Raw genomic sequence first — 56,522 nt, 5'->3', positions numbered from 1 at the left:
TTCGTCTTTTCGAGCGGCAACACGCTGACCCTCGAGGATGTGCGGATCGGACAGGTCACGGCGAGCATGTTCGACTTCTCCGGCAGTCCCGGCGGTGGGTCGGGAGGGACCGGGACCCAGACCGGATCGAGCGGGTCCGGCGGCCCGGTCGGAAGCGGGCCCGGCTCGCAGGGCATCTCGTTCAGCTTCACCGGCACGCCCCGGGCCGACGACATCACCGGCACGAACGGCAACGACTTCCTGAAGGGGCGGGCCGGCGACGACGACATCCGGGGGCTGGGCGGCGACGACCGCATCCTCGGCGGTATCGGGTCGGACGATCTCTACGGCGGAGGCGGCGACGACCGCATCTTCGGCGAGGGCGGCCATGACGACATCGAGGGCGGCTGGGGTCGCGACCGCCTTTGGGGCGGCGCGGGCAACGACGAGATCGACGGCGGCGGCGGCAACGACACCATCCTCGGCGGCATCGGGCGCGACGAGATCGACGGCGGGACCGGCGACGACCGCATCTTCGGCGAGGGTGGCGACGACGATCTCGACGGCGAGGAGGGCAACGACATCCTGCACGGCGGCAACGGCAACGACGATCTGGACGGCGGCGAGGGCAACGACAGGCTGTTCGGCGGGCTCGGCCATGACGAGCTCGACGGAGAGGAGGGCAACGACATCCTGCTGGGCGGCAACGGCAACGACGTTCTGGACGGCGGCGAGGGCAACGACATCCTGCACGGGGGGCGCGGCAACGACACGCTCGAGGGCGGCGCGGGGGCCGATACCTTCATCTTCACCCAGGGCCGCGACGTGATCGAGGATTTCACCGAGGCCGACACGATCCAGATCCGGGCATCGCTGGGCGTCTCGGATTTCGGAAGCCTGATCGCCCGGGCGCGCAACGTGCGGGACGATGACGACGACGATGTCGACGTGCTGATCACCTTCGGCAACGGCAATTCGCTGCGGCTGGAGGACGTTCGGGTGTCGTCGCTCGACGCGGAGGATTTCGTCTTCCTGTGATCGCGGACGGGTGCGGCCCGCGCAGGAACCGCACCCGGTCGTCTTCAGGCGGCGCGACGGCGGGGGCCGCGGCGGCGTTTCTGCGCGCCGCCCGGTTTTCCCGACGGCTGGGCGCCGGGCCGGCCGCCGCCGCTGCGGGGACCGCGGGAGGGGCGGCTGCCGCCGTCGCCGCGCTCTCCGAGGGGGCTGGTGCCGCTTGCCACGGGCACGTCCATCTTCATCAGCTTCTGGATCTGGTGCAGCAGATCCGCCTCGTCGGGCGCGCAGAAGGCGATGGCCTCGCCCTCGCGACCGGCGCGGGCGGTGCGGCCGATGCGGTGGACGTAGTTGTCGGGCACCTCGGGCAGATCGTAGTTGATCACATAGGCAACGCCCGGAATGTCGATGCCGCGGGCGGCGACGTCGGTGGCGACGAGCACCTTGACCGTGCCGTCCCGGAAGGCCTTGATCGCGCGGTCCCGCTGGCCCTGGCTCTTGTTGCCGTGGATCGAGGCGGCGTTGTAGCCGTCTGCCACGAGCCCCTTCATCAGCTTTTCCGCCCCGTGTTTGGTGCGGGAGAACACCAGCGTGAGCGCGTCGAGGTCACGGCTGAGGATCTCGCGCAGGCGGTCGGGCTTTTCGGCCTTGGGCAGGAAGTGCACCGACTGGGTGATCTTGTCGGCGGCCTTGCCCGGGGGGGACACCTGCACGCGGCGCGGATCGGTGAGATAGGCGCGGGAAAGCTCTTCCATCTGCTTGGGCATCGTGGCCGAAAAGAGCATGGTCTGGCGCGGCGTGCCAAGCTTCGGGGCGATCCGGCGCAGGGCGTGGATGAAGCCGAGGTCGAGCATCTGGTCGGCCTCGTCGAGCACGAGGTGGCGCACCTGCCCGAGGTCGACCGCGCCGCGCGTCATCAGGTCGATGAGCCGGCCCGGCGTCGCCACGAGAATGTCGGTTCCGCGCGACAGCACGCTGATCTGGCGGCCGATGGACTGGCCGCCCACCACGGTGGTGACCTTGAGCTTCGTGTCCTGGGTCAGCAGGCGCAGGGCCTCGGCGATCTGGTTCACCAGTTCGCGCGTGGGGGCGAGAATGAGCGCCTTCGCGGTCCTGGGCGCGGGGCGGCCGGGCTCGGCCAGAAGGTGCTCGACCAGCGGCAGGCCGAAGGCCAGCGTCTTGCCGGTGCCGGTCTGGGCGAGGCCGAGGATGTCTTGGCCGTCCATCGCCAGCGGGATCGCCTGGTTCTGGATCGGCGTTGGTTCGGAAAAGCCCATGCGGGTCAGGGCCTTGTTGAGGTCCGGCGAGAGGCCGAGCATGTCGAAGTCGAACATAGATATCCTTTGCAGCGGCGCGGCCGTCGGGCACGGCGCCGCATGATGCGAAACCGTCCGGGACCCGGACGGCCGATGAGGGTTCGCGTGGCCTCTGGACGGACGGGCGTACCCCGTGCCATCCGGCCGTCGCGTCAGGAACCCTGCGTGATGGGGAACTGAAATTCTGGTCGCTGTTGGCCCGTCAGGGCGCGGCTTGCTCACGCGGCAGCGCAGCGATGCCCTCCACATCGGGCCTCGGGACCGATCTGTCAAGCAAAGGTTTGAAATCCGCGAGGGCGCGACGCCCCCTGCCCTAGTCCGCGGACTGGAACGCGAAGGCCGCGGCCTCCTCGAAGAGAGCGGAGACCTCGCCCGAGAGCACCCGCTCCATGTCCACGCCCACATCGAGTTTCCGGACGGCCGCGCCCTCGGACAGATCCATCGACTCGAGATCGACCCAGAACACGCTGGGGGAAATCACCGATTCCACATGGTAGCGCCGGTCCTTCTGGTCGGCGACGACACGCCAGCGCGTGGTGGACAGGTTCGGCTGGTCGGCGATGGAGATGCCCCAGGGCACCGAGGTCTGCCGGATCACGCTGAAGACGGAGGCGGCAGCGATGCGTGGGTCGTCGCTCTGGACCACGGAGTTGATGTAGAACTGCGCCCTTACGAAGCGGTCGGTGGCGCGCACCGTGCCGGGCAGGAATTCGCGCGGGTTCACCGCGTCCCAGTACTCGAGGATCGCAAGCTGCCGGTCGAACGTCGGTTCGTTGGTCATCACCTGGTAGGCGCGGTCGTGCCAGATCACCATTTCGCCATCGACGAACTCGATGATGGCGCTGTCTCCGGTCGCGTCGGACAGCGACACATGCACCGTCGCCGCGCGGCCGGGCGGGCCCACGGGCACCTCTCCGGTGGCCACATGGACGGGGTTCTCGCGCAGGTCGGTCACCGCCTCCTCGACGGTGGCGAAGCGGTCGAGCAGGTATTGCGGGAACACGGCGAGCGAGATGCGCGGGGTCACGCCGTCGTCCTCGGGATAGGTCGCCTCGACCTCCCACAAGAGGTTTGCGACGAGACCCTCTTCGTTCATGCCATCGGCGGTGGAGATGTCGTAGCCGCTGACGATGACGCTTCCGTAGTCGGCGGTCCATGTCGCCGAACGCGGGCCGGCAGCGCCATCCCGTTCCATACCGCGCGGAAACGCCCAGAGGTTGCTCACCATGGGCAGCTTCCAGTCCATGCTGCGGCCGGTCAGCACCCGGTCCTCCGGGCCGAGGTAGACGGCGCGCGTGCAGGCGCTGGCGACATCGGCGACCAGCATGGCCGCAGCACAGAGCAGGGCCGAGCCTGCCTTGAGAAGTTCGCGCATCGGTTCCGTCTCCGGCTGTGGGAACGTTGGGTCAGCGGCCCGAGCGTGCCTGCCGAAAGGGAAGGCTGTCAAGCTCGGTCTGTTACAACGTAACAATCGGTCGGCAGGAGGTCGTTGCCGGGCATCCTGTGAACATGTATCCTGAATTCATGTTTGCTGCCCGACCCAGCCACGTCATGACGGACGTCCCGCGCCGCGCTGAGGGGTGCATGGAGGGCGCCCCATGACGGAGCGCGCCCTGTCCCCCGAATCCCCCGAGCGGATCGCGCGCGAGAACGGGCAGTTTCTCATCCCCGCGGAGATCATCGCGGGGGCCTTCGGCCTCGAGGCTGCCGCGGTCCCCGGGATGATGCGGGAAGGGCGGATCACCAGCCGCAGCGAGCGCGGCATCGACGAGGATGCCGGGCGCTGGCGGCTGACGCTCTACTGTGGGGGGCGGGCGTTCCGGCTGACGGTGGACGACGAGGGGCGGGTCCTCAGCCGCTCCCGGTTCGCCGCGGCCCACCGAAGTCCGGCTGACTGACGGGGCGCCCGCGCAGGTCCCTGCACCCGAGCCTTCGGGGATCGCGGCCGATCCGGACCCGCTCCGGGCGGCGGTCACTCGGGATGTCGTCATCTTCGGCGTGTCGATCACCTCGTCCCGGGGCAACGGCCACGCGACCACCTTTCGCGCGATGGCGAATGGGCCGAGGGACTGCGGACACCGGGTGCTGGTCCTCGAGCGTGACGTGCCTGCCCGAGGCGGATCGGCAATTGACGTGGGGGTGGGCGCGGCGGATCGTGACCGGGCACCGGACCGGACGGGACCCGCGCGGGCGCGGGAGCTTGCGGCGGTGATGCGGCGGATCGCGCCCGGAGCGCCGGCCAGGAAGCTGGAGAGGATGCGACGATGAGGGACCTGACGGCCGGGAGTGGCGCGCTCACCATCCTCGTGACCGGCGGCGCAGGCTTCGTCGGCTCGCACCTCTGCGACGCGCTGCTGGCCGAGGGGCACCGGGTGATCTGCCTCGACAATTTCCTGACCGGCGCGCGGGCGAACGTGGCTCCCCTGGCGAACAATCCCCGCTTCACGCTGGTGGAGCAGGATGTCTGCGAGATGTATCGGTGTGCCGAGCGGCTCGACCGGATCTACAACCTCGCCTGCCCCGCCTCGCCGGTTCATTACCAGGCGGACCCCGTGCAGACGATGATGACCTGCGTTCTGGGAACGGGGCGGATGCTCGACCTCGCGGCCGAGCACGGGGCGCGGCTGCTTCAGGCCTCCACCAGCGAGGTCTACGGCGATCCCGAGGAGCATCCGCAACGGGAGAGCTACCGGGGACGGGTGAGCTGCACCGGCCCCCGCGCCTGCTACGACGAGGGCAAGCGGGCGGCGGAGGCGCTCTGCTTCGACAGCGACCGGCAGGGGCGGGTCGACACCCGCGTGGCGCGGATCTTCAACACCTACGGACCCCGGATGCGGCCCGACGACGGACGCGTCGTGTCGAACCTGATCGTGCAGGCGCTGGCGGGCGAGAGGCTGACGATCCACGGCCATGGCGCGCAGACGCGGTCCTTCTGCTATGTCTCGGACCTCGTGCGCGGGCTGATGGCTCTGATGGAAACGGAGATCGGCAAGGCGCGGCCCGTGAACCTCGGCAATCCCGGGGAATACACCATCCGGGAGTTGGCGGACATGGTCCTGAAGCTGACCGGATCGCGCTCGGGCTTTCGCCACCTGCCGATGCCGCGCGACGATCCGGGCCGCCGCTGCCCGGACATCTCGCTGGCCGCAAAGCTGCTGGGCTGGCGTCCGGAGGTGCCTCTGGAAGAGGGCCTGCGCCGGACCATCGGGCATTACCGCGCCGTCGGCAGCGACCTGCCCGTGCCGGACGTGCCGCCCTGCCCCGCGGCCGACGGGCCCTTGGGGCGCGTGAAATGACCCAGGCACGGCGGGCGGTGGACGTGGCCGGCGAGGACGTCGAGATCCGCGCCATGCCGGTCCATGGCCTGCCGAGACTACTCCGCTGCGGGAAGCGCCGCGCAATGGGCGCCGGTGGACACCTGCCCCGATCCGAAGGCGATTACCGGCGGGGCGCGGTAGGGGTTCAGGGGCTCGCTCACCGCGCTGTCGAGGACAAGGACGCCCGCGATCAGGGCAAGGGCGGCGAGACCGGTCAGGCGGCGGGTTCTCATGGCCGCGCCTCCAGCCCCAGCATCGGCCGCAACCGCACGCCCGCGACCGAGCCGAGGAAGCCGGCGCCGAACCAGGCCCAGCCATGGAGGCTCCCGGTGGAGATGCCGCTGAAGAAGGCGCCGACGTTGCAGCCGAAGGCAAGGCGCGAGGAATAGCCCAGAAGGAAGCCCGCCACGATGGTGGCGATCCAGGCCTTCGCGGGCAGCTTCGGCAGCTCCTGCTGGAGGCCGCCGCGCCAGGCCGCGATCAGGAAGGCGCCCGCGATGATCCCGATATTGGTCAGCGAGGTCACGTCCGTGAGCACGCTCTGGGACAGGCGCTCCACGTTGGTGGGCGTGGTCCAGAAGGCCGAGCCGGAGAGATCGGCGCCGAGCGCGGTCGCCCCCTTGGCGGCCCAGAGACCAAGGCCGTAGACGACGCCCCAGGGCTGGCCCGCCACCAGAAGGTTGCCGATGGCGAGCGCCGCCACCAGCAGGGCGGCGAACCAGAGCCGGCGCGGGATGACGCGCGCGCCCGGTGCCGCGCGCCAAAGGAGAAACGCGGCGACCGCAGCCAGCGCCAGAAGCGTCACGGCAAGGCCGGGCAGACCCTCGAGGACGATCTGCGGCAGCGTGCCGAGTTCGGTCCACCAGAAGAGGTGAAACGCCCCGGCAAAACTGCCGATGGCGAAGAAGGGGAGCGCGACGAGGCCCACGGGGTTGCCCGATCCGGCGTTCACCAGCGTACCCGAGCCGCAGCCCAGAACCACCTGCATCGCCGCGCCGAAGACGAAGGCGCCGCCCACCATGGCGAACCCGACGGGCGCATGGGCGCCGATCAGCTCTCCGCCGTCGGAGGCGAGCAGCGGGAAGGCCACGATGGCCACGAGCGCGATGGCGACGAGCTGTGCGAGGAGGCCCGCGGGCTCCCGTCGCAGGATCATCGCCCGCCAGGGCCCCGCGAAGCCGAAGCGGAGCCCCTCGAGCACCATGCCGAAGCCGAGGCCGAGCGCGAGAAGGAGCGCATACCGCAGGCCCGCGGTGACCGCGAGTGTCCCGATCAGCAGAAGCGCCAGCCCGATGAGGCCGGCGCGCTGCAGGACGGGCGTGAGGCGGCGCCGGGGCGCCGCGACAGCATCAGTCATGACTTGCCTCAGTTGTTGCCGAAGACCTGGTTGCGCAGGTTCTGAAGCATTCCGGGGACGTTGGCCATCTCGTAGCCCGCATTGGACCAGCCGACCATCGATTCCGGGTAGAGCTTCACGTCGTCGATGCCGGCGAGCTCGCTCAGCGCGAACCAGTTGGTCGCGGCCCAGTGCCCGGTGTTGCAGAAGGAGATGATCTCATCGGCCCCGGTGAAATCCTGCTCTTCGGCCAGCGCCCGCGCGGCGGCGGCGTCGACGATGACCGGCCCGGAGGAGAACCAGCTGTCATGCACGAAGTACTGCGACTGCGGCAGGGTTCCCGGACGGGCCGCCGCGGGATGCGCCTGCTCGCCGTTCCAGAAGCTTTCGGGGCGCGCGTCGAGAAGAAGCGAGCCCTCGCCCGCGTCGATCGCCGCCTGCACGTCCTCGGCCGTGGCCAGCCATTCGGTCGAGAAGCTGACCACGATGTCGCTGTCGGGCGCATCCACGATCTCGGTGGAGAGCTCCAGCCCCGCCTCTTCCCAGGCGCTCACGCCGCCGTTGAGGATCGCGAGGTCCGTGACGCCGCTCGATTTCAGCGTCCAGTAGACCCGGGCGGCGGCACCGAAATCCGTGACATCGGACCCCTGGTGCACCACGACGACCGGGCGGTCGGTCTCGACGCCGAGGTCCTGCAGCACGGCGGTCAGGGCCTCTTCGGAGGGCGGCAGACCGGGATTGTCGGAGGGACCGCGGAAGAGAGCATAGGGCGCGCTGACGGCGCCGGGGATGTGACCCTGGGCATAGGCCTCGTCGAAGGCGCGGATGTCGATGACGAGCGGATCGACGCTCGACTGCGCCTCGGAAAGCTCGGCGGGCGTCAGGAGCGGGCCGAATTCCTGCGCGGCGGCAGGTGCGGCGAGCAGGGCCAGGGTGGCGGTGCCGGCGAGGACGGTGCGATAGGACATGGTCTGTCTCCCAGTGTCGGTGTCCCCCGCCATATCGGGTGCCGCCGCGCCCTCGTCAAACGGCACGGCGCGGCCTGGAAGGCGGAGGCCGGTCCGGCCATCTTGCAGGACCGGCGGGCCGGATACGGGCATTTCGGGGCGCCGGGCGGAGAAGAACATCTGTCCCCGCAGGAACGCCAGAGGAGACGGACGTTCTTTTTTCGCGGATCGTGAGGCGGGCTTGCGGAACAGGGGTCGGATTCCGCCCTCATCGGCGCGGGCCCGCCCGTCGGTCAGCCGTCGCCCGGCAGGACCTGTCCGGTGGCCTGGTTCACGGTGAAGACCAGCGTGTCGGTCACGTCGGAGGCGCCACCCAGAATGCGGATCGGCACGGTGATCGTCAGACCGCGCGCGGGATCGTAACGGGCGGTCGCATCCTCGATATAGGCTTCGGCCATCATGCCGTCCGGCGTCAGGGCGGTCATCACCGCGGTGCACCCGCGGTTGGCGGCGATCCCGTCCTCCGTCGGGGCCGGATGCAGAACGCCGACGAAGGCCCCCTGTGCGACGTTGGGGTCGACATAGACCTCGAAGATGCGGATGGCGCCCTGGGCGAAGGCGCGGGTCCGCGTCTCCCACGGCTCGACGATCTGGGTGACGTCGACGCGGCCGTCGCAGGGGAGGACGGTCTGAGCCGAAGCGGTGGCGGGCCCGAGAAGGCCGAGCATGGCCAAGAGGCCGGGAAGTCTGCGCATGGTGGTCTCCGGGTTGATCCTGCCGTCGCGGCGACGATAGCGGCCGTTGCGTCAGCGCGCCACCGGTCACTCCGCCCGGCGGACCATGCCCCGGCCGCCCCTGCGCGTCCGGAGGGCCGGCGGAACGTGGCGTGCGGGCCGCAGCCACGTCCGCGGGCCGCTCCGGCCCTCGCGAGCCGGTCCTCCGGGGCGGGGCGATCAGTGATTGTCGCGGGGCAGGTCCCTGACGATCCGGTGGTAGGCGGTCGCGAGTTCCAGACAGCCTCCGTCGGCGAGCTGCCCCACGTTCTTGCGGTAGATCTCCTGCCAGGGCGTCTGATGACGCAGCTCCGGCGCGGTCCAGTCGGCGCGGCGGGCGGCCCATTCCTCGTCGGGCACCAGCGCATCGAGGGTGCAGGCGTTGAGGTCGAGCCGCACCCGGTCGCCGGTCTGAAGGAACGCGAGGCCGCCCCCCACTGCCGCTTCGGGCGAGGCGTTCAGGATCGACGGGCTTTCCGATGTGCCCGACTGGCGGCCGTCGCCCACTGTGGGCAGATGGTTGATGCCGGCGCGGATCAGCGCGTCGGGCGGCTGCATGTTCACCACCTCCGCCGATCCCGGATAGCCCACGCAGCCCACACCGCGGATGAAGAGAACGGTGTCCTCGCCGATCCCGAGCGACGGATCGTTGATGCGCTCGTGATAGTCCTCGGGGCCTTCGAAGACGACGGCCCGACCCTCGAAGATACCTTCCGATCCGGGCTTCGACAGGAACCGCTGGCGGAAATCGGGGGAGATCACGGAGGTCTTCATCAGCGCGCTGTCGAAGAGATTGCCCGACAGCATGAGGAACCCCGCGTTCTCGCGCAAGGGCGCGTCCACGGGCAGGATCACGTCGCGGTCGCGGCTCTCCCAACCCTGAAGGTTTTCGCCCATGGGCCGGCCCGTGACGGTCATGGCGCCCGCGTTCAGGCGCCCGGCCTTCATGAGCTCTCCCATCACCGCAGGCACGCCGCCCGCGCGATAGAAGCTCTCGCCGAGGTATTCGCCGGCGGGCTGCATGTTGAGGATGAGCGGGACGTCGAAGCCGACCTTCTGCCAGTCGCTGACGTGCAGGTCCACTCCGGCATGACGCGCGACGGCTTGCAGGTGCGGCGGCGCGTTGGTGGAGCCGCCGATGGCGGAATTGACCACGATGGCGTTCTCGAAGGCCTCGCGGGTGAGGATGTCGGAGGGTTTCAGGTCTTCGTGGACCATCTCGACGATCCGCCGACCGGTCTTGTAGGCCATGGACATGCGCTCGCGGAAGGGTGCGGGGATGGCGGAGCATCCGGTGAGGCTCATGCCCAGGGCCTCGGCCATGGCGTTCATCGTGCTTGCCGTGCCCATCGTGTTGCAATGGCCGAGGCTGGGCGCGCTGGCGCAGGCCCGGCTGATGAACTCGTCGTAGTCGATGGCGCCCTCGGCGAGCAGGCGGCGGCTTTCCCAGATGATCGTGCCCGAGCCCGCGAGCCTGCCGTTCCACCAGCCGTCGAGCATCGGCCCGCCGTTGAGCGCGATGGCCGGCAGATCGACGGTGGCCGCGCCCATCAGCATCGCGGGCGTGGTCTTGTCGCATCCGGTGGTCAGCACGACGCCGTCGATGGGATAGCCGTGCAGCACCTCGACGAGGCCGAGATAGGCGAGGTTGCGGTCGAGCGCCGCGGTGGGCCTCTTGCCTGTCTCCTGGATGGGATGGACGGGAAACTCCATCGGGATTCCGCCCGCGTCACGGATGCCGGCCTTGATGCGGTCCATCAGGAAGACGTGGATCTTGTTGCAGGGGGCAAGGTCGCTGCCGGTCTGGGCGATGCCGATGACCGGGCGTTCGGACTGCAGCTCCTCGCGGGTGTATCCCTGGTTCTGGTAGCGCTCGAGGTAGAGCGCGGTCATGCCGGGATTGTTCGGGTTGTCGAACCATTCCTGGCTCCGGAACCTGCGTCTTGCGCGCGTATCGGTCATCGGTCTTCCTTTCTGGGCCTCAGCCGCGCCCGACGAAGGGCATGGCGGTGGCCATCACGTTCATGAACAGGACGTTCGCCTCGAGCGGGAGGCTGGCCATATGCGCCACCGAGCGGGCGACATTGGCGACGTCCATCACCGGCTCGGGACGGCGCGAGCCGTCGGGTTGCAGCACGCCCGAGACCATCGCCTCGGTCATGTCGCTTGCCGCGTTGCCGATGTCGATCTGGCCCACGGCGATGTCGTAGGCCCGGCCGTCGAGGGAGGCGGACTTGGTCAGGCCGGTGATGGCGTGTTTCGTGGCGGTGTAGGCCGCCGAGAAGGGGCGCGGCGCGGTGGCCGAGACCGAGCCGTTGTTGATGATCCGACCGCCGCGCGGGTTCTGCGCCTTCATCACGCGAAAGGCGGCCTGGGTACACCAGAAGGCCGCGTCGAGGTTGATCGCCACCACCGCGCGCCAGTCCTCGGGGGGCAGATCCTCGAGCGGGACCACGGGCGGGAAGATGCCCGCGTTGTTGAAGAGAAGGTCCACCCTGCCCCAGGTGTCGACGCAAGCCGCGAAGAGGGCGTCCGCCGCCGCGGGCTCGGTGAGGTCGGCGGGATGGACGAGGCAGTTCCCGGTGCCGGCCAGCGCCGCGGTCTCCTCGAGCGCCGCGGCGCGCCTGCCGGCAAGGGCCACCTTCCAGCCCTGAGCGGCCAGTTCCACCGCGACCGCGCGGCCGATGCCGCTGCCCGCGCCAGTGACGATGGCTGTCCTCAGGCTCATGCGCCCGCTCCCTTCGCGATGCGGCCGCCGAGCTCGTCCTCGACATGGGCGGCGATGATGTCCTCGAACCGGGTCTCGGCGGTGAATCCGAGGTCCCGGGCGCGCGCGGCAGTGTAGTCCATCCCCCAGCCACCCACGATGGTCGCCACCAGCGGGTCGGGCTCGGGCCGGATCAGCGCCACGGCGGCGTCCCCGGCCACGCTCCGCAGGGCCGCGATCACCTCGCCGACGGTGGCCGAGAGGCCCGGCATGTTCAAGGCCCGGCGGTGGCCGAGGGGGGCTGTGTCCATCGCCGCGGCGTGAAGGAAGAAGCCGACGGCCGCGCGCGGGCTGGCGAAGTAGTGGCGCGTGCTCTCCGGCACCGGCAGGGCAGCGGGCAGGCCCGCCAGGGGCTCGCGCAGGATGCCCGAGAAGAAACCCGAGGCGGCGCGGTTCGGGGCGCCGGGGCGGATGCAGATGGTGGGCAGTCGCAGGCTCACCCCGTCCACATGGCCCTTGCGGCTGTAGTCGGAGATCAGGATCTCGGCCATCAGCTTCTGCGCGCCGTAGCTGGTGGCGGGCAGCGGCGCGAAATCGTCGTCGATCCGGTCCGGAAACGGCGGGCCGAAGACGGCGAGCGAGGAGGCGTAGACGAGCCGCGGACACCAGTCGGGCACGGCACGGATGGCGTCGAGCATGGCGCGCATGGCGTCGAGGTTGACGCGGTAGCCCTTGTCGAAATCCACCTCCGCCTCGCCCGAGACGACGGCGGCAAGGTGCAGGATCACGTCGGGGCGGTCCGCGAGCAGCCGCTCCACCGCGCCGGGCTCCGAGAGATCGAGACCATGGGCGGCGATCGAGAGCCCCCCGGCCTGCGGCACCGGCGGCTCCGCGATGTCCGCGAGGGTCATGGCGGTCACGCCCTGACCGCCGATCGTCCCGGCCTCCGCCACCGCCGCCGCGATGCGGCGGCCGATCATGCCCCCTGCCCCGAGGATCAGGATCTTCATGTCGTCTTTCCTTCCAGTCGCCGGCTGCTCTGCCGTTCCATCAAGGTGAACCCGAGGTCGATGACCGCCTCGGCGGGTCGCGCATCCTCGAGGGCCGCGACGATCATCTCCACCGCGCGGTGGCCCATGTCGTAGCGATGGGTGCGCACCGAGGTGATGGTGGGCACCGAACAGGCCGAGATGTCGAGATCGTTGAAGCCCACGATGCCCATGCGGCTGGGAATGCGGAGGCCGCGGCGCTGGCACTCGAAGAGCGCGCCCAGCGCCACGTCGTCGTTGTTGCAGAATACCGCGTCGGTGTCTGGGGTGGCGCTGAGCAGATCGCCCATGAGCCGCCCGCCCACGCTGTAGGAGGAGGGCTCCGCGGTGGTGACGACGAGGGCCGGATCGTCGAGGCCCGCGGCCTCCATCACTGCGCGATATCCGGCAAGTCGCCGCTGCGCCCTCGGGTCCATCCGCGCCCCGAGAAAGCCCACGCGGCGGTAGCCCTGATCGAGCAGGTGGCGCACCGCCGCCCGTCCCGCGGCGACATGGTCGCATCCGATCATCATGTCGACGGGATCGGGGCCGGTCTCCATCACCTGAACGACCGGGCAGCCCATGTCCCCGAGAATCGCGCGGCTGGCCGCGGTCTGGTCGGTGCCGGTCACGATCATGCCCGCCGGCCGCTGCGTCGCGAGCATCCGGAGCAGATCCTCCTCGCGCGCGCCGTGAAAGCGCGTGTTGACGAACTGCGGCGCATGGGGCGTGCCCTCGACCGCGTCCATGACCCCGCGCAGCAGATCCGCGAAGACCTGGTTGGTGACCGAGGGAATGACCACGCCGATGATTCGCGACCGCGCGGAGGCCAGCGCCTGCGCCGCCGGATTGGGCACGTAGCCCAGCGCCCGTATCGCGGTATCCACCCGGTCCCGCGCGGCCTGGGACACCAGATCCGGCGTGCGCAGGGCGCGGGAGACCGTGACAACGCTGACACCGGCGGCCTCGGCCACATCCGTCAGAGTAACTGACTGTCTCTTATAGTTTTTTATAGACATCATCGTCCGGAGCCCCGGACTCCTTGAACTGGTCCGCCCGCCGATGATATGCGTTTTCATGAGAGACCGGCAAGCCGGTCCCCGGTCGCGAGAGGTGCGACCGAAGGGAGAGAGGCATCATGGCGCGTATCGAGGCCTGGCTGGTCAGGCTGGCGGAGACCCTGCTCGTTCTGCTTCTCGCGGGGATGGTGGTCATGGTGTTCGGCAACGTCGTGCTGCGCTATGGCTTCAACAGCGGGCTGAACTTCTCCGAGGAGATGTCCCGCTACATGTTCGTCTGGCTCACCTTCATCGGCGCCGTCCTCGCCTATCGCGAATATGCCCATGTGGGCGTCGAGACCCTGGTCCGCCTGCTCGGCCCCGTGGGTCGCCGGATCTGCCTGACGCTGACGAACGGGATCATCCTGATGTGCGGCGTCATCCTGTTCTGGGGCACCTGGAAGCAGCACCAGATCAACGCGTCGATGACGGCGCCCGTGGTCGGCCTGTCGATGATCTGGGTCTTCGGCATCACCTATGTGACCGGAGCGGCCATCGCGGGGATCGCATTGGTCCGCCTGATCCGCGCGATCACCGGAACGACGACACCCGAGGAAATGGCCCGCTTCACCGGCGAGTTCGACGCGGAGGACCCCCGCCCGTGATCCTCGGCGTCTTTCTCGGAACCCTCTTTCTGGGCCTCGCCATCGGCGTTCCCGTCTCCTTCGCGCTGATCCTCTGCGCGGTCGTGATGATGGTCTGGACCGGGCAGTTCAACGCGCAGATCATCAGCCAGCAGATGGTGACCGGGGCGAATACCTTCACCCTGCTCGCGATCCCGTTCTTCCTGCTGGCGGGCGAACTGATGAACGCAGGCGGCCTGTCGAAACGGATCGTGGAGTTCGCCGTCGCCTGCGTCGGCCATATCCGGGGCGGCCTCGGGATCGTGGCGGTGCTGGCCGCGGTGGTCATGGCCTCGCTCTCGGGATCGGCGGCGGCGGATTCGGCGGCGCTCGCCGCGATCCTCATTCCGATGATGCGACAGGCAGGCTACAACGTGCCGCGATCCGCCGGCCTGATGGCCGCGGGCGGGGTGATCGCGCCTGTGATCCCGCCGTCCATCGCCTTCATCATCTTCGGCGTGGCCGCCAACGTCTCGATCACGGGCCTCTTCATGGGCGGGATCTTTCCGGGCCTCCTGATGGCCGCCTCGCTGATCGCCGCCTGGATCATCGTCTCGCGGCGCGAGAACATCGCGCCCCTGCCCCGCCGGTCGGGATACGAGCGCCTGGTGGCGACGGCCCGCGCGGGCTGGGCGCTGGTGATGCCGGTGATCATCCTCGGCGGCATCCGCTTCGGCGTGTTCACACCCACGGAGGCCGCGGTGATCGCGGCGGTCTACGCGCTCTTCGTTGGCATGTTCATCTACCGCGAGCTGAAGCCGAGCCATCTCTATGGCGTGTTCCTGAACGCCGCGAAGACGACATCGGTCGTGCTCTTTCTCGTGGCGGCGGCGCTGGTGACCTCCTGGCTGATCACGCGCGCGAACATTCCGGCCGAGATCACGCGCCTGCTGGCCCCCGTGATCGAGCATCCGAAACTCCTGATGCTGGTCATCGTGCTGCTGGTGCTGTGCGTGGGCACGGTGCTCGATCTCGCTCCGACGATCCTGATCCTGTCGCCGGTGCTCATGCCCGTCGTCACCGTCGCGGGGATCGACCCGGTCTATTTCGGCATCATCTTCGTGATGACCACCTGCATCGGCCTGATGACCCCGCCCGTGGGCGTCGTGCTCAACGTCGTCAGCGGCGTCGCGCGGGTGCCCCTCGGCCAGGTGATCTGGGGGGTCACCCCGTTTCTTGTCGCGCAGGTCGGTGTGCTGATGCTGCTTGTCGCGCTGCCCGAGCTTGTCCTGGTGCCGCTGTCATGGCTGCGCTGAGGAGAAGAGCCCAGAACGAACACCAAAAGGGAGGAAGACCCATGACCAACCTGACGAAACTGACCCTGACGACGATCCTCGCCGCGGGCGTGGCGCTGCCCGCCTCGGCGGAGATCCAGAGCCGCACCATCACCGTCTCGAACGGCGTGGCCGAGAGCCATCCCGTCGGCAACGGCATCGAGGCCATGCGCGAGTGCATGACGGAGCGCACCGACGGCGCCTGGACGCTGAACGCCTTCTGGTCCTCGGCCCTCGGCGACGACCTGACCGCGACGCAGGCCCTGCGCTCCGGCACCCAGGAGATGGTGGTCACCTCCACCTCGCCGATCGTGGGCATCGAGCCCGCGCTCGGCGTGTTCGACCTGCCGTTCCTCTTCAACGATGCGGCGGAGGCCGATGCTGTCCTCGACGGCGACTTCGGCGACATGATGAGCGAGAGGATGCGCGACGCCGGCCTCGTGAACCTGGCCTGGTGGGAGAACGGCTTCCGCAACCTGACGAACTCGGTCCGCCCGGTCACCACGCTGGAGGATTTCGAGGGGATGCGTGTGCGCGTCATGCAGAACAACATCTTCCTCGACACGTTCCAGACGCTGGGCACCAACGCCACGCCCATGGCCTTCGGCGAGGTGTTCACCGCGCTCGAGACCAGGGCGATCGACGCGCAGGAGAACCCCTATGTGACGATCGACACGTCGCAGTTCTTCGAGGTTCAGGACTACCTGTCCGCGACGCAGCACGCCTACACGCCCTTCATGGTGCTGTTCTCCGGGCCGATCTGGAACACCTATTCCGAGGAAGAGCAGCAGATCCTCGTCGATTGCGCCGAGATCGGCCGGGACGTGCAGCGGTCCGTGAGCCGCGAGCTGTCGGACCAGTCGCTCGCCCGCGTGCAGGAGGCCGGGATGCAGTTCAACGAGATCGACCCTGCCGAGCTCCAGCGGATCCGCGAGGCCGTGGCCGGCGTCTATGACCGCAGCGCCGAAAGCATCGGCCAGGACGTCATCGACTCGATGATGTCCGAACTGGCCACGATCCGCGGCGAATAAGCTCCGGTCCCGGCCCCGTCCCCCGAGGGGGGGCGGGGCACCTCCGGCCCTTCGTCCTGCCCCTGCGGCGACCTTTCAGCACAGACCCCACGATGACCCGACTGTCCGGAGCCACGCTCGGCCTTCTTCTGATGCTCGCGGGGATGTTCCTCTTCGCGCTCAATGACGCCATGGGCAAATGGCTGGTCGCCAGCTACGGCGTCGGGCAGGTCCTGCTGATCCGCAGCCTCGCCGCGCTGATCGTGCTCGCGCCCTTCGTCTGGGCCTTCGGACCGCGGCGCCTCTTCTCCCTCGAGCGTCCCTGGCTGCAGGCCCTGCGGGTGGCCTTTTCCACGGTGGAGGTCTTCTGCTTCTACCTCGCCGTGCGCGACCTGCCTCTGGCCGATGTGATGACGTGGTGGCTGGCCTCTCCGATCTATGTGGCCGCGCTGTCTCCGCTTCTTCTGGGAGAGCGCGTGGGTCTCTGGCGCTGGGGCGCGGTGATCGTGGGCTTTCTCGGCGTGATCATCGCCCTCGGCCCCTCGGGCGCGGTCTCCCCCGTCGCCACGACTGCCGCCATCGTGGGGACGATGTGTTTCGCGCTGATGATGATCACCGGACGCTCGCTCAGGGGCACGCCCGACACGGCGCTGGTCTTCTGGCAGCTGATCGGCGCCGGGGTTGCGGGGGCCATCGCGGCCCCGATCGGCTGGGCGCCGCCCAAAGCGCTGGACTGGGTGCTGCTCGGCCTTCTCGGGGTGGTGGCGATGACCGCGCACCTGAGCGTGAACCGCGCGCTCAAGCTCGCCGACGCGACCCTGATCGCGCCGCTGCAATACACCCTCCTGATCTGGGCGATGATCCTCGGCTACCTGTTCTTCGGCGACGTGCCGCGTCCGACCATGCTTCTCGGCGCGCTTCTGATCGTCGGGTCGGGCCTCGCCCTGTCGCTCTACCCGCGCCGCGCGCCGGTGGTCGGTCCCTGAGCCGGAGTGGCTCAGGGCCAGATGACGAAGACATAGACCGCGTAGCCCGCGAGCAGGGCCGCCCCTTCCCACCGAGAGATGCGCAGGCCGGTCCAGGCCACGAGCAGGAGCAGCAGCGACACGCCCACCATGACGAGATTGTCGAAGGTCACGATCTCCGCTGGAACCGCGCCCGGGGCGATCAGCGCGGTGAAGCCGCCGATCCCGAGGATGTTGTAGATGTTGGAGCCCACGATGTTGCCGAAGGCGACGTCGCCCTGCTTCTTCAGCCCCGCCACGACCGAGGTCACGAGTTCCGGCATCGAGGTGCCCAGGGCGACGATGGTCAGGCCGATCACCGTCTCGGAGATGCCCATGCCCCGCGCCAGCGCCACGGCGCCGTCGACCAGGAATCCGCCGCCCAGCACCACGAGGACGAGACCGCCGACGGCGATCAGGATCGAGACGGGCAGCGAGGCCTGCACAGGCTTCCCGGGATCGAGGGCGGGATCGACCTCCTGCAGCGCGGCGCTCTTGTCATGGACCGCGCCGTGGTCGCCCCCCGTCGCCACGCGTTCCTGGCGGAAGGCCGTCCAGATGTAGATACCGAGCGCCGCAACGAAGAGCGCCCCCGCAACGCGCCCCATCGGCATCACCGCCGCCAGTCCCGCGAAGATCACTGCGGCCGAGACCATCACGAGCCCGTCCCGCTTCAGCGCGGACGAGGCCACCGCGATCGGCGCGAGCAGCGCCGCGATCCCGACGATCAGCAGGATGTTCGCGATGTTCGAACCGACGATGTTGCCGTAGGCGATGCCCGGCGCATCGGCCAGCGCCGCCTGCACCGAAGTGACGAGCTCCGGCGTCGATGTTCCGAACCCCACCAGCGTGAGCCCGATCACCAGCGGCGACACGCCGAGGCGGGTGGCGATGTTCACGGCGCCCCTCACGAGGAATTCCCCGCCCGCGATGAGCAGCACCAGCCCCCCGATCAGGGGCAGAACCACGTCCGTCATTCAAGTTTCTCCATATGTCCCCTCGCCGGGGTCTTGATTGCCCGTTGCGGGCCCGCGGCACCGGCCGGGTCCTGGTTCCGGGCCAACAGGGGCGGCGTCGACGCGGTTCCCCGGTGCCCATTGTCGGTGGGTCCGCGCGGCGGCGGACCCCTCCGGCCGCTCTCAGCCGCCCTGCGGTGCGGAAGAGCGCGGCGGGGCCCAGGGAGGTTTGCCCGGAGGATCGACTAGGAGGAGGTTCATCTGACGCGTCCCGAGAGGTCCGCCCGCGGCGCGGTCCCGTCGCGCCCTGCGGCGGTCACGGGGCCCGGCGCCCGGGCTTGCGAGAGGTGGCGATCGGCCCGTCTCTTTCAATCCGCGCCCGCGGATTTCTTTTTTTCGCGCGGCATCTTGCGCCAGGTCCCGCCGGACAGGTCGGGCGTTCGCGGGGCACCGGTCCTCACGTCGCCGGACCTTCGCCGCTGTCGAGCGACCGGACCCGGCCCGCGCAGCGAGGCCGGGCGGGGCACCGCGCGCCGGGAACCTGACGCCGTCGCGGCCGGCAGGGCCCGGATCCGGCCACGCGGAGCGGCGGGCGCGTCAGGCCGGATCCGGAGAATCCCTCGTGGCCTCCGCCGCACCGGCGCGGGCAGCCTTCAGCGCCTCGATCCGCGCGAGGGCGCCGGCGTCCTCCGCGAGGCTCTCGAGCGGCAGCCGGTAACGCAGACGCCAGTTCGGATGCGCCTCGACGGTCCCGGGCAGGTTCACCTGCTCCGCTTGGTCGAGCAGATCCTCGAGCTGCGCCACCGCGAGGCCCGACCTGGCCAGCCCCAGGAACCCGTGCGCGGCCGCGGCGATGCGCGGGCCGAACGGCTCCGAGGGCAGGATCTCCCCGGCGTCCAGCAGTCCTGCGTCCTCCAGCGCCGCGACGAACGCCGCGTGTTCCTCTTCCCGCTGCGCGCGCTGCCGCCCCTCTTCGTCCTTCGAGGCATAGAGTCCATGCCGGGCCTTGAGATCGATGTCGCGCGATTCCCACCAGCCGCGGAGCGTCGCGAGGTCGTGGCTGCCCAGCATGGCCAGCGCGGCGCGGGGATAGTCCCCGGGCGGCACGAAGGCTCCCTTCTCGTCCCGCTCGAACATTGCGATCCGGTAGGACAGCACCCGGGCTTCCGCCATCCGCTCGCGAAAGCCCTCGGGCACGGTGCCGAGGTCCTCTCCCACGATCAGGCAGGGCCGCTCGTGGCTTTCGAGAGCCAGAACCGCGAGCAGTTCCTCCATGGGATAGGTCACATAGGCGCCCTTGGTCGGGGGGTGTCCCTCCGGAATGAGGTAGAGATGCTGCAGGGCCATCACATGGTCGATCCGGAGTCCCCCGGCATGTCGCATGTTGGCGCGCACGAGGTCGGCATAGCTCGCATGGGCCTCCTGCCGCAGCGCGTTGGGGTCGAAGGGCGGCAGGACCCAGTTCTGCCCCGCGGGATTGAGCATGTCGGGCGGCGCGCCGATCTGCAGCCCCGACAGAACCGCCTCGGGGTTCGACCAGCTCTCGGCCCCGGCCGCGTCGGCCCCGACGGCCAGGTCGCGGTAGAGGCCGACCGCCATGCCACGCCGCTCCGTTTCGGCCGCGGCCCGTGCCAGCTGGCCCTCGGCGATCCACTGCATCCAGGCGTGGAACTCGATCCGCCCGGCGTGATCCGCGGCAAACCGCGCGATCTCGTCCGAGCGGCAGTCCCGGAACGGCGCGGGCCAGGTCCGCCAGTCCGCCCGGGCCGGGGTCTGTGCGGCGAAATGCGCGCGGAGGGCGGAGAACCGGCAGAACCGTTCCAGCGCCTGCCCCCTCTCGCGTCGGAAGGCGGCGAAATCCTCCTGCTCGCGCGCGGACGCGCCGTCGCGGAACGCCCGGTGAAGCGCCTCCAGAACCGGCACCTTGAGTGCGGCCACACCGGAATAGTCCACCAGATCCGCCGCGCGGCAGGCCTCGAGCCTGCGCCGGAACTCCGGATCCTCGACCTGTGCGCGCACGGCGGGATCGGTCCCGAAGCGGGGCACGGCGCCGACATCGATGTAGAGCACGTTGAGAAACAGGCGGCTGGCCGGAGAATAGGGGCTCGCATGGTCGGGATCGTCGAGGAACCCGGCGTTGAGAGGGTTCAGCCCGATCATGTCGGCCCCCCAATCTGCGGCGATTTCCACGAACCGCGCCAGATCGGTGAAATCGCCGATGCCCCAGTTCCGGGCCGATCTCAGAAGATAGAGCTGCACGGAGACGCCCCAGATCTTCCCGTCCTCCGCGAGCGCCGGCGGGGTCCAACAGGCGTCCGGCGCCACCATCAGGACGGTCTCGGCGGGGTCGCGCCCCTCCATGTCGAGGCGCAGGCGGTAACGGCCGAGGGCCTCCGGCACATCGAGGGCGACGCTCTCACCGTCCGGCGCAGTCCTGCGGGTCACCTCCGTCTCTCCGTCGAGGAGCGTCCACGTCCGGCCCCGGCGCGCGCCGTCCGCAGGAAGATCGAGGCGCCCGCCCGGACAGGTCGTCACGATCACCGGCGGCAGGGGTCTTTGCGCCGCCTCCGCGTCGAGCCTCGCCAGCGTCCTTCGAGCTTCGCGCTCGTCGGCTGCCGGAAAGCCCAGTTCCCGGGCGAGACTGCGGGCCACATCCGGGTCGGTGGGGCGGCTGGCACCGAGGGCGTCCTCGAAGCCCGGTTCGATGCCGATCCTCTCCATGAGCCGCTCGAGCGCGCTCATGGAATCTTCCGGATCGTGCAGTCCGTGATAGTGTGCAAGCCCCGCCCCCTGTCTTCCGGTCCTGATCGACAACAGACCCGCTGCCGCTCTTGTTCCTCGCGGGGGACCTGGGCGCGATACCTCCGGCCTGCGGCGGGTGTGTCCCCGTCCAGGACAGGGCCGGCAGGCCCGCCATCGGAACGCGGAGACCTCAGGCGCCGCTTTACAGCGTGGCGCGCCGGGCCTTATCTCTGTGCGTCAGGCCGCGGGGTCGGTCGCGGCGGAGGGCGCGCCATGGCCACAGCATCGATCCTCGGTACGGGCCGCGCCGCAAGCCTCGCCCCGGTCGCCAGCGCCACGCTCGACCGCTACCATGACCTCCCTCCCGGGCATGTCGCGGAGGCGACCGGCGTCCACCTGCGGCCCCGCGCCATCGGCCGGGACCAGGTGGAGCTTGCGGCCGAGGCGGGGCGGGCGGCGCTGGCCGACGCGGGGCTGGAGGCGGGGAGGCTCGACGCGATCCTGCACGCCGCCGCCGTGCCCTATCAGACGATCCCCGCGACGGCGCCCCTGGTGCAGCTCGCCCTGGGACTGGGCGACGGGGCGGTCGCCGCCTACGACGTCGGCGCGACCTGCCTGGGTTTCCTCGCCGCGCTTCAGCACGCGGCGGCGATGGTGGAGACGGGCCGGTGGAGCCACGTCCTCGTCGTGGCCTCCGAGAAGGTGAGCGACAACCTCGACTGGCGCGACCCGGCGACGGCGGGGCTCTTCGGGGACGGCGCGGGGGCCGCCGTGGTGGGCTCCGGCGCGGGCGGGCTGAGGCTCGGACCGATCGCGCTCAGCACCCACCCCTCGGGTTACGAGGCCGCCGGGCTGCCCGCCGGCGGCACCCGCCTCGGGGCTTTGGCCCCGCCCCACGCGCTGCACTTCGCCATGGACGGTCCTGCGCTCTTTGCCCTGACCCGCCGCCGGTTCGGCGCCTTCGTTTCCCGGACGCTGGAGCAGGCGGGCCTGACCATGGAGGAGATCGACCTCGTCCTTCCGCATCAGGCCAGCCCCGCCGCCCTGCGCCTGATGGTCCGCGCCCTGAAGGTTCCCGAGGACCGGCTGGTGGACCTCTCCGCCACCCACGGCAACCAGGTCGCGGCCTCGCTGCCCGTGACGCTGGACCACGCGCGGCGCGAAGGCCGCATCGCGCCCGGCGCCAGGGTGCTGATGCTGGGGACCGCCGCCGGGGTCACCTTCGGAGCGGGAATTCTCGAGGCGGCGCCATGCGGCTGAGCTTTCATGTCCATGCCCGCATTCCGGTGCCCGAGCGGCTGGTGCTGGCCGGTGGACGCGGCCGCGTCGATCTCGCGGTGCGCTTCGGCGTTCTGGAGCGGCCCGGCCGGGCGCCGGTCCTGATCGACGCGGGCTGGCCGGACCGCGCGCCCCGGGAGAGCGCGGCGCTGAGGATCTACCGCGCGCTCCTGAGGCCCCGGATCGACGAAGGCCGCGCGCCCCTTGCGGTTCTGGATGGCCGGGCGCCCGCCGCCGTCATCCTGTCGCACCTCCATGCGGATCACGTCGGCGCGGTCCGGGGCCTCTCCGGCGTTCCCGTCCATGGGCCCGCCCGCGCCCTTGCCCATGCGCGGCACCACCCCTGGCGCGCGCTCAGGCACGGGCTGATGGCGGAACTCCTGCCGGACGCCGTGGAGGACCTGGAGGGAAACCAGCCCCTGCCCTTCGGGCTGGGGCGGGGACGGGATGTGCTGGGGGACGGCTCGGTCCTGTCGCTGCCGCTTCCGGGCCATGCCGAGGGGCATTCGGGCCTGCTGTTCCCGGCCTTCGATCCGCCCGTCCTTTATGCCGCCGACGTGCAATGGGTCTGGCCCGCCATCGCCGAGGATCGCCCGCCGCGGGGACCCGCGCGGGCGATCTATGCCGATGCGCGCGCCGCGATGGAGAGCCTCGCCCGGGTCAGGGCCTTCGCCGCCGCGGGGGGGCGCGTGGTCCTGTGCCACGATCCCGCGCCCGTGCCGGACTTCACCGCGTGACCCTGCGCGGGGCGGCCATTGCCCTCGGTGCCTGCGCCGCGACCCTGACGCGCGCCGCCCTCTTCAGCGACCGTGCGCGGCTCGAGGCCTGGCAGGCGCGGCGGATGCGGCGCTGGCTGAGGCAGACCGCGGGGGTGGAGGGGCTTCAGGACCTGCCCATCATGGATCGCGCGGCCCTGATGGCGGGCTTTGCCGCGCATAACCGCCTGGGTCTGACGGCGGAAGCAGCGACCGCCATGGCCGAGGGCCGCGCCGCGCCGCCGCCCGGTCACCATGTCGGGCTGAGCACGGGCACCACCTCGGGCGTCCGGATGCCCTACCTGATCTCCGAGGCCGAACGGTTCATCTGGCTCGGCACGATCCTCGCCAAGACGCTGGGCCTCGAGGCGCTGCGCCGCCCCCGCGTGGCGGTGGCCCTGCCCCGGGGCTCGGCGCTCTACGATGCCGCGGGCGACGGGCGCGCCCTGCCCCTGTGCTTCGTCTCGCTGGGCGCAGGGTTCTCCGCGACCCTGCCCGCGCTCGAGGGCTTCGCTCCCGATGTCCTCGTGGCGCCGCCCCGTTACCTCGGCTGGCTGGCGGGGCGCCGCGCGCGCCTCTCCCCCCGCCGGATCTATGCCGCCGCAGAGGTGCTGGACCCGCCCGAGCGCGCGGCGATCCGGGCCGGATTTCCCGCCGCCCGGCTGGGCGAGATCTACATGGCCACCGAGGGGCTCTTCGCGGTCAGCTGCGGTCACGGGACGCTGCACCTGGCCGAGGATCGCGTGCATGTCGAGCTTACCGAGGCGGGCGACGGCACCCTCGAGCCCGTCGTCACCGATTTCACCCGGCGCGCTCAGGTGATGGCGCGCTACCGGACCGGCGATCTCGTGCGGCTCGTGTCCTGTCCCTGCGGTTCTCCGCTGAGGGCCGTGGTCGTGGCGGGGCGTGTCGCCGACCGGATCGGCGGGATCGCGCCCGACGTCCTGCGCGACGCGGTGCTGGGCGCGGGCGCGCGCGACTTCCGGCTGGCACAGGTCGGGGACGAGACCCCGGTGCTGACGCTCCCCCCGGGCAGCGAGACCGCGGGCCCGCGCGTCGCCCTCGAGACCCTGCTGGGGCGCGCCGTCACCTTGCAGGTCGCCCGCCTCGCCCCGCCCGAGACCACCAAGCTGAGACGCGTCATGCGGAGCCCGTGACGCGTGCCAGCGCGGCGAGAAAGCGCTCCTCCGGGCGATAGCGCGCCGCCGCCTCGGCGAACCTGGGCAAGGCGGGCCACTCCTCCCCCATCAGCCGGTCGAGGGACCGCGCCGCGCCCGCCAGGCTGCGCGCCCTGAGGCCGAGCCCGTGCCAGGCGATGCGGGCGGCCATGTCGGCCTGGTCGAAATCATGGGGGACAACAAGGCTCGGAAGGCCCGCGGCGATGGCGGAAAGGGCGATGCCCGAGCCGCCGTGGTGGATCACCGCGTCGAAGCGCGGCAGGTCGCGCCGGTAGCACAGGCGCGGGACGGTGATCAGGTTCGGCGGTCCCGTCCGGGCCTCCGCACCGCCCGCCATCCGCCCCTCGGACGCGACGATCAGCCAGCGGGGCCTGTCCCGGGCGAGCCGCTCGAGCCCCCCGCGCCACGCCGCCCGCGCCCAATGCAGGTGCGTGCCGAGGGTGGCGAAGACCGCCCGCCGCGCATCGGGCAGATCGGGGGGCGGATCGAAGCTCGGCGCCGAGGCGAGGGGCCCGATCATCTCGAAGGCGGCGGGCCAGTCCCGCGGAAACTCGAGCTCGGTCATCCCGAAGCCGAGGATCGCCTGCGGCGAATAGATCGTCTCGCTCCCGTCCGGCCTGAAGGGCCGCGCCAGTTCGGGCGGCAGGCGGGCGCGCATCAGAGCAAAGACCGCCTCGCGCGCGGCATCCTGCGCCATCCGCCCGAGACCGTCCCGCACCCGCCCGGGCCAGCCCCGGGGCGGGTTCCAGCCCCCCATGAAGGCGGGTGTGCCCCCCGAGGTATGGAGCGACAGGGGCGAGGCGACGGTGGTGATCCAGGGAACGCCGGTGCGCGCCGCCGCAGGCCCCGCCATCAGCGCCACGCTGTCGGCGACCAGCACATCGGCCCGCCACACCTCGAGTTCCGCGCAGAGGTCCGCGGTCAGGGCGGGCAGGAGGTCGAAGTTGGCCCGCAGCTGGGCGAGCGCGGCCCCTGGCCGGCCCGAGATGCGCCCGAACCCCTCGGCGATTTGCTCGAGAGCACCATCGGGCAGCGAGGGCGGCGCCACGGCCTCGATCCCCCGGGCCTGGAGTAAGGACAGCCGTGCATGCCCGGTCAGCACCCGCACCCCGTGGCCCGCGTCCTGCGCTGCCCGGATCAGCGGCACCAGCCGGTCGAGATGCCCGGCAAAGGGCGGCGCCGCGACGAGCACCCTCACGGGCGCCAGTCCCCGAGGACGCGGGCGACGGCGTCGCGCGTTGCCGGGCAGGCCCAGTAGCTCATGTGGCCGCAGGGGACGACGATGTCCGGCCTCTCCCGGTGGAACGCCCGCGCCAGCGCGTCCCGGCGGCCCACGACGGTGACGATCCGCACCCCCGCCCAGGCCGGCCGCCTCCGGACCGGACCAAGGGCGATCACGAGATCGCAAAGGCCCGGCACCCAGCCGCAAACGAGAAGGTCGAGCCCGCAGCTTCCCGTCACGATCGCAAGCGGGTCGCCCTTCAGCCGGGCCAGCCGCGCCGAGACCTCCGCCCGCGCTGCGCCGCTGCGCGCCGCCCGCCATTGCGCCGCGTTGCGCAATGCGGCGAGCGGCAGGGGAACGGGCCGCTCCGGCGCGCCCCCGGTCCAGGGATAGCCGTCCCCGACCGCAATCATCCCCGGCGGGACGACGGCCTCGAGAAAGGCCTCCTGCACGGGCGGAAGGCCCGTCCGCGCCGGATCGGACCGTCCCGTCAGAAGGGCGATCCGCGGCGCGGTCATTCGTAACGGATCCCGTCGGGGTCAAGCCGCATGCGGCGCGTGCGCCAGCGGATGCGGCTCGGGCGCCAGAGGGCAAGCCCCGACAGCAGCGGCAAGGCCAGCTCCGCTGCGACGACGGCCCAGAGCGGGGCCGTTCCCGCCCCGCCGATCCCCCGCACCAGCCTCCGGTGCAGCGCCGCCCGCCCGGCGAGGAGGAGCAGCCAGAGCCCCGCGGCGAGAGGCCCCGAGACGAGCGCGAGGATCAGCCCCGCCAGCGGCAGGACGGCCGGCAGCAGCACCAGCAACGCCATGGCCGCGTCGAGATTGGCCCCGACATACCTGTGCGCGAAGATCGTCCAGCGTCGCAGCAGCCTCACGGCCTGACGCGGTCCCGCCACGGTGACCGCGACGCGGGCGGGAACGGCGGTCTGCAGAAGGGGCAGCCCGGCGCTCTCGAAAAGACGCGCGATGGCCCAGTCATCGGTCACGGCATGCCCCATGGCGGCAAAGCCCCCGGCCCGGCGCAAGGCCCGCGCATCCGCCGCATAGGCCATCCCGTTGATCGTCCGGGTCCGGCCAAGGCGCGCCATGGCGAGATACGCCGAGGCGCCCTGCCCGTCCACGAAACCCGCGACCAGCGCCTCCGAGGCGGTCCGGGGCGCCCTGCCCCAGGTCGGCAGCGCCGTCGCGAGCCCGCCGGTCGTCTTCGCCGCGGCGGCAAGCCGCTCGAGCCCGCCCGGCGGCATCACGGTGTCGTCGTCAAGCACGGCGACGACCTCGCCCGTCGCATGGGCCTCGCCCCGGACCAGCTTCAGCGTCTTGGGGTTCTCTCCGTCCCGAGGCGGCCGCCCCTCGACGACCCGCACGGCGCTCCGCCCCTTGGCGAGGCGGGTCGCCACCGCGACGCCCTCCGCGTCGTCGCTATCGACCAGCCAGACGAACCGCGCCCCGTGCGCCTGGTCCGGCCCGACGGCGAGCGTTTCCGCCAGCGCCGGGTCCCCCGACAGGATCGGTTGCAGGACGGTGACCGAGGGAGCGCCGCCGCCCTCTCCGGGCCGGTGCCGCCATGCCAGCCCCAGCCGCAGCGCCTGGAGGACGGCATAGAGCGCGCCCAGCACGGCAAGGGCGGCGGCGGTCAGGGGTCCTCTCCCACCCGCCCCATCGCGGGATCGTCGAGCCGGGCGCCCGCCTGCCACCAGCGCGCGAACCGCGCCACGGCGACGGCGCTCGGGATGTCGGGCGGCCCGAGGAGCGCGCGGGCGCGGCTGTCGTCGAAGGTCTTCGTTTCGGTGAACACCGCGACACCGAACCGCGTCAGCGGCGGCTCCCACCAGCCCGTCCGCCGTGACAGCGCCTCGAGGCCTGCCGCACTGCGCATGGCGCCGGCCACCCCCACCCGGACCGAGGGACCGGGCAGGCCCACGCGGTCCAGCGCTTCGGTGACGAAGGCCTCGATGCCGACCGGCGCGGGATCGACGAGGTGGAGGATGCCCTCCGCCCCTGTCTCGACCGCACGCGCGACCTGCCGCACGAGGCTGTCGATCGAGACGAGATGCCCCCGTGCGGGCGTTTCCCTCCGGAAGCGCGGCAGGAGCCGCAGCCGGGCCGCGCGGGCGATGCGCGGGAACAGGACCGTATCGCCGACGCCATAGACGGCGCGGGGGCGCAGGATGGTCCAGGGCCCGGGGTGGGCGCGGGTCAGCGCCTCGGCCGCGCGCTTGGTGCGGGCGTAGTCGTTGACGGGGGGGCTGTCCGGCGCGGGCCCCTCCGCGAGGTCCTCCTGGTCGCCGGGCGCGTAGAGCACCGAGGAGGAGGAGATCAGCACGAACCGCGCGCCGCACCGCGCCGCAAGCGCAAGCGCGTGGCGCGTGCCCTCGACATTGGCCGCCTCGAAGGCCGCGGGGCGCCCCCAGGGCGACGAAAGCGCCGCGGCATGGATCACCGCGTCGACGCGCGGGGTCTCCGTCAGTGGCCGGGAGAGATCATGGACGATGGCCCGGTCCGCCGCCTCCGCGCGGGGCGGACGGCGGGAGAGCCCGGTCACGAGGTGCCCGCGGGCGCGCAGATGGCGCCCCACCGCGCCGCCGACGAACCCGCTCGTGCCTGTCACCAATATGTCCATGACCGCAGTAATGGGCAGGCCGCGGGAAAACGGAAGGACGTATCGTCAGGCGCGCCGGCGCAGCGCCGCGTAGAGCCCCGCCGCCAGCAGGAACCCCGCGAGCGCGGCGAGATCGAGCGCCAGCGCGCCAAGGGCAAGCGTGGCTGCGACGCCGAGGCCCATGGACAGCATCGCCGCCCGCGGCGCCCGGTCGCCCAGCACCAGCGCGCCCAGCACGGCCGGCAGGAACACGACGAGCGTGTTGAAGGCCGCGATCACCCCCGTCAGCGCGTCGCCGATCCCGAGCGCGACAAGCGTCAGCACGGCAAAGACACCGGCCACCGCCAGCCGGATGCGCCCCATGCCCCAGCGCGTGCGGGACAGGCCCGTCATCAGCGGCATCACGAAGGTGTCGATGGAGGACATCACCGCCATCATCACCACGAGGTCCGCAAGCACCGGCAGGCCGGGCGGCATCAGCGCCCGGAACGCCCCCAGCGCCTCGGCCATGCCGCTTGCCCCTCCGTTTGCCGCGACTTGCCCCAGTCGGGCCAGGAGAAGATAGACCGGTGTGCAGATCGCGGCCCCGAGCAGATAGGCCCGGCGGGCGGTCCCGGCGCTCGTCGCCGTGGCGATACGCTGCCAGTTGTCGACGGCGAGCACCGCGGAGAACGGCAGGAACAGCGCCGCCGCGATCAGGAACGGCAGGCCCCGGGGCCCGAGGTCGAAGAACGCGGGCCCCGCCACCCCCGGCGGCGTGTCCGCGAACAGCCCGAGCGCAGCAAGCGCCATGCCCGCCAGGATGATGAGCGCCTGCGCGAGGTCGGTCTCCAGCGCCACGCGGTAGCCACCGATGGCGGTGTAGAGTCCCACGGCCAGCCCCGCGATGGCGAGCGCGATGCCTGGGGCAAGGCCCAGAGACAGCTCGAGGATCAGCCCCAGCGCCATCAGCTGCACGATACTCCGGAGCGCGAAGGCCACCGCCACCGGTGCCCAGATCGGCAGCGAGGACCCGAGGCCATGGGCGGCGGCGAGGTAATCCACCAGCCCATAGGTCCCGGTCGCCCGCGACGCGGCATGGATGCGCCCCGCCAGCGCGGCACAGAGCAGCAGACCCGCCGCGTAGCTGAGGGCGACCGTGTAGCCGAGGACGGGGCTTTCGGCGGTGAAGAGAAACAGCGCAACGAACGTGCCGATGCCGATGTTGCCGCAGATCACCCCGGCCAGGGTCAGCGCCATGGAGGTCCGGCGCGCGGTGGCAAGAAAATCCGCCTGCCCGATCCCGCGCGCCCGCATGAGCGCATAGGCCGCCGGCGCGCCGAGCCCGAGAAGGACGACGAGCGGCTCCATCCTAGTGCGGCAGCGAGCGGTGCGGCGGTGCCGCGCGGTCCTCGCCCATCAGCCAGCCGAGCGGCCCCGACAGCACCCGGTGGATCAGTTCCGGGCGGCTCGAGACGTCCATCTTGGCGAAGGCCTGCTTGAGGTGGCTGCGGACCGTCGCCTCGCTGATGCCGAGGGCGCCGGCGATGGCCTCGGTCGAGAGCCCGTCCGCCAGATGCACGGACACCATGGCCTCCTGACCGGTCAGGCCGTAGGCGAGCGCAAGGAGGCTCCCCCGGTGCTGGCGGTCCGCGCTGCGGCTGTCGGGCGCGCGCAGGACCATCAGGTGACCCGGCGGCTCCGCCCCGAGACCCGCGCCGAAAAGGCTCGGGGGTTGCAGCAGCACCCCCACCAGACGGCCCTCGTGCAGGATCGGGACATCGTCCCCGGCTCTCTGGCTTTCCGGTGCGCCCTGAGGCCGGGTCGCCAGCAGCCGCGCGACGTCCCGCTGCAGGCTGGTGGCGCCACCTGGCCGACCGAAGAGACGCCCCACTGCCTCGGCGAAGGCGGTGTTCCAGTCGCGCAGCGCGAAGCCCGCGTCGAGCACCGCCACGCCGACGGCCATCCGGTCGATCAGGTCGTGGTAGAGACGCCCCATGGAGGCCGCCTGCCGCATGTCCTCCCGCAGCTCGAAGGCACGCTGCCAATGGGGCTGGATGGTCTGCATGAGATCGTCCATCCCCTCGGGGTCGGCCTCGCTGGTCAGAAGCAGGCGGTAGATCAGCTCGACCCAGCGCTCGTCGTCGTCGAGCGCGGCATAGCAGAGCTCGATCAGCTCGTGCAGGCTCGCCGTCCCCTCCGCCGTCACGCCGAGCCGGGCCAGCGCCGTGTCATAGGGAACCTGCGGGTCCGCTTGCGGCGCGGTCGCGACCGTCGCCGCTCCGCCGTCGAGCCAGTCCACGATAGCAGGGACGACCGGCAGACGCGGGGCGTCGATCAGGATGTTGGCCCTGACCCCGTCGATCGACCGCACCGCGACATCCGTCACCCCGCGGTCTCGCCACCAGCCCTGCAGCCGACCGAGAAGCCGTCCGCCCCGCGTCTGCGGCTCCTCCGGCCCGGTCAGGATCAGGACCCGCAGGTCGGGCGCCAGCTCGCCGGGGCCTGTTCCGGTCCAGATCGCATCCATCCCCGTCAGCATGGCGATCCAGTAGCCCAGCGTCGGCGTAGGAAAGCCGCGCGGGTCCTGCAGCACCCGCGCCACCGTCGCGGGATCGGCGCTGATCGTGTCGTGGTTCCGGCTGCCTGCGGGAAGGTGGGCGCGCAGAAACCCGTAGAGATGGTGCATGATCTGCGGATCGGGGCGGTCGAGCGGATGGGTCATCCGGCGGAACCGCAGGAAGGCCATCACGATCGTGCGCAGCCCCGGCTGCGGCGGGATCGGCGCGGCCATCACCAGATGCGCGGCCAGCGACGGGTCCCGGCGCAGCAGCTCCACCATCAGGTGCCCGGACATCGCGCCGCCGATCAGCACCCGCCGCTCGCGCGGGACGTCCCGGAACGCCACCCGCGCCATCGCCGCCATGTCCTCCAGCCAGGCCTGCCAGCCCGTGTCCGGATCGAGATGCGCCAGCGGCTGACGCTGGGTGACCGAACCGCCATGCCCGCGCAGATCGCCCGCAAGGCAGGCCACTCCCCGGCATGCCAGCGCCTCGGCCGCGCCGGTCAGATGTCCCGAATGAACCGTCGGTCCGTGGCCGATCAGGGCGGCGAAGCGCGCCCGCGCGCCGTCCGGACGCACCTCGCGCACCAGAAGCGGCGCGCCGTCCGCGGAAGAGATCGTCGACACCGACGTGACCGGCGCCCGCGGCGCCCGTCCGGTGCTCATCCGGAGGGAACCCGCTGCATTGCGGGATCGGGGCGAAGCGCTGCGACGGGCATCCTGCTGCGGGTCCTGACCTCGTCCGCCAATGACGCGGCGGCATGTGACCCTTAGTTGCCGCTGTCCCGGCGATGTTCAAGGCCCGCGGCGCACCCGAGTGGCGAACCCCCTACCCCGCGGCCTTCTGCAGAAGGTCCGCCCGCAGCGCGAGGCCCGCGTCCAGAAACGCCTCCAACTCCTCGGGGGTGGTGACGGCGCGCGTCAGCCTGAGGTCGAGCCCGCTGCGCCTGAGAATGACGATCCTCTGCACCCTGCCTCCCGTGCGCGCGACCGGGTCCTCTGCCACGACGCGCGCGATGGCGGCGGCGTCGAACCAGGGATGGGGGTCGACATTGGCCAGCACCGACATCGTGATCCCGCCGGGAGGCGGAAACGCCTGCAACTCGCCCAACCCTTCGGCGATATCCGCGTCGAGAAACCGCGACAGCACGCGCCGCGCCAGGTTGCTGTCGAGGGCACCGCTGAAGGTGGAGAGCGCCTGCGGCAGGTCCCGGTGCAGGTCCGGCGAATAGATCGCAAGACCGCCGGGAAAGGAGGGCTCCTGCATGTGGAGCACCGTGCCGCCGCCATCCCCGCGGCCCTTCTTCGAGGGCGCCGCCGGGCTGATCGTGAGGCTGAAGGCACCGGCCGGGTCGGACAGCCGCATCTGCTGCCGCTCGCCGCGCCGGTCGCCCACCAGATCGAAGCGCAGGCCGCGCCGGTCTGCGAGGGCGCTCAGGGCCTCGCGGCCGCGTTCGCGCGCCCGGGCCCGCTGCCGCGTCTGCCAGATCAGACCGGCGAAAAGCAGCGCGGTGCCGCCGAACACGATCACGTTCATCAGACTATCCATGGGTCGCCCGTTCTCTCCGCGTCGCGCCATCACGGCAGTTCCCGCGCCGGCCGGCTGGTCGAGGACCATCCTCGCCATAGGCCCGGGTCGGCGCAGTCTCCGTCCCGCCGCGCTCCCGGAACGACCGATGCCGCACCGGACCGCCCCCGTGCGCCGCGAGCCTCGGGCAGTCGGACGCGATCCGCATCCCTCATTTGGGGCAGACGGGGTTTCCGAAGGCGGCCGGGCTGTGTCAAGCCCAGATCAAATGAGCGGCTTTCCGGACAACGAGCCACGATCGGAGGCGCCGTTACTTTCCATTTGTGACCCGGCGCCGCGGCGTCGAATCAGATGACGTTGCGTGCGATGTCTCGAATGAGTTCTTTTCTGTCCTATTATCGCTTGCCGATTATCCGATCTCGTATCAAAGCTTCCGTTGCGACTGGCCGACGACCGGCTGATCGAGTCGAACTGACGCTCAGCAGATCCATCAGACCCATGCAGCACCCGGTACCCAGATCAACATGCGGGATATCCGCTCCGGAGACCTACCGCATCTGCGGTTCCGCGATGGTCGACGGGTCTTCGGAAAGCCTCATGGCAGGACCCGGCTTCATTCCCGGACAGGATCGTCACTGGGTTCGTCAGCGTCGGCTCGCCGTTGCCGGATTCCGATCAGCCGTGGCCTGATTTCCCCCCTGCCGGGTGGCCCGTTTCTGATGCCGCCCCGAACCAGCGACTGCCCTGACCCCCGGACACCGGGCTGTCATGGCGCGCAAACCGAAGATCAAAACTGGAGATTCCATGACTCGTTTCTTCGCCCTTGGCAGCGCGCTGTGCGTCTGCCTTCTCGGGACTGCGGCCGCGGCGCAGTCCTTTGACCAGGAGCCGTTCGCGATCTCGCTTGGCGTGACCTTCTCGGCGCCCATGGACCACGGCATGGCCATGACGTCGGACTACGACGACCCGCTGGGCGGCCTCGGCCCGCTTCTGGGCGGGGTCGACACGCTGTCCGCCACCGTCGCGACGGGCGGGATGACCGCAGTCTCGAACGCGACCGCGGCGGTGATCGACGGCGAGACCGCATCGTCCTCGAACGGCGGCGCCTCTTCGAATCCGTTTGCGCCTCTCAGCTCCGAGGTCAGCATCGGCGGAAACGGGTTCACCTCGTCCGTCGGTAACGGGACCTACGGGTACAACTGAACCTTCATGGACGTCCGCCCCCCGCCGCGCCCCGAGACCGGGGCAAGGCCGGCGCGGACCCTACCTCAGGAGAACATGCAATGACCATTACGAAGACCCTGATCGCAGCCGTCGTGGCCGGTCTCACCTCGGGCGCCGCCTTCGCCGACCCGTACTACGAACCCTCCGCGCCCTTCGCGATCTCGCTCGGCGTGACCTTCGGCGGCGAGGGCGTGCTGGCCCTCGACACGCTTTCCGCCTCCGTCGCCACGGGTGGCGGGGTCGCGATGTCGAACGCCACGGCGGGGATCATCGGCGGCGACAGCGCCTCCTCCTCCAACGGCGGCGCGAGCTCGAACTCCGACGCCGGCCTTCAGTCCCGCGTCATGATCGCCGGCGAGGGCTTCACCTCGACCGTGGGAACGGGCAAGTCGGTTCACCTCGTCCACTGAACCCGTGCCGGACCGGACCACGGTCCGCACCCCGGACCGGCCGCCCGCGCTGCGGGCAAGGCCGGTCCGGATTACCTGAAGGATATCGATCATGACCCCTTATTCGACGTTTCTGGCGATCGCCGCGGTTTCCGCCCTGCTGCCGGCTGCGGCAGCGGCGATCCCCAATCCGGAGCCGGCGTCGCCTCCCTTCGCGCTCTCGCTCGGGGTGACCTTCTCCGGCGAGGCCATGCTCTCGCTCGAAACGCTGTCCGCCTCGGTCGCCACCGGCGGCGGCACCGCGCTGTCGAACGCGACCGCGGCCCGCATCGACGGAGCCGGAGCCTCCTCGTCCAACGGCGGCGCCAGCATGGGATCCGGCCTGAACTTCCACTCCACGGGCCTTCGGTCCACGGTCGCGATCGACGGGGACGGGTTCCGGTCCTCCGTCGGCCCGGGCGGGTACATCCACCCGGCGCCGTGACGCAACGCCCAGAGCGGCGCCCGTCGCCCCGACAGGGCGACGGACAGGCGAGGCGACATGCCCTGCAGGATGCCGCCTCGCCGCCGAACCCCGGGAACAACCCCCAACACAAGGCCGACAAGGGCCGACCGAAAGACCGATGATCTCCAGCTTCTCCTCCCGTGGCCGTCGCCTGGCGGCCGTGTCCTGTGCCTCTCTCGTCCTCGCTGCCGGTCCCTTCGCCGCATCGGCGCAGGAGCCCGCGACGTCCGATCCGGCCCCTGCCCCGAGCTTCGTGCCGCTGACCACCAGTTTCATTCTGAACGGGACCGCGCTGCATTACGGGATCGAGTCCACGGCCAACCTCGGCGTGACCATCGGCACCGGCAGCGATCCCGTCACGCCGCTCTCCCTCACGGCCGCGCGCGACAGGTCGCTGGTCGAGGAGGTCGAGGGCGGCGTCTTCCACCGCCGCCAGACCGGGCAGTATTTCCAGTCCCGCACGGTGACGCAGGAGCGACGGATCACGACGGTCCGGGAAGAGGCGATCGATGTCTCCGGCTCCATCACACGGCTGACCTTGACCGGCCGCTGCCTCCTGCCCGGATCGGACCCCGACGCCTATTGCACCTATACGCCGGGCCTCGTGATCGGCGAGGATCGCATCGACCCGGACACGCTGGTCCCCAGCGGCTTCGACGTCGACCGCGGCTTCGGCACGGTGATCCCGAGGGCGACCCACGAGGCCCTGAAAGCCCCCGGCTTCCAGCGCGGCGGACCGGGGATCGACGACAGCGTGGCGCTGATCGCGGACATTCCGAACGCCGGGTTCACCTTCTCGGAGACCCGCGACGGGCGGAACGGGATCACCCGCGAGGAACGGACCGAACTGCGGCCGATCCTCTCCTTTTCCGAGGTCGAGCAGAACCTCTACAGCACCGACAGCCGGGCCGCGCTCGACCGCACGATCCGCGGCGGCGTGCTGCTGCCGGACGAGGACTGGACGGGCGAGGCCTTCGCGCTCCAGGCGCTCGCGATGCTTCTGCCGTCCTATGACGCCACCCTCGCCCCGGGCGACGGCGCGCCGGACCTGAACATCAGCAACAACCTCTTTCACGCCGCCAACAACCTGCGACTGCCGCCCGACAGCTTCACCGTCTATTTCGGAGCGCGGGCCTGGGGCGACCATTCGCAGACCGCGCCGACCCGGGCGTCCGAGACGCCGGTGGCCTGGGCCGACGGCGTGTGGCTGGGCTTCTCTCCGGTGAGCAGGATGACCCGGACCGCCGAGATGAAGATCGTTCCGACCTCCGAGCGGCGGACCATCCGCGAGTCCCTGCGCGAGGCCGGCGTGACCTACGACCTCGATCCGGAGATCACCGGGAGGATCTCGATCTTCGACCTCGCGACCCAGGGTCTCGCCGAGTTCGACATCACCAACATCCAGGACATCTACGTTCAGGCGGGCGGCGCGTTGACCGAACAGGAGGCGATCCGGCGGATGACGACGACGGAGACCTGGCGCTATTCCTATGTCCCGCACCTGTCCTGGACCGGTAACCGGACGGACGGCACCAGCGTGCTGCGCTACTTCGCGGGCGTCATCCTCGATGACGAGCCCAACGCCTATGTCGGCGGCGACTACACGGTGAACACCGAGACCGGGGTGCGGGCCACCATTGGCGCGACCGTCCATGCCGATCCGACCTACGACCATTTCAGCCGGGCCTTCGGCAGCCTCTCCCACACCGTCTCGCTGGGCGCGGGACAGGTGTCCCTTGGTGTTTCCGCCGCGGCGGAGATCGATCGGCCAGAGGTGGACGGCAGTCTCGAACCGGGCGGCGACGACACGCTGCTGGACCTCACCGCGTCCTACCGGGAAGGGCCCGCGACCGTGACCCTGCGACAGCGGTTCACCAATCTCGGCGAGGACGACCGCGGCGACAGCACGACGATCGGCTTCGGCTACAGGATCGGCGAGAGGGTCTCGACGAGCCTCGACGTTACCCCGGCCTCGACCGAGAACAGCTTCATCGAGGCGCGGGCCGGACTGCAGGTGGCGCTCGGGGAGGACGCGGGCGGGCCTGCCTTGAGCCTGCACTGGGCCCGCGCGGCCTACGACTACGGCGAGGACGCCGTCGGCAACGCGCTGCGCGTCACCGAGGACAGCCTCTCCGCCGCGCTCGAGATCAGCTTCTGACCCATGACGAAAGGGACGATCATGACCCAGCAGCTCCGCCTCTGCTGCCTCACCCTCTCCGCGGCGCTGACGGCGCTCGCCGCCTCGGCGGAGACCCCAAAGATGGAGATCCAGCTCAGCCTTGTCGTCGACGGGGACCAGGTGGTCGGGATGAGCTACTCCACGGCATCGGGACCCTTCGTGGCCACCGCGGAGCTCGCCACGCCGGCCGGTGTCGCGACGGGCGCCATCGCCTCGGTCGATCCGGTCACCAGCATCGAAACCGAGGGCGTGGGATTCGGTCTCTTTTCCTCTCCCGTCGGAACCCACCTGCCCGAGTGACCGCCCGTCATCGCGCCGAACCCGGAATGGGCAGCGCGAAGCGATCCTGCCGGTCTTCCTCGGGGGAGCGCCGGCGACGACCGCCTATGCCCGGCCATCGCATCCTCCGGGATGACGTGCATCCTGCGTCCCACGCTTCTTGCGCCCGGCATCGCCGCAGCGATCCTTGACCGGAAGCAGAGGTTGCGGGCGAGGCTTGCGCGGGTCCTGGCCCCCGTCCGATGGAACCGCGTGGGCAGTCCGCCCCTTTCCGCGGTTCAGTGGGATTGGCGGTGGCTTCGCATTCCGAAACCACCGCCGTGCTGGCGTCAGTCGCCGAGTGCGATGCCCTCCCGCCGCGGATCGGCCCCGCCCACGAGCATCCCGTTCTCGAGCGCGATGACGTGAAGGCCGCTGGTCAGGTCCTGAATGCTCGTCTCGAAGCCGGCCTCCTGCAGCGGACCGTCCAGCTCGAGGGCCGCCGTGCCGGCCTCGATGTCGAAGGTACCGAAGCGGTTCACGAGATGCGGTGCGGAAACCGCCTGTTGCGGATCCATGCCCCAGTCGACGTAGTTGATGATGCCCTGAACGACGTAGCCGATGATCCGGCTGCCGCCCGGCGAGCCGATCACCAGAAGCGGCTGATCGTCCTGCATCACGATCGTGGGCGCCATGGACGACCGCGGCCGCTTTCCGGGCTCGACCCGGTTGGCGATGGGCCAGCCGTTGTCGTGCGTCGTGAAGGAGAAATCGGTCAGCTCGTTGTTGAGCAGGAAACCCCGCACGAACAGGCGCGACCCGAACCCGTTCTCGATCGTCGTGGTCATCGAGAGCGCGTTGCCTTCGGCATCCACGATCGAGATATGCGACGTCGAGGGCAGTTCCAGCGAGGCGTCGTCGCCCCAGAGCATCGCATGATCCCATTGGGGCTCCCCCGGCGCGACCTCCTCGAGCGATCGCGACGGATCGAGAAGCTCCGCCCGGAGATCGAGATAGGCCGCGTCCACGAGCCCTTCGGTCGGCATCGGCACGAAATCGCTGTCGGCCATGTAGCGGCCGCGATCGGCGAAGGCGAGCCGCGAGGCATCCCCGATCAGCGTCCAGGCCTCGGGGCTGTCGGGGCCCATGCCGGCGAGGTCGAACGCGTCCAGCATTCCGAGGATCTGGCCCACGGTCAGGGCGCCCGAAGACGGCGGTCCCATGCCGCAGACCCTGGTCTCGCGATAGTCGACGCAGACCGGGGCGCGCTCGACGACCTCGTAGGTCGCGAAGTCCGGCATTGCGAGAAGCCCGCCGTTGGCCTGCACGACCTCGACGATCGCCTCGGCGATGGGACCGTCGTAGAAGGCACCGCTGCCGCGTTGCGCGATCGCCCGCAGAACGTCGGCATAGTCCTGATTGGTCAGCGTGTCCCCGGCCTCGATCGGCGATCCGTCCGGGTAGAAATAGGCCGCGGTCGCCTCGAACCGCGGCAGGCGGTCCTCGGGCTCGTCCGCGACCAGAGTGGCGAGCCGCGGCGACACCGTGAAGCCGTCCTCGGCAAGCGTGATGGCGCGCTCGAACAGGCTCGCCCAGTCCTGCGTGCCCCAGCGGTCGTGCGCCGCTTCCATCAGCGCCGGCGTTCCGGGGGTGCCGACGGACCGGCCGCCGACGACGGCCTCCCAGAAGTCGAGCGGCTCACCGGTCTCGTCCTGGAAGTACCGCGGCGTGGCAGCCAGCGGCGCCGTCTCGCGACCGTCGAGCGTGGTGATCTCGCCGCTCGCGGCATCGTACCAGACAAGGAAGGCCCCGCCCCCCAGGCCCGAGGATTGCGGCTCCACGAGGCCGAGCACGGTCTGAACGGCCACCATCGCGTCGGCAGCGGTTCCGCCGTTCCGCAAGACCTCGGCCCCGGCCTCGACGGCGAGCGGATTGGCCGCCGCCACCATCCATGTATCGGAGGTGACCGGTTCGCCGGCCTCCTTGGCCTCGACCGCCGCCGCGGCCTCCGCGCTCAGCCCCTCCACGACACCGGCCGCCGCGCCCTCGGTCGTGACGGCATCGGCCGCTTGCTGCGACATGGCGGGTGTCGAGGCCAGCGCGGCCAGCGCCAGCGTTATCCAGCGTGATGGCATGGCAATTCTCCAGTTCCGGATTTGGAATGGGGGAAGAGTGCGCCGCGGGGCCGCTGGCGCGCAAACGTCCTGCGGACCGATGCCGTGTTACGGCGGATTCTCGCCGGGTCCGAACGACTCGACATCCTGTTCCGCCGGGTGAAGCCCGTGAGACGGGAAGATACGACACCGCGGAATCCGCCGATCGGTTCGAGCCCGCCACCCGACCCCAGCCCCGACCGCACAACCCTCGATACGACAGAAAAATCCGGCCGGAGCCGGATCGGGAGAACGCTTTCGCAGGGGCAAGTGGCGGAGGGGATGGGTCTGATATCCAACCTTCTCCACCCTAACTTATTGTTTTCATTTATTCCAAAATTGTACTTCGTGCTTCGCCGATCAATTATGGCGCGGTCCGTCGACCTTCCTCCCGCAGGGCAGATGACAGGCAGTCTAGCCGCACGTGCACGTTCGTTGGCATTGCCGCGCCACCGACGTGGCGTCCGCCGGTGCACTGTGATAAGAATGTAGCATGAACAACACGAGACTTTTCGGCGAGTTCGTAGAGCGACTGCAGCGAACCGGGATCAGCGCGGACACGCTTCGTGCCACCGGCGCGCTGATGTGGCGTGGTGTTCTGCTTGGAACCGCGCTCTATCTGCTTCTCGGCGAGGATCCTGAAGCCAACCTCAAGCTCAATGGCGTTTCCTACATCGTCGCCGTCGTCTGGTCCTACTATGACGGCATGTTCGCCAGACGGGTTTGGTCGATGGCGTTCGTGGAGGCGATCTTCCTGCATCTGCTGGGGATCCAGGTCGGCAATCTGCTCGCGGTGATCTTCGGCAATCCGCTGCTCGGGACATGACAGGCGGCGGACGACAGTTCCACGCGCCTCCCCGCTCGCTGACCCGCATCAGGACGCTGCATGAACGGTCGCGCGGTGAAGGCGGCGAATCGCGGCATGAGAAGTGGTCCCTCGTGGAGGTAGACGGTGAACGCAAGGTTCTCTTCGAGGCTCACAGCACTGAAAAAGCTGGCGCTTCGCCGCCCCTCGAACAACGCCTCATGACCCTGCGGGAGGCGCTCCGCGGACCGCGGACGGTCTCACGGCAGATCTGGCTGGCACTTGAGGACTAGCCTGCGACCCGTCATCGACGTTGCCAAAGCCGACGCCTCGCTCATGCTCTGCGTTGCGGGGGAATGGCGAGGACGTCGATCTGTGCTGTCTTGAGCACCTGCTCCGTCACACTGCCGATGAGCATCTTGGCCAGTCCGCTTCGGCCATGCGTCGACACCACGATCAGGTCCGCCTGCTCTTCACCGGCCGCCTTCAGGATTTCGTGCGGCGCCGGCGCAGCCTCGTAGCGCACGATCTGCCTCAGGCGGCCCAGATCTGTCGAGGAGAGGAAGCGAGCAAGATCGAGGGAAGCGTCGCGCTGTTCATCCTCGAGGTAGTGCTTCTGATCGTCTTTCGGGATCGAATGGCTGAAGGCAAGACGGAGCGCAGGAGCATCAAAGACATGAAGCAGCGACGTCCGGGCATGGTCGGCAAGCCCCAGCGACTGGAACCGCAGCAACGCGTCGCGCGAGCGGTCGGACAGGTCCGTCGTCTGCAACACGTGGCGGTAGTGCCCTGCCGGTGTGGCGTTCACCATCAGGACCGGACAATCCACCGACCGGATCGTCCGCTCCGCCGTGGTGCCGAGGAACACGTCCCTGAGCACCTGGCGTCGATGCGGGCCGATGACGAGAAAGTCCGGCGTCGCGTCCGCCACGGCTTGCGCGATGCCGACGAATGGGGACGCGAGGATGACACGCGTCTCGCAGATCACGCCGTCCACGTTCCGCAGCGTGGCGGCCATCTGGCGAAGCAGCGTCAAGGCCTCGTCGCGCTCGGCGTCCACAATCCGGCGCGGCTGATCGTCGTCGACAACGTGCACCAGCAGCATGGTGGCTTCGAACTGGCGGGCCAGAAGGGTCGCGCGCCGCAGCGCCCGATCCGACCGCTCCGAAAAGTCCGTGGCCACCATGATTTTCTTCATCGTCTCCGGTCCCGGGCCATGGCCTCGCGCTTGTGAGCGATGCGGTGCGACGCATCAAGCTCTGTCTGAATCATCTCAGCTATCCTATAATACGCTATCTTAAGCCAAACTCGGTGAAAAGGCGCCAGCATGTCACGCGAGCAATATCGGACCGTCAAGGAGGTCGCGGACCTCCTTCAGGTCAACGAGGTCACCGTACGACGCTGGATCAAGGGTAACCCTCCGGCGGAAGCCGTCTGACGGGACTGCGACGCCGGTGCTAAGTCCGACCTTATGGCCGACCATAGGTTCAGACCCAAGATCGAAATCCTTTCCGCCGCGGATGTGCCGCGGCGGCGGCATTGGAGTGATGCGGACAAGATCCGGATCGTGAAGGAGAGCTTTCTGGGTCATCGCCAGGTGGCTGCGACGGCTCGGCGGCATGGTGTGTCGCGCTCTCTGCTGACGATCTGGCGGCGGCAGTTTCGCGAGGGGGGGTTGTGTGACGAGACGCGGCCGGCCTTCCTCCCGCTGTCGCTCTCGCCGGAAGTGCCTTCGGCAATGCCCGCGGCTGCTCCGGCCGCGGCCCGCAACCGCCCTGATGTGCGGCTCGAGGTCATGCTGCGAAACGGGCGTCGGCTCTTCGTCCCGTCGACGGTGGACCCGGAGATGCTGGCGCGGCTCCTTCCGGTGCTGGACGGCCGATGATCGCCTTCCCGGCGGGGGTGCGCGTGTGGATCGCCGGCGGGGTGACAGACATGCGGCGCGGGATGAACACGCTGGCGTTGCAGGTCCAGCAGGGGCTCGGGCGCGATCCGCATGCCGGCGAGATCTTCTGCTTCCGCGGGCGTAGAGGCGACCTGGTCAAGCTGCTCTGGCATGACGGTGTGGGGATGTCGCTCTACACGAAGCGCCTCGAGGCGGGGAAGTTCATCTGGCCGACCAGCGGGAGCGGCGAGGCGGTTCGGATCTCCGCGGCCCAACTCGGCTACCTGCTTGAGGGGATCGACTGGCGCAATCCACGTTGGACGCAGCGGCCCACGAAGGCGGGATAAGTTCGCCTGATCGCCCTATTTTATTGTGCCTTTCCAGCGGCGTGGCGTAGAATGCGGCATGTCGGATGCCGCTTTGGAGATTGCCAGATTGCGGGCCGCCCTCGCGGCGTCCGAGGCGCGCGTCGAGACCGCGGAGGCCCGTGCAGAGACAGCCGAGAGCGAGTTGGCGCAGGCCCGTGCGGTCGTCTCGACCTCCGAGGCGATGATCAAGCACCTCAGGCTCGAGATCGCCAGGCTGCGGCGGGATCAATACGGCCACAGCTCGGAACGCCGCGCCCGCCTGCTCGATCAGATGGAGTTGCAGCTCGAGGAGCTCGAAGCCGCCGCCACCGAGGACGAGATCACCGCGGAGAAGGCGACCAAGACAACCCCGGTCGCCGGCTTCGAACGTCGCCGCCCGGCTCGCAAGCCCTTCCCGGAGCATCTGCCCCGCGAGCGCGTGGTGATCGAGGCGCCGACCGCCTGCGCCTGCTGCGGCTCCGACCGCATCGTGAAGATGGGGGAGGATATCACCGAGACGCTGGAGGTGATCCCCCGGCAGTGGAAGGTGATCCAGACGGTCCGCGAGAAGTTCACCTGTCGCGCCTGCGAGAAGATCAGCCAACCGCCGGCCCCGTTCCATGCAACCCCGAGAGGGTGGGCTGGGCCGAACCTGCTGGCCACGATCCTCTTCGAGAAGTTCGGGCAGCACCAGCCGTTGAACCGCCAGGCCGAGCGCTATGCCCGGGAGGGCGTCGATCTGAGCCTGTCGACCTTGGCCGACCAGGTCGGCACCTGCGCCGCTGCGCTGGAGCCGATCCACGGGCTGATCCGGGCTCATGTCCTGGCAGCCGAGCGACTGCACGGCGATGATACGACGGTGCCGCTCCTGGCGAAGGGCGGAACCCGGACGGCGCGGCTCTGGACCTATGTCCGGGACGATCGTCCCTTTGCCGGCGGCGCTCCTCCGGCCGCGCTGTTCCACTTCTCCCGTGACCGGGAGATGGCCCATCCCAACCGGCATCTCGCGGGGTGGCAGGGCATCCTCCAGGCCGATGCCTACGGCGGATACAACGACCTCTATCGCGGAGACCGCGACCCCGGGCCGGTCATCAGCGCGCTGTGCTGGAGCCACGCCCGGCGCAAGTTCTTCGAACTCGCCGATATCAAGGGGACCGTCCGCAAGGGCAAGCCCGCCCATGACATATCGCCCGTCGCGCTGGAGGCGGTGGCGAAGATCGACGCCCTCTTCGACATCGAACGCCAGTTCAACGGGCTGGACGCCACATCACGGCTCGAGGCCCGGCAACGGCTCTCCCGGCCGCTGGTCGAGGACCTGCACGACTGGATGCGGGCCGAGCTCGGCACCATGTCGAAGCACAACCCCGTCGCCAAGGCGATCGGCTACATGTTCAGGAAAGACCGTTGGGGCGCCTTCACCCGCTTCCTCGAGGATGGCCGGGTCTGCCTCACGAACAACGCGGCCGAACGTGCGCTCCGCGGCGTGGCCCTCGGCCGGAAGTCATGGCTCTTCGCCGGATCCGAGCGCGGCGGCGACCGCGCCGCCTTCATGTATTCCCTGATCGTCACCGCGAAGATGAACGACATCGACCCTCAGGCCTGGCTCGCCGATGTCCTCGCCCAGTTACCCGGCACGACCGCCTCCCAGGTGCCGAACCTGCTCCCGTGGAACTGGCGAACTTCAGAAAGCAGCCAAGCCGCCTGACCGCGGCCTACGCCGGATGCTTACGATCAAGGACGGCGAGCTCCGGGCGATCGATATCGGCAAGGGATGGCGGATCGGTCCGGAGGACCTCGACGCCTTCCTGGAAGGTCACGCGACGCGGCCCGCCGCTAGGCCAAACGGCGGCACGAACACGTCTCCGGAGGAGGCAGCGGCACAGAAGACGAAGGAACAGAAGAATTGATGGAAGTAATCGTTCAGTCGCCGTTTGCGGAGATCGCTGCACTGCTCGTTTTGGCGGCGGTGGTAGGCTTCCTCGGGATCATCCTGCGCCAGCCGCTGATCGTCAGCTTCATCGCGGTTGGCCTGATCGCAGGGCCCTCGGCGCTGGACCTTGTTCGGTCGGACGAGCAGATCAGCCTGTTGTCCGAGCTCGGCATTGCAGTCCTCCTGTTCCTCGTCGGCATCAAGCTCGACGTGAAGCTCATCCGCTCCCTCGGTGCGGTCTCGCTCCTGACCGGGCTCGGCCAGGTCGCGTTCACGTCGATCTTCGGCTACCTCATCGGGCTCGCGCTCGGGCTCGGGCATATCACCAGCCTCTACGTCGCCGTCGCGCTCACCTTCTCCTCCACCATCATCATCGTGAAGCTGCTGTCGGACAAACGCGAGATCGACAGCCTGCATGGGCAGATCGCGCTTGGCTTCCTGATCGTGCAGGACCTCGTCGTTGTGCTGGCGATGATCGTGCTCTCGGCCATCGGCATCGGTGCGGCGGATGGCGGCCATGGCGGCGGGTCGGTTCCGCTGGTTCTGGCCTCGGGCGTGGCAATGGTGGTGCTTGTCGTGCTCTTCGTCCGCTACGTCGCCAATCCTCTGACCGAGCGGCTGGCGCACGCGCCCGAGTTGCTCGTGATCTTCGCCATCGCCATGGCGGCGATGTTCGCGGCGGCGGGCGACATCGTGGGGCTCGGCAAGGAGGTGGGCGGCCTTTTGGCAGGCGTCGCGCTCGCCTCGACCCCCTATCGTGAGACCATTGCGGCGCGGCTCGCACCTCTGCGCGACTTCCTGCTGCTGTTCTTCTTCATCGCGCTCGGCTCCGCGCTCGATCTTTCCCTCCTCGGCGCGCATGTCAGCGGGGCGATCATCTTCTCGCTCTTCGTGCTGATCGGCAACCCGCTCATCGTGCTCGCGATCATGGGGGCGATGGGCTACCGCAAGCGCACGGGCTTCCTCGCGGGCCTTACAGTGGCGCAGATCAGCGAATTCTCCCTGATCTTCGTCGCCATGGGGGTATCGCTCGGCCATGTGCAGGAAGACGCGCTCGGCCTCGTCACCATGGTCGGCCTCGTGACCATCGCCGCCTCGACCTACATGATCACCTATTCGCATCAGCTCTATGCCGTGTTCGAGAGGTTCCTGGGCGTGTTCGAACGCAAGGGCACGCCGCGCGAGCCGTCCGAGGCCGGGACGCATCGCAACGACGGCCACAAGGTGATCATTTTCGGGCTGGGGCGCTTCGGCACCGCGATCGGGCTCCGCCTGAAGAAGAGGGGTATCAAGGTCCTGGGAGTGGACTTCAACCCGCTGGCCATTCGGCGCTGGCGCGAGCTTGGTCTCGAGACCGAGTTCGGCGACGCGACCGATCCGGAGTTCGTGGCCGAGCTTCCGTTGTCGCGGGCGGAATGGATCGTCTCGACCGTGCCGATTCACCCGACCGGCCTCAGCCACGAGGACACGCGCACGACGCTGATCCAGCTGACGCGCACCTCCGGTTTCCGCGGCCGCGTCGCGGTGGCGTCCCATCACCCGAGGGACACCGAGGAGCTGTTCGCGTCCGGCGCCGACATGGTGCTGGAGCCGTTCCAGGATGCCGCCGACCGCGCGGTGGAACTGCTCTGCGGTGCCCCCGAGGAAGAGCGCACCGAGATCCCGTCCATCGAAACGGAAGAGAAGCTGGCGTCCTGATCGTGATGCAGCGCAGAGGAAAGACGGACCGACCGGGATGACGAACCACAAAGAGCTTCTAGCCTATCACGCAATGCCCTCGGCCGCGGCACTGGACGTCCTCGCTTCCAGGTCAAGCGGGCTCGAAACCGGGGAATACACACGTCGCCTTGCGAAGCATGGCCCGAATCGCTTGCCCGAACCGCCGAAGCGCAGTCCGCTCCTGAGGTTCCTGTCCCAGTTCAACAACGCTCTGATCTACTTCCTGCTCGCTGGGGCGGCCGCAGCGGCGGCGCTGGGCCATGTCATCGATACCGGGGTGATCCTTGCGGTCATACTGGTGAACGCCATCGTCGGCTTCATCCAGGAGGGCAAGGCTGAGAGCGCGCTTGCGGCGATCCGCGACATGATCGCGCCCAAAGCCAGCGTCCTTCGGGACGGCAAGCGGATCAGCGTCCCCATGGCGGACCTCGTCCCGGGCGATGTCGTGCTCATCGAGGCGGGTGACCGCGTACCTGCCGATCTGCGGCTGCTGCGCGCCCGCAACCTGCGGGTGGACGAGGCGATCCTGACCGGCGAGTCTGTCGCGACGACCAAGACTACGGACCCGGTGTTGGCCTCCGCCGCTTTGGGCGACCGGACCTCGATGGCCTTTTCCGGCACCTTGGTGGCGACGGGGCAAGGCACGGGCGTTGTCTGCGCGACCGGGCTCGAGACCGAGATCGGTCGCATCAGCGCACTTCTAAGCAGCGTGGAGGAACTGACGACGCCGCTTCTGCGGCAGATTAACCGCTTTGGCCAGCGCTTCACCCGGTTCGCCCTGATCGGCGCCGCGGTTCTCTTCGCCTTCGCAGTCGGCTTCCGCGACTTCGGCTGGAGTGACGCGCTCATGGCCGTGGTCGCTCTGGCCGTTAGCCTCGTGCCGGAAGGTCTGCCGGCGGTCATCACGATCACGCTCGCCATCGGCGTCCAGCGCATGGCCACCCGCAACGCGGTGATCCGGCGCCTGCCCGCGGTGGAGACGCTGGGCGCCACTTCCGTGATCTGCTCGGACAAGACCGGGACACTGACGCGCAACGAGATGACGGCGCGCCGGGTCGTCACGCCGGGCCATGCCACCTTCGTGGAGGGTGGGGGCTACGATCCGGGCGAGCACCGGCTGTTCGACGACAGCGGGTCACGGGCGCCCGAAGGTCATGCGACCACGCTGTCGCTGATCCGCACGGGGCTGCTCTGCAACGACGCGCGGCTGCGCGTGGACGGGGGCGAATGGCATGTCGAGGGCGACCCGATGGAGGGCGCCCTCGTCACGCTGGCGCTGAAGGCCAGCTTCGATCCGGAAAACGAACGGGCGGAGTGGCCACGGCTCGACGACATCCCGTTCGACGCAGGCCACCGGTTCATGGCGACGCTGCACCGGATGCCTCTGGGCGAGCATGTGGTCCTCGTGAAGGGCGCCCCGGAGGCCGTCCTCGCGATGTGCGACCGGCAAGAAGGAACCGCGGGCGCGGCTCCGCTGGATCACGGCTTCTGGTCGGACAGAATCGCCGAGGCCGCCGCGCAGGGGGAGCGCGTGCTGGGCTTTGCCATGCGCCATGTGACCGACACGACGGACAGGATCGACTTTCCGGACGTCGAGAGCGGCCTCGTCTTCCTCGGCATCGTGGGCTTCATCGACCCGCCCCGCGCCGAGGCGATTGCGGCCATTGCCGAGTGCCGGTCGGCTGGGATCGAGGTGCGGATGATCACCGGCGACCACACGGCCACCGCCAGCGCGATCGCCCATCAGCTCGGGCTCGGGGAGAACCCCGCCGTGCTGTCGGGATCCGATCTCGACCGCCTGTCAGGCGAGGAGTTTACGAAGGCAGTGCGTGAGACCACGGTCTTTGCCCGGACCAGCCCCGAGCACAAGCTGCGCATCGTGCAGGCGCTCCAGGCCGAGGGCCGCGTGGTGGCCATGACCGGCGACGGGGTGAACGACGCACCGTCGCTCAAGCAGGCCGATGTCGGCGTCGCGATGGGCATCAAGGGCACCGAGGCCGCCAAGCAGTCCTCCGAAATGGTGCTGATGGACGACAACTTCGCCTCCATCGTCGCCGCCGTGCAGGAAGGGCGCACGGTGCACGACAACATCCGCAAGGTCGTCGGCTGGACGCTGCCGACCAATGGCGGCGAGGCGCTTACGGTCGTTGTCGCCATCCTGTTCGGGTTCGCCCTGCCCATGAGCCCGGTTCAGATCCTCTGGGTGAACCTCATTCTCGCCGCGACGCTTGGGCTGGCGCTGGCGTTCGAGCCCTCCGAACCAGGCGTGATGCGCCGAAAGCCACGGAGGCCCGACGCGGGACTGCTGACGCCCTTCATCCTTTGGCGGATCGTGTTCGTCTCGTTCCTCTTCGCTGGCATCTCGCTCGGTGTGTTCTTCTGGGTGCTCGGTCAGGGACGCGATCTGGAAACGGCGCGCACCATGGTCGTGAACATGCTTGTGGTGCTGGAAATCTTCTACCTGTTCAGCGTGCGGTACCTGCACATGACCTCGTTCACGCTGACCGGCGTGAAGGGCACCAATGCCGTGCTGATCGCGCTCGCCGCGGTCATTCTCGGGCAACTGGCTTTCACCTACCTGCCGTTCATGAACACGATCTTCGGGTCCCGTCCGCTCACTTTGGTGGAAGGCGGCATCATCTTAGCAATCGGTGCAGCGAGCTTCGTGCTCCTCGAAGTTGAGAAGCACTTGCTACGCGACCGCTTTGCCAAGGAGTGAGTGGAAGGTCGTGCGTACAGTTTAGATCCGGCGACCAGCCGACAAACTTGACACACGCTACGCAGCCACTCACGTTGCCAAACGCAGATACAGTCACTCATTATCCAGAGAAAGATCCTGATAATTCATGCAATCCGGCGGCGACAGAGGCATCGATAAAAGGGGGTTCGCTCATCCACGCGAGGTGGACGAGAACAGAATGCATCCTCGGGATTCCGGTTGCGCACCGACCCCACCCCCGCGAGCAGCTTGGCTCAAGACCTCATCCGCGGGAGAAGAAGCGTGATCCGACGCATCCCAGGATGTCACCCCACGCAATGCCGCATCCCCGCGACCAAAGGGAAGTGCTCAACCCGGACTACGAGCGACTTCTGGTCGGTCGTAGCTGGATCTAGCGCGGTCCTTTCAAGGTCTGCCAAGTTCATGCGCTCGTGATTGCGGGACAACCCATGGCTGTCTGCGCCTCAGCTGCACGTTCCGCCTACACTGGCGGTGGCACCGCGAGAACGTCTATCTCGAGACTGCTCATGAGCTCCTGGGCAACGCTTCCAAGGAAAAGGCGCTTCACGCCGGAAAGCCCGCGCGTTCCAATCACCAGAAGATCGGGTTTGGCCTGACCCACCAACCCTGCAATGGCTTCAGCGCCAATCCCCTCGATGATCCGAGCGTGATAGGTCAGTCCATCCATCTCAAGGCTCTGAATGAAATGCGCCACTTCTCGCCGGGTGGACTCGAACTCTCGCTCGGCTTCCTCTTGGACCCGCTCTACAGGGATGCCGGCATAGGTCATCATCTGCCGCGTGATCGGCGCGTAGGCATGGACGAAAGTCACTTCGGCGCCGTCCAGCAAGCCAATCGATTTTGCAATGCGCGCCGCATGCCCTGATGTCTCGGACATGTCGGTTGCGATGAATACCTTGCGCCACCGCTCGCCCGCCTTCGAATTCGCCATGAGAACCGGAAGGCCAGCCGTACGGGTGACCCGCTCGATCGTGGTTCCCACGAAAACATCGCGCAGGAATTGCCTGCGATGCGCGCCCATGACGATCAGATCGGCGGAATGTTCCCGCGCTGTCTCACCAATGACATGGAACGCATGACCGGTCGCAATCACGACCTCGTCACCGCGAGAAAGGCCGAAGCCATCGAGTTGCTTCGTCAACGCCTCCTCGGCGCTGCGCATTTCGTCACGCATTCGGGTCTCGAGCAGATCGTCTTCGACCACGTGCAATACGCAGAGCTTCGCCCCAGCTTCTTCGGCAAGCTGAACAGCCCGCTGAACTGCCGGCTTCGAACGGGAGGACAGGTCTGAGGCGGCGAGGATCGAAGTCAGCATCGAGATGGCGGTTTCTCTGATTGGGGGGCAAGTCCTTAAGAATATGACACCAAAGCCCCGACAGGAGAACCCGAAACCGCCGTGAGACGACGGCGTCGGACCACACCGGCGTCCCCGCGTCCACGCAGCGCGGTTCACGGAGTGCTGCTCGTCCTTCACACGACCGGGTGCCTCGTTCGCCGGACAGGTCGGACCGAGACTCAGCAAAGGTGCCTTTGACACGCCAGATCAAAGCCTTGCAGCGAGAGCAGCACATGCCGAGGATTGACGAGCGGGGCCGCAAACCCCATTAGCAAGAGAGTTCTCCCGGGTTCCAACCTATCAGAGCCGCACTGGCGGTCTCCGGCCATGTCATGGATGTCATCTCGCTCGTCGGCATCGTTGCCGCGCTCTTCATCGTCATTTCCCTGAGCGAGCCTTTGGCCGACCGTACTCGGCTGCCCTATACGGTGGTGCTTGCCATCATCGGCGTCTTGATCGGCACCGGCGCCGTGTTCCTGATCGAGAACGGCCGCGACATCGTCGAGCTGCCGCCCGAAATCGAGGCGTTCGGATTCCGCATACGGGCGAGCGTCTTCCTCTATGTGCTTCTGCCGACGCTGCTCTTCCAGGTTGCCCTGGGTCTGAACCTCAGGCGCATGGCCGATGACTGGGTGCCGATCCTCGTCATGGCGGTGCTTGCCGTCGTCGTGGCGACCTTCGCCATCGGCTTCGCGCTCACGCCCTTCACGACCCTGCCGCTGGTCGCCTGCCTGATGCTCGGGGCGATCGTGGCTACCACCGACCCTTCCGCGGTCGTCTCTATCTTCCGCAATGTCGCCGCGCCCCAGCGGCTGAGCCGGATCGTCGAGGGCGAGAGCCTTCTCAACGACGCGGCCGCCATCGCTCTCTTCGGGTTCTTCCTGACCTTCGTGATGCTGGGCGTGCCGAACCCGACGGCTCGCGACGCACTCGTGGATTTTCCGCTCCTGATCCTCGGCGGTCTCGGGACCGGGTGGTTCCTCGCCCGCCTCTGGATGCCGGTTCTCGCATGGCTTGAGCGCTTTCCGCTCGCGCAGATCTCGCTGAGCGTGGCGCTCCCGTATGTGACCTACCTCGTCGCGGATCAGGGCCTCGGCGTCTCCGGCGTGATCGCTGTGGTGATGGCGGGCATGACTTTAAACCATATGGCGCCGGGGCGGCTCTCTCCCGCCAATCTCGAAAATTTGCGCGAGATCTGGGAGGTGCTGGCTCATTGGGCGGGAGCGCTCATCTTCCTTCTGGCCGCCCTTCTGGTGCCGCGACTGCTCGGCGACATCGAGATCAACGACATCTACCTGATCGGCGTCGTGATCCTGGCCGCGACGGCGGCGCGATTGTTCATGCTCTACATCGTGCTTCCCCTGCTGACCTCGCTGCGGCTCTCGCCGCGGGTGGACGGCCCTTACCGCATCGCGATCCTCTGGGGCGGCTTGCGCGGCGCCGTCACCCTTGCGCTGGCTTTGGCCGTGACCGAGAACATCCGCGTCCCCCCCGACATCAAGCGGGAAGTCGGCATACTCGCGACCGGGTTCACCCTGTTCACGCTGCTGGTGCAGGGCACGACGCTGCGATGGATCGTCTCGCTGCTTGGCCTTGCCAAACTTGCGCCACTCGATCGCGCCTTGTCGAACCAGGTGATCGCCGTCGCGCTCGAGAACGTCCGCGAAGTTGTGGCCAACACGGCGAACCGGCACGAACTGACCCGTGACATCGTCCGCTCGGAAGCGAAGCGCTTCGCCGAGCGTCTCGATTCTGCGATGCAGGCCGCGTCGGACGAAATCCCGGATCGGGATCGGATCACGCTCGGCCTCGTGGCGCTGGCTGGCCGCGAACGGGACATGATCCTCGACGCCTTCAAGGAGCGGCAGATCTCGGCCCGTCTTGCGGAACGCATGCTGTCGGACGCGGACCGGCTGATCGAGCGCACCCGCAATGGTGGACGGGACGCCTACCGCAGCACCGGCCGGATGAGTCTCGCCCAAGGGGGCTGGTACAGACTGGCGACCAGGCTTCACAACCGGCTTCACCTCTCCGGCCCGTTGGCACGCATGACGGCGGACCGATTCGAGATCCTTCTCAACCAGCGCCTGACGCTGCGCGATCTGCACAGCTACATCGACGGCAAGATCCGGCGCATCCATGGACGGCGCGTCGCGGACCTGCTGCACGAGATTCTCGGCCGACGCGAGGAGGAAACACAGACCGCACTCGACGGTCTTCGGCTGCAATACCCAGGTTACGCAGAGGAAATCGAGCGACGCTTCCTGCGTCGAACCTCGCTTCGGCTCGAGGAACAGGAATACGATATTCTCTTCGCCGACGGGCTGATTGGCAAGGAACTGCATACCACCCTGAAGCAGGAGCTAGCCGCGAAGCGATTGCGCGTCGAGGCCCGTCCGGCACTCGACCTTGCAGTTCAAAAGGCCGAGTTGGTCCGCCAGTTTCCACTATTCTCGGGAATGGACGACAAGCAGCGCGAACGTCTGGCAGGATCGCTGAAGGCCAGGTATGTCCAACCGGGCGAGGTGCTCATGCGCAAGGGCGAAACGCCGCGGGAGGTTTGTTTCATTGCCTCGGGGGCGGTAGAGGTAGAAACCGCAGGGCAGAAGAGCCGGCTGGGCCGTGGCGACATGTTCGGGCAGCTCTCTCTCCTGAGCCGTCAGACGCGCCGGACGCAGGTCACCGCGATCAGCCACTCGACGTTGTTGGTTCTGGACGAGGCCCGCTTCCGGCGTCTGCTCTCGAGAAACGAGAGTATCCGCGCTGCCGTCCGAGCCAGTGCGGAGCAGCGCGGTATCAGTCTCGAGCATCTGGACCTGTAGCCAACAACTGCACATCGTCGGGTTGTTCGCGGAGAACTTCATGGTAACGATGGCCATGGCGCAAACAGACAACCTGCTGGCCAGCTGACCCCATCAGCCCGGTTGCCGCCTATGCGCTGCGCTCGCGTGACCAAGCGTAATGGAAGAGGAATCGAGCCATGGGCGATATTCCGGAACGCGTCAGGAAGATTCTTGCGTCGAAATTCGACGTGGAAGCCGCGAAACTCGTTCCCGAGACGTCCTTTAAAGACGACCTTGGTGCGGACAGTCTGGATACCGTGGAACTCGCTATGGCGTTCGAAAAGGAATTCGGCATTGAGATATCCGATGAAGATGTGGAGGCGATCGCTACCGTCGGAGATGCGGAGCGCTTTGTCGCAAAAGCCCTCTGAATCGAGGCGGTAATCCGCTCCTCGCCTGTTCCCTCATCACGGCATAGTCCGCCAGCATCTCCGCGATGGCAGACCGCTCCGGCAACAGGGCCAGTTCGTCGGCCGCCCGCGCTTGGAACTCCCGGCTGTACTCGACAACGGCCGGACAGGCCCCCAACGCTCCACCCTCAGAACCGACCGTTGCGCAGCCGCTCAGCAAGCTCGTAACGATCGCGAGGACGGCGAGCCGCCGCTTCCAGCATCTGGCGTTGCACGTCATTGGCCTTCTCCGTGGTTGTAAGGCGTTCAGCCAGCCGCCCCGCGCGCTCGCCGGACCGCCTAAGCGCAAGCAGGAACAGGAGCACGGCGAGGACGATGGCGCCGTAGCGCAGCGCCGACCGCATCCACGGGCTGGCGGCGATCCCGCCGAGCAAGGCGCCGATCATCGCCGCCCCCGTTTCCAATCGTCGAGCCGCGCGTAGATCGTGGCCGCGATCCCGCCGAGCGCCACGGCGATGAACACCCAGCGCAGGGTGTCGAGATACGGCACGAGCGGCAGGATGGCGGTCTGGGTCTCGGCCAGGACGCTCTGCGCCACCTCGATCCCGGCCGCACCCAGCGTCGCCACGCCAGCCGCCCCGCCACCTTTCATCGTACGGCTGTCGGCCAGCACCTCCCGCGCGGGTGGTGTCTCAGCTGCAAATGCCGTCGCCCGTACCGGGAAACGCTCGCCCCACTGCCGCGCGGGGCCAAGGTCGACATGCATGAAGCCCGAGCGCGGGTAGAAGCCGAAGCCTAGGAACCCGACGTCCCGCGCCGCCGCCTCGAACGCCGCCGGGTCGTGGTTCGCCATGGCGATGTCGAACGCGGCGCCGTCGAGGTGCTTCGAGCGGGTGGCGCCGCCCACGGCGCGGTTGTGCTCGGGACTGCGATAGGCCGAGCGGACGATCAGCGGCTTGCCAAGCCGGTCGCGCAGCGCCTGCAGCTTGTCGAGCGCGGGTTCGTTGATGAGCAGCTTGCCGGTGCCCCGGCAGGCGATTTCGGCCGGGCTGAAATTCGGCCAGCGCCAGGTGCTCTCCGGCACGTCGCGCCAATGGCGGTGGAAGGTCGTCGTCATGGGGGTCCTCCGAAAAACAAGTTTCCGGCCCCTCGCAGGGGCTCGGTGCGTTCGCCGTTCGGGAAGGTCCACTGGACCTTCCCGTCTGCCTGTCGGGCAGACCACGGCTCACCCCGCCTCGAGGGCGGGTCATTGCGGGCTGATGAATGGGGATGTGCGCGGCTACGGGTTGCCGCCGAAGATCTTGAGCTTGATGGCGATGCCGGCGAGCAGCGCCAGCATGACGCCGGTGGTAATCATGCGGACGGCGGTCTGCATGGCGGTGCGTCGCACCAGACGGATGCAGTCGACCAGGGAGCGCAGATCGCGGATGTCGAGCGCGGCCTCGTCGCCGTCGAGGCCGACATCGGCGAGCGCACGCTTCGCGCCTTCCTCGGCCGCCCGGGTCAGGATCGCTTCGAACTCGGCGTCGGGCATGCGCACGAAGCCTTCGGATCGGGGTGGTGTCATCTGATCCTCCTTCCGCCGCTCAGCCGACCTTGCAGCCCCAGAGGGACGTGTGATCGGCAGCGAAATACCCGTCCGCGACCCGAAAATACCCCTGGAGCTCGACGGTATCGCCCGCGGTGAGGGGCACCATGGTCTGCAGCCAGATGGCGGTGGCGAGCGAGACATGGGTGGCGGAGATTTCGCCGAGGGAGCCGCGGATTTCGGTGGTGCCGTTCAGGACCAGCCGCCCGCGCATGCGGGCCGTGGCGCTGGCGTTGATCTTGTAGAGCAGCGTCGCGCCGAAGAGGTAGGTGCCGTCCACCGGGGCCACGAAGTGGTTGTTCGCGGCGTCGAACGCGCCTTGATCGTTGTAGTCGGTGTTATTGAGGCCGATCTTCGTCCAGGTGCCGACTCCGACGTAGTTGTCGTAGTTGGTGTACGCCTTGAACCGCGGCAGCCGGGGCAGATCGACGATGCCGTTCGCGTTGTCGACGCTGAGCCCGTCGAAGAAGGTGCTGCCGTCAGCAGAGACCGCGAGCCGAAAGCGGTCGGAGCCGAACAGCCCGACCAGCGCCTTGGTTACGAAGCCGGTCTGCAGGGTCAGCCCGAGATCGTCTGCGGCGGCCTCCTTGTTCATGGTGTAGAACAGATCGCCGGTGCCGCCCTCGGCCACGGTCTTCGCGGTCCAGAGCGCGGCATTGAGCTTGGCTGAGAACGGGTTCGATGTATCGGCCGTCGTGCCGACCCCGAGGAGCGCCAGGTTCTGCAATGCCGCCGGTGTGGTGCCGACCCAGCCCGCGCCGTCGTAGACCAGCAGCAGTCCCTCGTCCTCGACCCATGACCGCCACCCGCTCCGAGGCGGCAGACGCAGCCACGCGCCGTCCGTCCAGAGCGCGACGTTCAGGTCCCAGCCCGCCCAGTCGCCGGTCGCGCCCGACCCGACGATGTAGCGGTCGCCATCGGCGGGCGAGCCGGGCGGCGCGGTCAGGTCCCGGTCGAGAACGGAGAGCTGGACGAGCCCGTCGAGCAGCCGCAGCGCCTCGTTGTGCGTGACATGCTTCTGGGCCTGCGCCGCCATGATGTAGGGCAGGAGGAGATGGGTCGTGGCGTCGGACATGGGCGGTCTCCAGAACGAAGAACGCCGCCTGCATGGCAGGCGGCGGAGAATGGCGCGGCGATCGGCGGTGGCGGGCTACCCGCGTTCGGGCGTCTCCGCTGGGATGGCCGAGAGCACCGGATCGGGCTTCGGCGCGTCCCACTTTGCGGTCATCGCGGCCCAGCGATCGATCTCGGCCCGGAAAGCCGGATCGTCGATCCGCAGATGAAAGGTGTAGAGGCGATCCACGATCTCGCGCATCAACGCGCGCATCTCGTCGTCATTGATCCGCGAGACCTCGGACCAGGGTATGCGTCGGCCCGCGGCGTCCTCCACGATGACGTCGCTGCCATCACCCGTGTGCGAAACGGGCGTGAGGCCGGCATGCAGGGTTTCGAGCTGCGTGTTTCGCACGCAGGCCACGGCCATCACTCTGGCAAGCTTGGCGGCAATCCAGTCTTCGTCCTCGGGGCGCATGTCCCAAGCCTACGACGTAGATCGCGCGCCGTGCCAGAACTCATTGCGCTACCTCAGAAGCTCAGCGTTACAGCCTTGGGCGCACCCCGCCCGACAAGGGCGGAGAGCTGATGGATGCGGATGTCGAGCGTGTCGCCGGGCCCGAGCGGCCCGCCCCAGTCGGCGGTCTGGTGGGCGGCCGTGTAGACCGCGCTGGTGGTGGCGGTGCTCAGCACCCGCTTCAATGTGGCGCCGTCGAGAATCTCGACCTCGTAGGCTTCGAGCTCCTCGGCCAGCGGCACCTCGAGCCCGCCCCAGCTGTCGGCCGAGAGCGCGCGGGACCGGCGTGTCCAGCGGATCGTCAGATCGCCGGGACTGCGCGCCTTGCGCCACGGCTGTTCGACATGGGCCACAGAAAACGGCCGCAGCCCGACACCCTCGGGCGCGAAGGCCTGCGCCACATAGGTCTCGTCGCTGACCGGACGGCTCGCCGGGCCGACGCGCCAGTTCCACGGGATGCCGAGATCGGCCTCGGCGATCGGCAGCGACGCGAGGCTGTCGTCGAGCACGACGACC

The 56,522-nt window shown here is 69.2% G+C and carries 51 protein-coding genes (2 of these 51 cut by a window edge); 23 read left to right on the top strand and 28 right to left on the bottom strand.

The window, feature by feature from the left end; all coding sequences use genetic code 11:
• Window positions 1-1,017 carry the 3' portion of a calcium-binding protein gene (locus tag EAT49_RS21670; RefSeq protein WP_123640280.1) on the top strand. Its footprint begins 390 nt before the window's first position, so 1,017 of the gene's 1,407 nt are visible here — the last part of the coding sequence; its start codon lies beyond the left edge, outside the window; its stop codon occupies window positions 1,015-1,017.
• Between the two features lie 44 nt (window positions 1,018-1,061).
• On the opposite strand, the gene EAT49_RS00525 is transcribed toward EAT49_RS21670, so the two are convergent.
• Complete coding sequence (locus EAT49_RS00525) at window positions 1,062-2,327, bottom strand: DEAD/DEAH box helicase (protein ID WP_123640279.1); 1,266 nt, start codon at window positions 2,325-2,327, stop codon at window positions 1,062-1,064.
• A 295-nt stretch (window positions 2,328-2,622) separates the two neighbouring features.
• Entirely contained in the window at window positions 2,623-3,684 is a 1,062-nt protein-coding gene (locus tag EAT49_RS00520; RefSeq protein WP_123640278.1) for a linear amide C-N hydrolase, read from the bottom strand.
• A gap of 223 nt (window positions 3,685-3,907) precedes the next feature.
• On the opposite strand from EAT49_RS00520, the gene EAT49_RS00515 reads away from it, so the two are divergent.
• Complete coding sequence (locus EAT49_RS00515) at window positions 3,908-4,207, top strand: DUF6522 family protein (RefSeq protein WP_123640277.1); 300 nt, start codon at window positions 3,908-3,910, stop codon at window positions 4,205-4,207.
• Window positions 4,208-4,573: 366 nt separating this feature from the next.
• Window positions 4,574-5,605 (top strand): UDP-glucuronic acid decarboxylase family protein, encoded by a 1,032-nt coding sequence (locus EAT49_RS00510; RefSeq protein WP_123640276.1) that lies wholly within the window; start codon window positions 4,574-4,576, stop codon window positions 5,603-5,605.
• 77 nt (window positions 5,606-5,682) lie between these two features.
• Here the strand turns inward: EAT49_RS00510 and EAT49_RS21005 are convergent, their stop codons facing one another.
• From EAT49_RS21005 to gntR, 8 genes are all read right to left on the bottom strand, one after another.
• Entirely contained in the window at window positions 5,683-5,859 is a 177-nt protein-coding gene (locus tag EAT49_RS21005; protein ID WP_185020596.1) for a hypothetical protein, read from the bottom strand.
• Entirely contained in the window at window positions 5,856-6,983 is a 1,128-nt protein-coding gene (locus EAT49_RS00505) for a YeeE/YedE family protein (protein WP_123640275.1), read from the bottom strand. Before EAT49_RS00505 ends, EAT49_RS21005 begins: the two co-directional genes overlap by 4 nt.
• Window positions 6,984-6,991: 8 nt before the next feature.
• Window positions 6,992-7,930, bottom strand: coding sequence for a sulfurtransferase (locus EAT49_RS00500; RefSeq protein WP_123640274.1), 939 nt, complete (start codon window positions 7,928-7,930; stop codon window positions 6,992-6,994).
• A gap of 272 nt (window positions 7,931-8,202) precedes the next feature.
• A complete protein-coding gene (locus EAT49_RS00495) occupies window positions 8,203-8,664 on the bottom strand; it encodes a hypothetical protein (protein ID WP_123640273.1) in 462 nt (153 codons plus the stop codon).
• 198 nt (window positions 8,665-8,862) lie between these two features.
• Window positions 8,863-10,644 carry an IlvD/Edd family dehydratase gene (locus tag EAT49_RS00490; RefSeq protein WP_123640272.1) on the bottom strand — a complete coding sequence of 594 codons (1,782 nt, stop codon included), beginning with the start codon at window positions 10,642-10,644 and terminating at the stop codon, window positions 8,863-8,865.
• 19 nt (window positions 10,645-10,663) lie between these two features.
• The gene (locus EAT49_RS00485) at window positions 10,664-11,410 is read right to left on the bottom strand and encodes an SDR family oxidoreductase (protein ID WP_123640271.1); all 747 of its coding nucleotides are present in this window, start codon (window positions 11,408-11,410) and stop codon (window positions 10,664-10,666) included.
• On the bottom strand, window positions 11,407-12,399 hold the full coding sequence (gene denD, locus EAT49_RS00480) for a D-erythronate dehydrogenase (RefSeq protein WP_123640270.1): 993 nt from the start codon (window positions 12,397-12,399) through the stop codon (window positions 11,407-11,409). Before denD ends, EAT49_RS00485 begins: the two co-directional genes overlap by 4 nt.
• Entirely contained in the window at window positions 12,396-13,436 is a 1,041-nt protein-coding gene (gntR, locus tag EAT49_RS00475; protein WP_123640269.1) for an HTH-type transcriptional regulator GntR, read from the bottom strand. The genes denD and gntR overlap by 4 nt, the downstream gene beginning before the upstream one ends.
• Window positions 13,437-13,555: 119 nt before the next feature.
• Here gntR and EAT49_RS00470 point away from each other — a divergent pair, with 119 nt between their 5' ends.
• The 4 genes from EAT49_RS00470 to EAT49_RS00455 all read left to right on the top strand — a co-directional run bounded on the left by EAT49_RS00470 (window position 13,556) and on the right by EAT49_RS00455 (window position 17,368).
• Window positions 13,556-14,080 carry a TRAP transporter small permease gene (locus EAT49_RS00470; protein WP_123640268.1) on the top strand — a complete coding sequence of 175 codons (525 nt, stop codon included), beginning with the start codon at window positions 13,556-13,558 and terminating at the stop codon, window positions 14,078-14,080.
• Window positions 14,077-15,354 (top strand): TRAP transporter large permease, encoded by a 1,278-nt coding sequence (locus tag EAT49_RS00465; RefSeq protein ID WP_123640267.1) that lies wholly within the window; start codon window positions 14,077-14,079, stop codon window positions 15,352-15,354. Before EAT49_RS00470 ends, EAT49_RS00465 begins: the two co-directional genes overlap by 4 nt.
• A gap of 41 nt (window positions 15,355-15,395) precedes the next feature.
• Window positions 15,396-16,403, top strand: coding sequence for a TRAP transporter substrate-binding protein (locus EAT49_RS00460; protein ID WP_123640266.1), 1,008 nt, complete (start codon window positions 15,396-15,398; stop codon window positions 16,401-16,403).
• Between the two features lie 92 nt (window positions 16,404-16,495).
• A complete protein-coding gene (locus EAT49_RS00455) occupies window positions 16,496-17,368 on the top strand; it encodes a DMT family transporter (protein ID WP_221181410.1) in 873 nt (290 codons plus the stop codon).
• An 11-nt stretch (window positions 17,369-17,379) separates the two neighbouring features.
• On the opposite strand, the gene EAT49_RS00450 is transcribed toward EAT49_RS00455, so the two are convergent.
• Together EAT49_RS00450 and malQ are read right to left on the bottom strand one after the other, a co-directional pair.
• Entirely contained in the window at window positions 17,380-18,363 is a 984-nt protein-coding gene (locus tag EAT49_RS00450) for a calcium/sodium antiporter (protein ID WP_123640265.1), read from the bottom strand.
• A gap of 576 nt (window positions 18,364-18,939) precedes the next feature.
• The gene (malQ, locus tag EAT49_RS00445) at window positions 18,940-21,084 is read right to left on the bottom strand and encodes a 4-alpha-glucanotransferase (protein WP_123640264.1); all 2,145 of its coding nucleotides are present in this window, start codon (window positions 21,082-21,084) and stop codon (window positions 18,940-18,942) included.
• A gap of 273 nt (window positions 21,085-21,357) precedes the next feature.
• On the opposite strand from malQ, the gene EAT49_RS00440 reads away from it, so the two are divergent.
• From EAT49_RS00440 to EAT49_RS00430, 3 genes are read left to right on the top strand one after another with little or no spacing between them, the layout of a single operon-like run.
• Window positions 21,358-22,344 carry a 3-oxoacyl-ACP synthase III family protein gene (locus tag EAT49_RS00440; RefSeq protein WP_123640263.1) on the top strand — a complete coding sequence of 329 codons (987 nt, stop codon included), beginning with the start codon at window positions 21,358-21,360 and terminating at the stop codon, window positions 22,342-22,344.
• Entirely contained in the window at window positions 22,335-23,099 is a 765-nt protein-coding gene (locus tag EAT49_RS00435) for an MBL fold metallo-hydrolase (RefSeq protein ID WP_123640262.1), read from the top strand. The genes EAT49_RS00440 and EAT49_RS00435 overlap by 10 nt, the downstream gene beginning before the upstream one ends.
• Window positions 23,096-24,274: a CoF synthetase gene (locus EAT49_RS00430; protein ID WP_123640261.1), complete on the top strand. Its 1,179-nt coding sequence runs from the start codon at window positions 23,096-23,098 to the stop codon at window positions 24,272-24,274. The genes EAT49_RS00435 and EAT49_RS00430 overlap by 4 nt, the downstream gene beginning before the upstream one ends.
• Here EAT49_RS00430 and EAT49_RS00425 read toward each other — a convergent pair.
• The 7 genes from EAT49_RS00425 to EAT49_RS00395 all read right to left on the bottom strand — a co-directional run bounded on the left by EAT49_RS00425 (window position 24,258) and on the right by EAT49_RS00395 (window position 32,206).
• Window positions 24,258-25,493 carry a glycosyltransferase gene (locus EAT49_RS00425; RefSeq protein WP_123640260.1) on the bottom strand — a complete coding sequence of 412 codons (1,236 nt, stop codon included), beginning with the start codon at window positions 25,491-25,493 and terminating at the stop codon, window positions 24,258-24,260. The two genes, EAT49_RS00430 and EAT49_RS00425, sit on opposite strands and share 17 nt — an antisense overlap.
• Window positions 25,490-26,035 (bottom strand): hypothetical protein, encoded by a 546-nt coding sequence (locus tag EAT49_RS00420; protein WP_123640259.1) that lies wholly within the window; start codon window positions 26,033-26,035, stop codon window positions 25,490-25,492. Before EAT49_RS00420 ends, EAT49_RS00425 begins: the two co-directional genes overlap by 4 nt.
• Window positions 26,032-27,132 (bottom strand): glycosyltransferase family 2 protein, encoded by a 1,101-nt coding sequence (locus EAT49_RS00415; protein WP_185020595.1) that lies wholly within the window; start codon window positions 27,130-27,132, stop codon window positions 26,032-26,034. Before EAT49_RS00415 ends, EAT49_RS00420 begins: the two co-directional genes overlap by 4 nt.
• A 17-nt stretch (window positions 27,133-27,149) precedes the next feature.
• Window positions 27,150-28,124, bottom strand: coding sequence for an NAD-dependent epimerase/dehydratase family protein (locus EAT49_RS00410; RefSeq protein ID WP_185020594.1), 975 nt, complete (start codon window positions 28,122-28,124; stop codon window positions 27,150-27,152).
• A 57-nt stretch (window positions 28,125-28,181) separates the two neighbouring features.
• Window positions 28,182-29,465, bottom strand: coding sequence for a sodium:solute symporter family transporter (locus tag EAT49_RS00405; RefSeq protein WP_123640257.1), 1,284 nt, complete (start codon window positions 29,463-29,465; stop codon window positions 28,182-28,184).
• Window position 29,466: 1 nt separating this feature from the next.
• A complete protein-coding gene (locus tag EAT49_RS00400; RefSeq protein WP_123640256.1) occupies window positions 29,467-31,323 on the bottom strand; it encodes a serine aminopeptidase domain-containing protein in 1,857 nt (618 codons plus the stop codon).
• A gap of 163 nt (window positions 31,324-31,486) precedes the next feature.
• Window positions 31,487-32,206: a hypothetical protein gene (locus EAT49_RS00395; RefSeq protein WP_123640255.1), complete on the bottom strand. Its 720-nt coding sequence runs from the start codon at window positions 32,204-32,206 to the stop codon at window positions 31,487-31,489.
• A 783-nt stretch (window positions 32,207-32,989) separates the two neighbouring features.
• Between EAT49_RS00395 and EAT49_RS00390 the strand changes: the two genes are divergently transcribed.
• The 5 genes from EAT49_RS00390 to EAT49_RS00370 all read left to right on the top strand — a co-directional run bounded on the left by EAT49_RS00390 (window position 32,990) and on the right by EAT49_RS00370 (window position 36,782).
• Window positions 32,990-33,388 carry a hypothetical protein gene (locus tag EAT49_RS00390; RefSeq protein ID WP_123640254.1) on the top strand — a complete coding sequence of 133 codons (399 nt, stop codon included), beginning with the start codon at window positions 32,990-32,992 and terminating at the stop codon, window positions 33,386-33,388.
• 80 nt (window positions 33,389-33,468) lie between these two features.
• Window positions 33,469-33,819 carry a hypothetical protein gene (locus EAT49_RS00385; protein WP_123640253.1) on the top strand — a complete coding sequence of 117 codons (351 nt, stop codon included), beginning with the start codon at window positions 33,469-33,471 and terminating at the stop codon, window positions 33,817-33,819.
• 91 nt (window positions 33,820-33,910) lie between these two features.
• On the top strand, window positions 33,911-34,282 hold the full coding sequence (locus tag EAT49_RS00380; protein WP_123640252.1) for a hypothetical protein: 372 nt from the start codon (window positions 33,911-33,913) through the stop codon (window positions 34,280-34,282).
• 139 nt (window positions 34,283-34,421) lie between these two features.
• On the top strand, window positions 34,422-36,461 hold the full coding sequence (locus EAT49_RS00375; RefSeq protein WP_123640251.1) for a hypothetical protein: 2,040 nt from the start codon (window positions 34,422-34,424) through the stop codon (window positions 36,459-36,461).
• A 21-nt stretch (window positions 36,462-36,482) separates the two neighbouring features.
• Entirely contained in the window at window positions 36,483-36,782 is a 300-nt protein-coding gene (locus EAT49_RS00370) for a hypothetical protein (RefSeq protein ID WP_123640250.1), read from the top strand.
• A 308-nt stretch (window positions 36,783-37,090) separates the two neighbouring features.
• Here EAT49_RS00370 and ggt read toward each other — a convergent pair whose 3' ends face one another.
• On the bottom strand, window positions 37,091-38,875 hold the full coding sequence (gene ggt / locus EAT49_RS00365) for a gamma-glutamyltransferase (protein WP_123640249.1): 1,785 nt from the start codon (window positions 38,873-38,875) through the stop codon (window positions 37,091-37,093).
• A gap of 511 nt (window positions 38,876-39,386) precedes the next feature.
• Here ggt and EAT49_RS00360 point away from each other — a divergent pair.
• Complete coding sequence (locus tag EAT49_RS00360) at window positions 39,387-39,719, top strand: hypothetical protein (RefSeq protein WP_123640248.1); 333 nt, start codon at window positions 39,387-39,389, stop codon at window positions 39,717-39,719.
• A gap of 313 nt (window positions 39,720-40,032) precedes the next feature.
• Here the strand turns inward: EAT49_RS00360 and EAT49_RS00355 are convergent, their stop codons facing one another.
• Window positions 40,033-40,896, bottom strand: coding sequence for a universal stress protein (locus tag EAT49_RS00355; RefSeq protein WP_123640247.1), 864 nt, complete (start codon window positions 40,894-40,896; stop codon window positions 40,033-40,035).
• A gap of 369 nt (window positions 40,897-41,265) precedes the next feature.
• Between EAT49_RS00355 and tnpA the strand changes: the two genes are divergently transcribed.
• From tnpA to EAT49_RS00325, 5 genes are all read left to right on the top strand, one after another.
• Window positions 41,266-41,583 (top strand): IS66-like element accessory protein TnpA, encoded by a 318-nt coding sequence (gene tnpA, locus EAT49_RS00350; protein WP_246003710.1) that lies wholly within the window; start codon window positions 41,266-41,268, stop codon window positions 41,581-41,583.
• On the top strand, window positions 41,580-41,930 hold the full coding sequence (tnpB, locus tag EAT49_RS00345; RefSeq protein ID WP_123640245.1) for an IS66 family insertion sequence element accessory protein TnpB: 351 nt from the start codon (window positions 41,580-41,582) through the stop codon (window positions 41,928-41,930). Before tnpA ends, tnpB begins: the two co-directional genes overlap by 4 nt.
• Before the next feature lie 58 nt (window positions 41,931-41,988).
• Window positions 41,989-43,635 (top strand): IS66 family transposase, encoded by a 1,647-nt coding sequence (tnpC, locus tag EAT49_RS00340; RefSeq protein ID WP_123640244.1) that lies wholly within the window; start codon window positions 41,989-41,991, stop codon window positions 43,633-43,635.
• A gap of 201 nt (window positions 43,636-43,836) precedes the next feature.
• Entirely contained in the window at window positions 43,837-45,558 is a 1,722-nt protein-coding gene (locus EAT49_RS00330; protein WP_185020593.1) for a cation:proton antiporter, read from the top strand.
• Window positions 45,559-45,595: 37 nt separating this feature from the next.
• The gene (locus EAT49_RS00325; protein WP_221181409.1) at window positions 45,596-48,298 is read left to right on the top strand and encodes a cation-transporting P-type ATPase; all 2,703 of its coding nucleotides are present in this window, start codon (window positions 45,596-45,598) and stop codon (window positions 48,296-48,298) included.
• A gap of 481 nt (window positions 48,299-48,779) precedes the next feature.
• Here EAT49_RS00325 and EAT49_RS00320 read toward each other — a convergent pair whose 3' ends face one another.
• Window positions 48,780-49,634 (bottom strand): universal stress protein, encoded by an 855-nt coding sequence (locus tag EAT49_RS00320; RefSeq protein ID WP_123640242.1) that lies wholly within the window; start codon window positions 49,632-49,634, stop codon window positions 48,780-48,782.
• A gap of 353 nt (window positions 49,635-49,987) precedes the next feature.
• Between EAT49_RS00320 and EAT49_RS00315 the strand changes: the two genes are divergently transcribed.
• Entirely contained in the window at window positions 49,988-52,477 is a 2,490-nt protein-coding gene (locus EAT49_RS00315) for a cation:proton antiporter (protein WP_123640241.1), read from the top strand.
• Window positions 52,478-52,635: 158 nt separating this feature from the next.
• Window positions 52,636-52,869, top strand: coding sequence for an acyl carrier protein (locus EAT49_RS00310; protein WP_123640240.1), 234 nt, complete (start codon window positions 52,636-52,638; stop codon window positions 52,867-52,869).
• A gap of 167 nt (window positions 52,870-53,036) precedes the next feature.
• Here the strand turns inward: EAT49_RS00310 and EAT49_RS00300 are convergent, their stop codons facing one another.
• The 6 genes from EAT49_RS00300 to EAT49_RS00275 all read right to left on the bottom strand — a co-directional run.
• Window positions 53,037-53,294, bottom strand: coding sequence for a hypothetical protein (locus EAT49_RS00300; RefSeq protein ID WP_123640238.1), 258 nt, complete (start codon window positions 53,292-53,294; stop codon window positions 53,037-53,039).
• Window positions 53,291-53,965 (bottom strand): YcbK family protein, encoded by a 675-nt coding sequence (locus tag EAT49_RS00295; RefSeq protein WP_123640237.1) that lies wholly within the window; start codon window positions 53,963-53,965, stop codon window positions 53,291-53,293. The genes EAT49_RS00300 and EAT49_RS00295 overlap by 4 nt, the downstream gene beginning before the upstream one ends.
• A 162-nt stretch (window positions 53,966-54,127) precedes the next feature.
• Window positions 54,128-54,415, bottom strand: coding sequence for a DUF6127 family protein (locus EAT49_RS00290; protein ID WP_123640236.1), 288 nt, complete (start codon window positions 54,413-54,415; stop codon window positions 54,128-54,130).
• A 19-nt stretch (window positions 54,416-54,434) separates the two neighbouring features.
• Entirely contained in the window at window positions 54,435-55,511 is a 1,077-nt protein-coding gene (locus tag EAT49_RS00285; protein WP_123640235.1) for a DUF2793 domain-containing protein, read from the bottom strand.
• Window positions 55,512-55,586: 75 nt separating this feature from the next.
• Entirely contained in the window at window positions 55,587-55,967 is a 381-nt protein-coding gene (locus EAT49_RS00280; protein ID WP_185020592.1) for a hypothetical protein, read from the bottom strand.
• 53 nt (window positions 55,968-56,020) lie between these two features.
• Window positions 56,021-56,522: the 3' end of a baseplate multidomain protein megatron gene (locus EAT49_RS00275; protein WP_123640234.1), read on the bottom strand. Its footprint extends 3,464 nt past the window's final position; 502 of the gene's 3,966 nt are visible here — the last part of the coding sequence; its start codon lies beyond the right edge, outside the window; the stop codon is at window positions 56,021-56,023.

This window comes from Histidinibacterium lentulum (genome assembly GCF_003789055.1).
GTDB classification, from domain to species: Bacteria; Pseudomonadota; Alphaproteobacteria; order Rhodobacterales; family Rhodobacteraceae; genus Oceanicola; species Oceanicola lentulus.
This window is presented reverse-complemented; position numbering and strand designations above follow the sequence as displayed.

Excerpts from the sequence above, each read along its gene's own strand:
- EAT49_RS00325 (WP_221181409.1), top strand. The coding sequence starts at position 45,596 with ATGACGAACCACAAAGAGCTTCTAGCCTATCACGCAATGCCCTCGGCC.
- EAT49_RS00295 (WP_123640237.1), bottom strand. The coding sequence starts at position 53,965 with ATGACGACGACCTTCCACCGCCATTGGCGCGACGTGCCGGAGAGCACC.
- EAT49_RS00405 (WP_123640257.1), bottom strand. The coding sequence starts at position 29,465 with ATGGAGCCGCTCGTCGTCCTTCTCGGGCTCGGCGCGCCGGCGGCCTAT.
- EAT49_RS00420 (WP_123640259.1), bottom strand. The coding sequence starts at position 26,035 with ATGACCGCGCCGCGGATCGCCCTTCTGACGGGACGGTCCGATCCGGCG.
- EAT49_RS00330 (WP_185020593.1), top strand. The coding sequence starts at position 43,837 with ATGGAAGTAATCGTTCAGTCGCCGTTTGCGGAGATCGCTGCACTGCTC.
- EAT49_RS00450 (WP_123640265.1), bottom strand. The coding sequence starts at position 18,363 with ATGACGGACGTGGTTCTGCCCCTGATCGGGGGGCTGGTGCTGCTCATC.
- EAT49_RS00470 (WP_123640268.1), top strand. The coding sequence starts at position 13,556 with ATGGCGCGTATCGAGGCCTGGCTGGTCAGGCTGGCGGAGACCCTGCTC.
- EAT49_RS00435 (WP_123640262.1), top strand. The coding sequence starts at position 22,335 with ATGCGGCTGAGCTTTCATGTCCATGCCCGCATTCCGGTGCCCGAGCGG.
- EAT49_RS00525 (WP_123640279.1), bottom strand. The coding sequence starts at position 2,327 with ATGTTCGACTTCGACATGCTCGGCCTCTCGCCGGACCTCAACAAGGCC.
- EAT49_RS00510 (WP_123640276.1), top strand. The coding sequence starts at position 4,574 with ATGAGGGACCTGACGGCCGGGAGTGGCGCGCTCACCATCCTCGTGACC.
- EAT49_RS00400 (WP_123640256.1), bottom strand. The coding sequence starts at position 31,323 with ATGAGCACCGGACGGGCGCCGCGGGCGCCGGTCACGTCGGTGTCGACG.
- EAT49_RS00310 (WP_123640240.1), top strand. The coding sequence starts at position 52,636 with ATGGGCGATATTCCGGAACGCGTCAGGAAGATTCTTGCGTCGAAATTC.
- EAT49_RS00395 (WP_123640255.1), bottom strand. The coding sequence starts at position 32,206 with ATGGATAGTCTGATGAACGTGATCGTGTTCGGCGGCACCGCGCTGCTT.
- EAT49_RS00355 (WP_123640247.1), bottom strand. The coding sequence starts at position 40,896 with ATGAAGAAAATCATGGTGGCCACGGACTTTTCGGAGCGGTCGGATCGG.
- EAT49_RS00440 (WP_123640263.1), top strand. The coding sequence starts at position 21,358 with ATGGCCACAGCATCGATCCTCGGTACGGGCCGCGCCGCAAGCCTCGCC.
- EAT49_RS00320 (WP_123640242.1), bottom strand. The coding sequence starts at position 49,634 with ATGCTGACTTCGATCCTCGCCGCCTCAGACCTGTCCTCCCGTTCGAAG.
- tnpB (WP_123640245.1), top strand. The coding sequence starts at position 41,580 with ATGATCGCCTTCCCGGCGGGGGTGCGCGTGTGGATCGCCGGCGGGGTG.
- EAT49_RS00505 (WP_123640275.1), bottom strand. The coding sequence starts at position 6,983 with ATGACTGATGCTGTCGCGGCGCCCCGGCGCCGCCTCACGCCCGTCCTG.
- EAT49_RS00385 (WP_123640253.1), top strand. The coding sequence starts at position 33,469 with ATGACCATTACGAAGACCCTGATCGCAGCCGTCGTGGCCGGTCTCACC.
- EAT49_RS00490 (WP_123640272.1), bottom strand. The coding sequence starts at position 10,644 with ATGACCGATACGCGCGCAAGACGCAGGTTCCGGAGCCAGGAATGGTTC.
- malQ (WP_123640264.1), bottom strand. The coding sequence starts at position 21,084 with ATGAGCGCGCTCGAGCGGCTCATGGAGAGGATCGGCATCGAACCGGGC.
- EAT49_RS00500 (WP_123640274.1), bottom strand. The coding sequence starts at position 7,930 with ATGTCCTATCGCACCGTCCTCGCCGGCACCGCCACCCTGGCCCTGCTC.
- ggt (WP_123640249.1), bottom strand. The coding sequence starts at position 38,875 with ATGCCATCACGCTGGATAACGCTGGCGCTGGCCGCGCTGGCCTCGACA.
- tnpC (WP_123640244.1), top strand. The coding sequence starts at position 41,989 with ATGTCGGATGCCGCTTTGGAGATTGCCAGATTGCGGGCCGCCCTCGCG.
- EAT49_RS00485 (WP_123640271.1), bottom strand. The coding sequence starts at position 11,410 with ATGAGCCTGAGGACAGCCATCGTCACTGGCGCGGGCAGCGGCATCGGC.
- EAT49_RS00495 (WP_123640273.1), bottom strand. The coding sequence starts at position 8,664 with ATGCGCAGACTTCCCGGCCTCTTGGCCATGCTCGGCCTTCTCGGGCCC.
- EAT49_RS00455 (WP_221181410.1), top strand. The coding sequence starts at position 16,496 with ATGACCCGACTGTCCGGAGCCACGCTCGGCCTTCTTCTGATGCTCGCG.
- denD (WP_123640270.1), bottom strand. The coding sequence starts at position 12,399 with ATGAAGATCCTGATCCTCGGGGCAGGGGGCATGATCGGCCGCCGCATC.
- EAT49_RS21005 (WP_185020596.1), bottom strand. The coding sequence starts at position 5,859 with ATGAGAACCCGCCGCCTGACCGGTCTCGCCGCCCTTGCCCTGATCGCG.
- EAT49_RS00390 (WP_123640254.1), top strand. The coding sequence starts at position 32,990 with ATGACTCGTTTCTTCGCCCTTGGCAGCGCGCTGTGCGTCTGCCTTCTC.
- EAT49_RS00460 (WP_123640266.1), top strand. The coding sequence starts at position 15,396 with ATGACCAACCTGACGAAACTGACCCTGACGACGATCCTCGCCGCGGGC.
- EAT49_RS00290 (WP_123640236.1), bottom strand. The coding sequence starts at position 54,415 with ATGACACCACCCCGATCCGAAGGCTTCGTGCGCATGCCCGACGCCGAG.
- EAT49_RS00315 (WP_123640241.1), top strand. The coding sequence starts at position 49,988 with ATGGATGTCATCTCGCTCGTCGGCATCGTTGCCGCGCTCTTCATCGTC.
- EAT49_RS00520 (WP_123640278.1), bottom strand. The coding sequence starts at position 3,684 with ATGCGCGAACTTCTCAAGGCAGGCTCGGCCCTGCTCTGTGCTGCGGCC.
- EAT49_RS00380 (WP_123640252.1), top strand. The coding sequence starts at position 33,911 with ATGACCCCTTATTCGACGTTTCTGGCGATCGCCGCGGTTTCCGCCCTG.
- EAT49_RS00285 (WP_123640235.1), bottom strand. The coding sequence starts at position 55,511 with ATGTCCGACGCCACGACCCATCTCCTCCTGCCCTACATCATGGCGGCG.
- EAT49_RS00300 (WP_123640238.1), bottom strand. The coding sequence starts at position 53,294 with ATGATCGGCGCCTTGCTCGGCGGGATCGCCGCCAGCCCGTGGATGCGG.
- EAT49_RS00375 (WP_123640251.1), top strand. The coding sequence starts at position 34,422 with ATGATCTCCAGCTTCTCCTCCCGTGGCCGTCGCCTGGCGGCCGTGTCC.
- EAT49_RS00280 (WP_185020592.1), bottom strand. The coding sequence starts at position 55,967 with ATGCGCCCCGAGGACGAAGACTGGATTGCCGCCAAGCTTGCCAGAGTG.
- gntR (WP_123640269.1), bottom strand. The coding sequence starts at position 13,436 with ATGTCTATAAAAAACTATAAGAGACAGTCAGTTACTCTGACGGATGTG.
- EAT49_RS00515 (WP_123640277.1), top strand. The coding sequence starts at position 3,908 with ATGACGGAGCGCGCCCTGTCCCCCGAATCCCCCGAGCGGATCGCGCGC.
- EAT49_RS00360 (WP_123640248.1), top strand. The coding sequence starts at position 39,387 with ATGAACAACACGAGACTTTTCGGCGAGTTCGTAGAGCGACTGCAGCGA.
- EAT49_RS00370 (WP_123640250.1), top strand. The coding sequence starts at position 36,483 with ATGACCCAGCAGCTCCGCCTCTGCTGCCTCACCCTCTCCGCGGCGCTG.